39 protein-coding genes (1 of these 39 running past the window's edge) are annotated in these 49339 nt (G+C 59.5%); 21 read left to right on the plus strand and 18 right to left on the minus strand.

The window, feature by feature from the left end; all coding sequences use genetic code 11:
- Nucleotides 1–2860, plus strand: partial view of a hypothetical protein gene (locus tag ACYSMN_RS15685; protein WP_488924851.1) — the 3' portion only. The gene continues 869 nt to the left of window position 1, outside the view; only the last 2860 of its 3729 coding nucleotides appear in the window; the start codon falls outside the window, past its left edge; it ends in the stop codon at nucleotides 2858–2860.
- Nucleotides 2861–3029: 169 nt separating this feature from the next.
- On the opposite strand, the gene ACYSMN_RS15690 is transcribed toward ACYSMN_RS15685, so the two are convergent.
- Nucleotides 3030–3314 (minus strand): acyl carrier protein, encoded by a 285-nt coding sequence (locus ACYSMN_RS15690; protein WP_488924852.1) that lies wholly within the window; start codon nucleotides 3312–3314, stop codon nucleotides 3030–3032.
- A gap of 671 nt (nucleotides 3315–3985) precedes the next feature.
- On the opposite strand from ACYSMN_RS15690, the gene ACYSMN_RS15695 reads away from it, so the two are divergent.
- A complete protein-coding gene (locus ACYSMN_RS15695; protein ID WP_488924853.1) occupies nucleotides 3986–4678 on the plus strand; it encodes a hypothetical protein in 693 nt (230 codons plus the stop codon).
- Between the two features lie 54 nt (nucleotides 4679–4732).
- Here ACYSMN_RS15695 and ACYSMN_RS15700 read toward each other — a convergent pair whose 3' ends face one another.
- The gene (locus ACYSMN_RS15700; protein ID WP_488924854.1) at nucleotides 4733–5266 is read right to left on the minus strand and encodes a cupin domain-containing protein; all 534 of its coding nucleotides are present in this window, start codon (nucleotides 5264–5266) and stop codon (nucleotides 4733–4735) included.
- A gap of 324 nt (nucleotides 5267–5590) precedes the next feature.
- On the opposite strand from ACYSMN_RS15700, the gene ACYSMN_RS15705 reads away from it, so the two are divergent.
- The 7 genes from ACYSMN_RS15705 (at nucleotide 5591) to ACYSMN_RS15735 (ending at nucleotide 14233) form a co-directional block, all read left to right on the plus strand.
- Nucleotides 5591–6685: a fasciclin domain-containing protein gene (locus ACYSMN_RS15705; RefSeq protein WP_488924855.1), complete on the plus strand. Its 1095-nt coding sequence runs from the start codon at nucleotides 5591–5593 to the stop codon at nucleotides 6683–6685.
- A gap of 441 nt (nucleotides 6686–7126) precedes the next feature.
- A complete protein-coding gene (locus ACYSMN_RS15710; protein ID WP_488924856.1) occupies nucleotides 7127–7396 on the plus strand; it encodes an acyl carrier protein in 270 nt (89 codons plus the stop codon).
- Between the two features lie 188 nt (nucleotides 7397–7584).
- Nucleotides 7585–10005, plus strand: a complete 2421-nt coding sequence (locus tag ACYSMN_RS15715; protein WP_488924857.1) for a TonB-dependent receptor — start codon at nucleotides 7585–7587, stop codon at nucleotides 10003–10005.
- Between the two features lie 280 nt (nucleotides 10006–10285).
- Nucleotides 10286–11122: a DUF4249 domain-containing protein gene (locus ACYSMN_RS15720; RefSeq protein WP_488924858.1), complete on the plus strand. Its 837-nt coding sequence runs from the start codon at nucleotides 10286–10288 to the stop codon at nucleotides 11120–11122.
- Between the two features lie 53 nt (nucleotides 11123–11175).
- On the plus strand, nucleotides 11176–12234 hold the full coding sequence (locus tag ACYSMN_RS15725) for a sensor histidine kinase (protein ID WP_488924859.1): 1059 nt from the start codon (nucleotides 11176–11178) through the stop codon (nucleotides 12232–12234).
- Nucleotides 12235–12348: 114 nt separating this feature from the next.
- Entirely contained in the window at nucleotides 12349–13146 is a 798-nt protein-coding gene (locus tag ACYSMN_RS15730; protein WP_488924860.1) for a LytR/AlgR family response regulator transcription factor, read from the plus strand.
- A gap of 91 nt (nucleotides 13147–13237) precedes the next feature.
- Nucleotides 13238–14233, plus strand: coding sequence for a Ppx/GppA phosphatase family protein (locus tag ACYSMN_RS15735; RefSeq protein WP_488924861.1), 996 nt, complete (start codon nucleotides 13238–13240; stop codon nucleotides 14231–14233).
- A 198-nt stretch (nucleotides 14234–14431) separates the two neighbouring features.
- Here the strand turns inward: ACYSMN_RS15735 and ppk1 are convergent, their stop codons facing one another.
- The 6 genes from ppk1 to ACYSMN_RS15765 all read right to left on the minus strand — a co-directional run bounded on the left by ppk1 (nucleotide 14432) and on the right by ACYSMN_RS15765 (nucleotide 23618).
- Nucleotides 14432–16750 (minus strand): polyphosphate kinase 1, encoded by a 2319-nt coding sequence (ppk1, locus tag ACYSMN_RS15740; protein WP_488924862.1) that lies wholly within the window; start codon nucleotides 16748–16750, stop codon nucleotides 14432–14434.
- Nucleotides 16751–16806: 56 nt separating this feature from the next.
- Entirely contained in the window at nucleotides 16807–17190 is a 384-nt protein-coding gene (locus ACYSMN_RS15745; protein WP_488924863.1) for a RidA family protein, read from the minus strand.
- Nucleotides 17191–17317: 127 nt separating this feature from the next.
- Nucleotides 17318–19300, minus strand: coding sequence for a DNA topoisomerase (ATP-hydrolyzing) subunit B (gene gyrB, locus ACYSMN_RS15750; RefSeq protein WP_488924864.1), 1983 nt, complete (start codon nucleotides 19298–19300; stop codon nucleotides 17318–17320).
- Nucleotides 19301–19491: 191 nt separating this feature from the next.
- The gene (locus ACYSMN_RS15755) at nucleotides 19492–20841 is read right to left on the minus strand and encodes a T9SS type A sorting domain-containing protein (protein ID WP_488924865.1); all 1350 of its coding nucleotides are present in this window, start codon (nucleotides 20839–20841) and stop codon (nucleotides 19492–19494) included.
- A gap of 270 nt (nucleotides 20842–21111) precedes the next feature.
- The gene (locus tag ACYSMN_RS15760) at nucleotides 21112–22446 is read right to left on the minus strand and encodes a T9SS type A sorting domain-containing protein (RefSeq protein ID WP_488924866.1); all 1335 of its coding nucleotides are present in this window, start codon (nucleotides 22444–22446) and stop codon (nucleotides 21112–21114) included.
- Nucleotides 22447–22961: 515 nt separating this feature from the next.
- Nucleotides 22962–23618 (minus strand): HAD family hydrolase, encoded by a 657-nt coding sequence (locus tag ACYSMN_RS15765; RefSeq protein ID WP_488924867.1) that lies wholly within the window; start codon nucleotides 23616–23618, stop codon nucleotides 22962–22964.
- 523 nt (nucleotides 23619–24141) lie between these two features.
- On the opposite strand from ACYSMN_RS15765, the gene ACYSMN_RS15770 reads away from it, so the two are divergent.
- Nucleotides 24142–25626, plus strand: a complete 1485-nt coding sequence (locus ACYSMN_RS15770) for a phytoene desaturase family protein (RefSeq protein WP_488924868.1) — start codon at nucleotides 24142–24144, stop codon at nucleotides 25624–25626.
- Between the two features lie 47 nt (nucleotides 25627–25673).
- Entirely contained in the window at nucleotides 25674–25811 is a 138-nt protein-coding gene (locus ACYSMN_RS15775; protein ID WP_488924869.1) for a hypothetical protein, read from the plus strand.
- A 176-nt stretch (nucleotides 25812–25987) separates the two neighbouring features.
- On the opposite strand, the gene ACYSMN_RS15780 is transcribed toward ACYSMN_RS15775, so the two are convergent.
- The 7 genes from ACYSMN_RS15780 to ACYSMN_RS15810 form a co-directional block, all read right to left on the minus strand.
- Nucleotides 25988–26986: an alpha/beta fold hydrolase gene (locus tag ACYSMN_RS15780; protein ID WP_488924870.1), complete on the minus strand. Its 999-nt coding sequence runs from the start codon at nucleotides 26984–26986 to the stop codon at nucleotides 25988–25990.
- 177 nt (nucleotides 26987–27163) lie between these two features.
- Nucleotides 27164–28249, minus strand: a complete 1086-nt coding sequence (locus ACYSMN_RS15785; RefSeq protein ID WP_488924871.1) for an alpha/beta hydrolase — start codon at nucleotides 28247–28249, stop codon at nucleotides 27164–27166.
- Between the two features lie 73 nt (nucleotides 28250–28322).
- On the minus strand, nucleotides 28323–29189 hold the full coding sequence (locus ACYSMN_RS15790) for an aldo/keto reductase (RefSeq protein ID WP_488924872.1): 867 nt from the start codon (nucleotides 29187–29189) through the stop codon (nucleotides 28323–28325).
- 41 nt (nucleotides 29190–29230) lie between these two features.
- The gene (locus tag ACYSMN_RS15795; protein ID WP_488924873.1) at nucleotides 29231–30787 is read right to left on the minus strand and encodes a GMC family oxidoreductase; all 1557 of its coding nucleotides are present in this window, start codon (nucleotides 30785–30787) and stop codon (nucleotides 29231–29233) included.
- 74 nt (nucleotides 30788–30861) lie between these two features.
- Nucleotides 30862–31743 (minus strand): oxidoreductase, encoded by an 882-nt coding sequence (locus ACYSMN_RS15800; RefSeq protein WP_488924874.1) that lies wholly within the window; start codon nucleotides 31741–31743, stop codon nucleotides 30862–30864.
- Nucleotides 31744–31806: 63 nt separating this feature from the next.
- The gene (locus ACYSMN_RS15805; RefSeq protein WP_488924875.1) at nucleotides 31807–32571 is read right to left on the minus strand and encodes a DUF1330 domain-containing protein; all 765 of its coding nucleotides are present in this window, start codon (nucleotides 32569–32571) and stop codon (nucleotides 31807–31809) included.
- A 34-nt stretch (nucleotides 32572–32605) separates the two neighbouring features.
- Entirely contained in the window at nucleotides 32606–33076 is a 471-nt protein-coding gene (locus ACYSMN_RS15810) for a nuclear transport factor 2 family protein (RefSeq protein WP_488924876.1), read from the minus strand.
- Nucleotides 33077–33591: 515 nt separating this feature from the next.
- On the opposite strand from ACYSMN_RS15810, the gene ACYSMN_RS15815 reads away from it, so the two are divergent.
- The 8 genes from ACYSMN_RS15815 (at nucleotide 33592) to ACYSMN_RS15850 (ending at nucleotide 43883) form a co-directional block, all read left to right on the plus strand.
- The gene (locus tag ACYSMN_RS15815; protein WP_488924877.1) at nucleotides 33592–35742 is read left to right on the plus strand and encodes a tetratricopeptide repeat-containing sensor histidine kinase; all 2151 of its coding nucleotides are present in this window, start codon (nucleotides 33592–33594) and stop codon (nucleotides 35740–35742) included.
- Between the two features lie 132 nt (nucleotides 35743–35874).
- Nucleotides 35875–39138, plus strand: a complete 3264-nt coding sequence (locus tag ACYSMN_RS15820) for a sigma 54-interacting transcriptional regulator (protein ID WP_488924878.1) — start codon at nucleotides 35875–35877, stop codon at nucleotides 39136–39138.
- Nucleotides 39139–39338: 200 nt separating this feature from the next.
- On the plus strand, nucleotides 39339–40172 hold the full coding sequence (locus ACYSMN_RS15825; RefSeq protein ID WP_488924879.1) for a helix-turn-helix domain-containing protein: 834 nt from the start codon (nucleotides 39339–39341) through the stop codon (nucleotides 40170–40172).
- 111 nt (nucleotides 40173–40283) lie between these two features.
- Nucleotides 40284–41093 carry an SDR family NAD(P)-dependent oxidoreductase gene (locus ACYSMN_RS15830; RefSeq protein WP_488924880.1) on the plus strand — a complete coding sequence of 270 codons (810 nt, stop codon included), beginning with the start codon at nucleotides 40284–40286 and terminating at the stop codon, nucleotides 41091–41093.
- A 52-nt stretch (nucleotides 41094–41145) separates the two neighbouring features.
- A complete protein-coding gene (locus ACYSMN_RS15835) occupies nucleotides 41146–41505 on the plus strand; it encodes a nuclear transport factor 2 family protein (protein ID WP_488924881.1) in 360 nt (119 codons plus the stop codon).
- 11 nt (nucleotides 41506–41516) lie between these two features.
- Complete coding sequence (locus tag ACYSMN_RS15840) at nucleotides 41517–42359, plus strand: SDR family NAD(P)-dependent oxidoreductase (protein ID WP_488924882.1); 843 nt, start codon at nucleotides 41517–41519, stop codon at nucleotides 42357–42359.
- Between the two features lie 30 nt (nucleotides 42360–42389).
- Entirely contained in the window at nucleotides 42390–42947 is a 558-nt protein-coding gene (locus ACYSMN_RS15845) for a VOC family protein (RefSeq protein WP_488924883.1), read from the plus strand.
- Nucleotides 42948–42956: 9 nt separating this feature from the next.
- Nucleotides 42957–43883: an alpha/beta fold hydrolase gene (locus tag ACYSMN_RS15850; protein ID WP_488924884.1), complete on the plus strand. Its 927-nt coding sequence runs from the start codon at nucleotides 42957–42959 to the stop codon at nucleotides 43881–43883.
- Between the two features lie 94 nt (nucleotides 43884–43977).
- Here ACYSMN_RS15850 and ACYSMN_RS15855 read toward each other — a convergent pair whose 3' ends face one another.
- From ACYSMN_RS15855 to ACYSMN_RS15865, 3 genes are all read right to left on the minus strand, one after another.
- A complete protein-coding gene (locus ACYSMN_RS15855) occupies nucleotides 43978–44364 on the minus strand; it encodes a DMT family transporter (RefSeq protein WP_488924885.1) in 387 nt (128 codons plus the stop codon).
- Nucleotides 44361–44840, minus strand: coding sequence for a DoxX family protein (locus ACYSMN_RS15860; RefSeq protein WP_488924886.1), 480 nt, complete (start codon nucleotides 44838–44840; stop codon nucleotides 44361–44363). The genes ACYSMN_RS15855 and ACYSMN_RS15860 overlap by 4 nt, the downstream gene beginning before the upstream one ends.
- Nucleotides 44841–45304: 464 nt before the next feature.
- Complete coding sequence (locus tag ACYSMN_RS15865; protein WP_488924887.1) at nucleotides 45305–45889, minus strand: Crp/Fnr family transcriptional regulator; 585 nt, start codon at nucleotides 45887–45889, stop codon at nucleotides 45305–45307.
- Nucleotides 45890–46811: 922 nt separating this feature from the next.
- Between ACYSMN_RS15865 and ACYSMN_RS15870 the strand changes: the two genes are divergently transcribed.
- A complete protein-coding gene (locus ACYSMN_RS15870) occupies nucleotides 46812–47951 on the plus strand; it encodes an alpha/beta hydrolase (protein ID WP_488924888.1) in 1140 nt (379 codons plus the stop codon).
- A 65-nt stretch (nucleotides 47952–48016) separates the two neighbouring features.
- Entirely contained in the window at nucleotides 48017–49165 is a 1149-nt protein-coding gene (locus ACYSMN_RS15875; protein WP_488924889.1) for an epoxide hydrolase family protein, read from the plus strand.
- The last annotated feature ends 174 nt before the right edge of the window (nucleotides 49166–49339 follow it).

Consider the following 49339-nt stretch of genomic DNA (forward strand, 5'->3'; position numbering starts at 1 on the left):
CACCCGCTTCGAAGACAACTACCATCTCGTGGCGGGTTCTTTCGCGGAAAAGCAGCACGTGGGGGCCAACGGCCAGTCGCAATTCAACAAGTCGGAAGAAGGGTTTTCCAAGCTCGAATATTACGCCGATGGCACCGTAAAGGCACATTTTTATGCCTTCGACGAGGCCGGCACCAGCACCAAGGAAGCCTACAACGCCGTACTCTTTCAGTCGGCGTGCCAGCAGCCGCGCTTGGCTAATGTGCCCGTGAACAGCTTCATTCCCGAGTGCCCATCGGCGCCGCGCGGAGTGGTCGAAACTAAACCTGATGCGCCATTTCAAGCCACGCAGACCCTGGCCGCTGGCAAGCAGTACGCCGGTTCGGGTACGGAACGGTTTTTCCTGGGGCCGCTGTACCGCACGTCTTGGACGCAGCCGGTGCAGGTGCGCACCTTGGATCTGGCTTCGGAAAAAGGTGGCTTGCGCGTGTTTGGGCGCGGTGGCGGCCGGCAAACCACTTCCCTCAAGCTCATTGCCGCCGACTCGTCGGAGTACGTGTTTCGCTCCGTGGACAAGGACGTGACCAAGATTTTGCCGCCGGAGCTGCGCAATTCCGTGGCTGCCGACGTGCTGCGCGGCATCACGCCCACGGCGCATCCTTATTCGGGACTGGTGATTAGCTCTCTGCTCGACCAGACCGACATTCTGCACGCCCGCCCGCGCCTATTTGTGCTGCCCGACAACAACCAGCTGGGACCCTACCGGCAGGAATACGCCGGGTTGCTGGGCACGCTCGAAGACCGGCCCGTGGACCCCAAGCCCAACCTGCCCGGCTTCGGCGGGGCCAACGACGTGCGGCGCTCCTTTAGCTTCTTCCGCCAGCTCTACAAAGACCACGACAACCGCATCGACGCGCAAGCCTTCGGGCGGGCCCGCGCCTTCGACATGCTGGTGGCCGACTTCGGCAAGCACGAGGACAACTGGAAATGGGCCGGCTACAAGCAGGGCAAAAGCACCATTTACAAACCCATTCCGCGCGACCGGGACCAGGCTTTCACGCTCTGGAACGGCCTGCTGACTTACCTGGCCAACCGCGAATGGGCCGTGCCCAGCATCGAGGATTTTCAGAGCGAGTTTCATGATCTGGAAAGCCTGAACTGGCCGGCCCGGAACCTCGACCGATTCCTGCTGCAAAGCCTCACGCGGGAGCAGTGGCAGGAAATCGGCAAGTACATGCAAACCCAGATTACGCCCGCGGCCATCGACCAAGCCACGGCGCAAATGCCGCCGGAGCTGACGCCGTTGTCGGGCCAGGAGTTGAACCGCAAGCTCAAGGCGCGCATTCAGGAGCTGCCCAAAGCCCTGGACGATTATTACTTGCTGCTCGCCAAACGGGTGGATGTGGTAGGCTCCAATAAAGCCGAAGTGTTCCAGGTGGACCGCCAACCCGACGGCAACGTTCGGGTCCGCATGTTCGATAAAGCCAAGGACACCGACGCGCCCGACGGCGAGCCGCTGTTCGACCGCACGTTCAAGCCCCGCGAAACGGCGGAGGTGAGCCTGTACGGCCTCGATGGCAAAGACGTTTTTACGGTAACAGGCGCGGCCAAAAACAGCGTGCTCGTGCGCATTATCGGCGGTGATGGCAAAGACCAGATAACCGATGATTCGCGCGTGAGCGGCCTGCGCACCCTCACCAAAGTCTACGACCTACCCGACACCAACCTCAAGCTCGGCCCCGAATCCGACAACCGCACCTCAACCAAACCAGCCGTAAACCGCTACGACCGGGAAGCTTTCGAGTACGATGGCTACAACCCGCGGGCCACGCTCATTTTCAACCAGAGCGATGGCTTCGGCGTGGGAGCGGGCGTCGATATTGTGCGACAGGGGTTCCGCAAGCCGGGCTACAAAAACCTCTACGGCATCGACGTGCAGGGCTCTTCCAACGGCAATTTCCAGGTGGCGTTCAACATGCGCCACCGCCACGCCATCAAGCTCTGGGATATTGGCGCGCGGGCCGAATACGGCAACTTTTTCCAGTTCTACAACTTCTTCGGCCTCGGCAACAATACCACCAAGGACGACGCGCTCTACGACGACAACTTCTACAAAGCGCGCTACAAGGGCTACAACGCCGGCGTGTTTGCGGAGCGCGTTTTCTTCCAGCGCAGCCTCCTGCGGCTGGGCAGCAACTACGAGCAGTACAGCACCAACTTCGGCAGCAATACCTACCTGGGCCAGCTAGAGCAAAACCCCGAGGCCACCGACCTGCGCCCCAACACCGGCTTCCAGCGCCTCGTCGGCCTCAACGCCCTGCTCGACCTAGACCTGCGCGACCGGCAGCGTTTCGCGCGGCGCGGCGTGCGCCTGCGCGCCCAGCACGACACGTATTTTCAGCTCAACCGCAACCAAAGCAACTTTGGCCTCACCCAAGGTTTCGCGGAATACTATGGCACGGCGCGGCTGCTCATTCCGGTTACGCTGGCCGTGAAAGGCGGCGGCGCGAAGAACTACGGCACCGACGCTGAAATTCCGTTCTACAAGTTCTCCTACCTGGGGTTGCGCGAAAACCTGCGCGGTTACGTCCGCAACCGTTTCACCGGCGATGCCAGCCTCTACCTCAACTCCGAGCTGCGCCTGGCGCTTGGGCAAGTGAAAAACAACTTCCTGCCCTTCTCCTACGGCGTGTTCGGCTTCTTCGACCGGGGCCGGGTGTACTACGATGGCAGCTCGCCCGGTGGCTGGCACGATGGCTATGGCGCGGGCTTCTATATCGCTCCGGTCACGGACCAGCTGGCCCTGTCCGTATCGTATCAGCTTTCGGAGGAAGAAAGCGGCTTGATTCAGTTTGGGCTAGGTTTTCGAATCGACCAGTAGGCAGCAACGCCTTCCACCTGCTACTAGGCCCGGCCTCAGAAGTTGTTCTGGGGCCGGGCTTTTTCGTGGTGGGCCGTGTCCGTTTCCGACAAGATCTGCCGGCCCCAGGCCCACATGGACTCTTTGGCCCAACACCGCGAGGCTTTCTTGCCTGCTTCGTCTTCGCTTCCTAGCCCACGCTAAGCAACCCAAGTAGCTGCGCGAAAGGAGCCTGATTACCGAACAGATGACGCTCCACGCTGGTACAAACGTCGCGCAGGGTTCCTAGCTTCTGCCGCTCCGGGCCGGCTATGTCGATGCCGAAATACTGTTCGAGCCGTTCTACCAACTTCAGCTGCCGCAGCCAATCGAGGTTAAGGTCTTCGGCAAAACGGGTGGCGGGGTTCAGTTGCCAGGGCGAATAGCCCTGCTCGACCAGTAACGCAATGACCTGCTGTTGAATCTCGTGACGCATAACAAGTGGCTTGAACAGTGAAAGGAAACTGCTTACCGCCCCTGCCGCTTAGGGGCAGCGGGAGCAGGAACTATACAAACCAACGTTTTCTGGATGCTATAAAGAAGGTAAAAACCAGTGAAGCGGCTTTATTGATGCCTGAACTTGCTAACAGCGCCCGTGAACTGTCTGGTAGATGAATGAGAATGCATAGGGACACGAACCCTAGAAAGATGGAGAGAATCGAAAAACAATTTTCACATTCTCTCCAACGGTGGAGAGGATCGAAGATTTTTTTCGGATTCTCTCCACTTGTTGTGTGCAGGTCGTCCTACTGCGCCGTAGGCCGTAGCAGGACGGCAGGACCACGAAGCCGACTCCTGCGAAAAAGGGTCTTCACTGCTCAGAAGAGGTATAGGACGCTTTAAGAAATGTGAACGGGTAGCAAAAAGCCGTAACCGAAGCGTGCTGTGGAGCTGAACAGAAGCTTCGACAAGCTCAGCAAGACCGCGTGGACAATTACCATCCACACCCTTAGTAAAGCTAGCGGGCGCTTGCAGTCCACAGTCCTCTTACAACATTCCACCAAGACCATCCAACAACTGACTACCAGCCACTGGACGAGGGTGAACGACGGGCGTAACATTGCTCAAGCTGCGGCTACAAACTAACCCCGCAGCTCCCGTTGCATCATGAAAACTTCCGCTTTTCTCGTCGCCATCTCGGTCGCCTTTCTCGGTAGCTCTCCCGCCATATATGCGCAGCAAGGACCCGCGCCGGCCACGCCCCGGCCGCTATTTCCCTACTCGCACAAGGTCACTTTAGGCGGCGGCGTTAGCCAGCTGCTTCTTGGCGGGTTCAACGTGCAGGCTGAGTACACCACCAACCGCCTGGTGTTCGATTACTCGCACGGGTTCAACATCAAGCTGAGCGGCAACAGTGCCTCAACCGTGGCCCAGGACCAGAAGTTGGCGGAGAAGCTTACCTCTACTTTGGGCGTGGGCATTGGCTACCGACTCACTCCTACGTTTGACGTGCGGGTGGAGCCGAAGCTTCACTATTATGAAGTGTATTATGATGGACAAGCCGAAACCGCCAGTAATCGGGTGAATTCGTACAAAACCGCGACGCTGGGGCTAGGAGCCTACTACCGCTATTATCCGTTTCGGCGGCAGGAAAACGGCTTGGCGGGTATTCTTATCATGCCTAGCGTGCGGTACTGGCCCAACGTGTGGAGCTCGCTCGATAACGACAAGCTGACCTACACCAACCGGGCCACCGAACGGCAGGAAACCTATAAGGCCGCTTCGCAAGGATTTCCGGGCACCAACGGCCTGCTGGCCAACGTGACGATCGGCTACACTTTTGGCGCCCATAAAAAGTAGCCGCGGCTTCCACTTACAACCTACGCTACCACGGGCCTTTCCTGCCCTCGCGCGCTAGCTAGGGCAGTAGCGCGCTTGCAGTTCGGCCAGCCTTCCGTTGCGGATGGCTTTATCGGCGGCCCGGAAAAACAGCGGCTCGATGAACCGGCCAAAACCAGGGAAGCGCGAGTTGGTGAGTTTCAGAAACAGCGCCGTGTCGGCGAACTGCTTGGGGTTCTGCTTGGCGTCTATTTGCCCATCGGCTACCAGGCCGTGGTAGATGCGGAAGCCCTGCTCGAAGTCGGCGTTGCCGGGCGCGACGCTAACGCGGATGGTAGCCGGCGCAGCGGTTTTATTGGCGAAGTAATGCACTACGCCTGGCTCCACCTGCACGCTCTGCCCAGTGCGGAGCAACAATGTCTGCTTGCCTTTGCCAAACTCCAGCTCGCTCTCCAGCACCTCGAAAGTCTCAGTGAAGAAGTCGTGGAAATGCTTGGGCGTGTAGTAGCGTGGCGCCACGTGCATGATGAGTTCGGAATGGTCGGCACCCTCGCGGGCGCTGCTCACCACTCGGATTCTATCGGTGCCCAGGATGGAAGACTGGCTCATAGGGAGGAAGTTGGTTGACCGGCGGAGTAAAGGTAGAACAGGGTAGGCACCAACAAAAGCTCAACCTTTAAGCAAGACAATAGCCAGACGGGCAGCCCAATACTTTCGGAACCGCATGAGCAAGCGAGCGTCCTCAGGCGGTTTCGGAGTTGGCCTGCAAAACGGTCCCGGAGTTCCATACCGATGCTTCTAGAAGCATACGGTTCATTCCGATTATTCGGGGGTACGCTCTCAAGATTTGCCGGTTGACACCCAAGGCTGTATCTGCCTCAGCCTCACAACAGTTTGAAGGACAAACCATCTTTCCACTTCAAACCCTTGCCCATGTCCTCTTCCTTCACTCTTCTGTCATTCCAGCGTCTGCTTGTGCTGCTGGTTGCGCTGTTTGGATTCGCCCTCACCAGCTGCGACAAGGACGATGCCGCCAAACCGGACCCGACTCCCACCCAAAGTAGCGAGCAGCTGGCTCACGGCGACCCTACCCTGTCTATCGTGCAGGTCGCGCAGGCCAATCCCAATTTCTCGGTGCTGGTTGCGGCTGTCGTGAAAACCGACCTGGCCAACACGCTCAGCGGCGCGGGGCCCTTCACCGTGCTAGCGCCAACCAACGCCGCCTTTGCTCAGCTGCCGGCGCCCTTCAACACGGCGGCCAACATCGGGGCCCTGACTGACCCGAATCAAATTTCCGCCCTGCGTAACATCCTGCTCTACCACGTGCTGGACGGCCGCAAAGCCGCCGCCGACTTTCCCGCCGGCTCCAGCTCCCAAACCACACTCAAGCCCGCTTCCGCCCCCGGCGTGAACGACAACACGGTGTATTTCTCCAAGAATGAGGACCGGCTTTTCAATACTACCCGCATTTTCATCAACGGCAACACCAAGGTTATAATCGCCGACGTGGCGGCCAGCAACGGCATCATCCACGCCATCGATAAGGTGCTGATGCCTCCAACTGGTAAGATAACCGACCTCGTGGTAGCAGGCGCCACCGGCTCCAACCGCCAGTTTACGTTGTTGCTTAAGGCCTTGCAGCGCCCCGCTGCCGCCGATTTACTCATCGCCGCCGCTGACCCTGCTTCCAACCTGACGGTGTTCGCGCCCACCGATTTTGCCTTCCGGCAGCTGCTAGTACAGCAGCGCCTCACCAGCCTCGATCAGGTGCCTGATGCCACGCTGGTAGCCATACTTAAGCTGCACATTGTAGGCAACCGGGCCTTCTCCTCCGATCTGAGCACGGGCTCGTTCTTTACAACCAAGACCGTTACGACCTTGGGCGGCCCCGTGACCGCCGCTGGTGTGTTGCCTTTCCTCACCGTTCGGGGCCCCGGCAACAACTTCAGACCAGCCACCGCACGACCAACTGATCTGTTGGCCAGCAACGGGGTAGTTCACGTCATCGACCAGGTTTTGCTGCCGTAGCTCAGCCGCCCCGCCCGACCCATTAAACAGCCTCGTTGCCTGCCTTGCGGTTGGTGGCGGGGCTGTTTTGATGAAGTATTCCTCTCGTTTCGACCGACTCGACCTGGCGCAGAATCAATGGCACGGCCAACTTCTATTTGCGCATGATGGATGCCTTCTGACGGTTGCTCAAACCGGAAAAAATGCCCAATAAAGCCCCTGGCACTTGTCCTTCTTACCCTTGCTAACGCTTCGGGTACAACAGCCGACGATTCAAGTTCGCCAAACGACGGTTCACTGGTTTGGCTGTTTCAGCGGGAATTTTTACGGGCCACTTTTGGGCAATCAACCGCCTTTGCACGCTGCTGAAGCCGAAAGGCCGCTACGAAAACCAACCGAAAGTTGCGCAGGAGCTGCAAGTACAAAACCTGCTCTTGTCATCTACCGCCAAGCTCCACTCCTATGATTTCTCTGACGACTTCCGTCCCCAAATCCATTGCCCGACAGGTGCTTTCCATTATCAGCCAGCGCAAAACCATCCCGGTGCAACGGCTTCGTTCGCGCTTCCACTTGAGCCGAGAGTTATGTTTCGACCTGCTCGACATCGTGGACATCATTCTGGATCTGGAACAGTGCTTCCACATCTATATCCCCGATGAAGTGCCTTTCGTCACCATCGGCGACTTCGTGGACTATGTAGTGGCCGAAACCTGGGGCCGCCTCTGGCGCTGACACTCCAATTCGCCGGTAACTTTTTCTTGTTCATACTCTTATCGATCTGTAGCTCGTTAAGCTGTGGCTCAGCGACTCAGCTCTTTTACCCGTCGGATTCTCGCTCTGCTCACTTGTTCTAAGCGTTCCACTGCGGCGCTGTAGCCACAGATCAGGGTTTTTGAAGCGTGCTACTCGTTTTTCGCCTTATGCTCCAAAGTCAGTTTTTGCCTCGTTTGCTGGGTACTACTCTAGTGTGGCTGGTTACTCTTGGCCTCAGTAAAGCGTGGGCCCAGCAACCCGCTCTCAAGGAGCGCGCCACCGATCCGGCCGCAGGCAGCGCCAAGCTCAGCGGCTACCTGCGCGACGGCGTCACGGGCGAAGCACTGATTGGGGCCACAGTATTCGTGCAAGCCTTAGGCACCGGCACCACCACCGACGAAAAGGGCTTCTACTCCCTCGCCTTGCCCAAAGGCACCCACGTTGTGACGTATCGTTTCATTGGTTTCGAGTCGCAAAATTTCACGCTCACGCTCTCGGGCAACGTTACGCGCTCCGTGCGCCTGGCCACGCAAGGCGTGCAAACCGGCGAAGTGATAGTGCGCGGCCGACGGCCCGATGAGAACGTGAAAAGCACGGAAATGGGCGTGAGTCGGCTCGATATCAAGACCATTAAGCTGGTGCCGGCGCTGCTGGGCGAAGTAGACGTGATTCGCAGCATTCAACTGCTGCCGGGGGTGACTACCGTGGGCGAAGGAGCCTCGGGCTTCAACGTGCGCGGCGGCGGCATCGACCAAAACCTGGTGCTGCTCGATGAGGCGCCCATCTACAACAGTTCCCACCTGTTCGGGCTGTTTTCGGTGTTCAACCCCGACGCCATCAGCGACCTGAAACTGGTGAAAGGCGGCATTCCGGCGCAGTACGGCGGGCGGCTTTCTTCGCTGCTGGATGTGCGCCTGAAAGAAGGCAACTCCGAGCGGCTGAGTGCCACGGGCGGCATTGGCTCCATCTCCTCGCGGTTTGCCGTGGAAGCACCCATCATCAAAGACAAAGCCTCGTTCGTGCTGGCCGGCCGCCGCTCCTACGGCGACTTATTTCTCAAGCTCATTCCTGACCAGCGCGACAACCAGGCCTACTTCTACGACTTCACGGCCAAAGCCAACTACCGCCTCGGCGAGAAAGACCAGCTGTTTTTATCGGGCTACCTGGGGCGCGACGTGTTCAACTTCGGGCAGGAGTTTCGCAACAATTTCGGCAACCGATTTGGCACCGCGGGCTGGAGCCATACCTTCAACAACCGGCTTTTCTCGACGGTCACTGGCACGGCCAGCCAGTACAGCTACGGCCTCGGCGTGCCCGAAGGCGCGCAGGGTTTCAATTGGAAATCCAGCATCGTGAGTTACACGCTCAAAGCCGATTTCAACTACCAACTCCGCCCCCAAAGCACTCTGCATTTCGGCGCCGGTACCATCGTGTACCGCTTCGTGCCCGGTACCGTGCGCCCCACCGATGCGTCCTCGATTTTCCGGCCGCTGAATTTGCAAGAGCAGCAAGCCAACGAATACGCCGCTTACGTTGACCACGAGCACACCTTTTCGCCGCGCTTCTCGGCCCAATACGGCGTGCGTTTCACTGCTTTCGACTACGTGGGTGCGGGCACGGTGTACGACTACGCAGGGCCCAACGGCCGCCAGAAAACGCCCGTCAACCCACGGGAGTATGCTGCCGGCGAGCTTATCAAGCGCTACCCCAATCTGGAGCCGCGGGCCTCGGTGCGCTACACACTGTCGGAAACCAGCTCGCTGAAAGCCAGCTACAACCGTATGGTGCAGTACATCCATCTGGTATCCAACACCACGGCTTCTTCGCCGTTGGATGTCTGGACGCCGAGTACCACCAATACCAAGCCCGAACACGCCGACCAAGTAGCTCTGGGCTACTTCCGCAACTTCCAGGACAACGCCTACGAGGCCAGCGTGGAAGTGTACGGCAAGCGCATGGACAACCAAGTCGACTACATCGACGGGGCCAACACCTTGCTCAACGAGTTCCTAGAAGCCGACCTGCTCTACGGCGACGGCCGGGCCTACGGGGCCGAGTTCTACGTGAAGAAAAATCAGGGCCCGTTCACCGGTTGGATCAGCTACACGCTCAGCCGCTCGGAGCGCAAAATCGACGGCATCAACAACGGCGAGTGGTACGTGAACAAGTACGATAAAACGCACTACCTCGCCGTAGTGGGCATTTACGCGCTGGCACCGCGCTGGACCGTGTCGGGCACGTTCAACTACAGCACCGGCATTGCCACCACCTTCCCCGACTCGCGCTACGTCTACCAGGGCCTCGTGCTGCCGAACGTGAACAACGACGTGCGCAATAACTACCGCGTGCCCGCCTACCATCGTCTCGACTTGGCCGCCACGCTGCAAGGCCGCAAAGGCCGTGGCCCCCGCTGGGCCCCTAAGTGGGAAACCAACTGGGTGTTTTCCATCTACAACGTGTACGGCCGCCGCAACCCCTACAGCATCTACTTCCGCCAAAACGAAGACAGCCCCAACCGCACCGAAGCCGTCCGCCTGGCCGTTTTCGGCTCCATCATCCCGGCCGTTACCTACAATTTTAGCTTTTAGCGCCTCTCGTTTACCTCACCCCCTAGCCCCCTCTCCAAAGGGAGAGGGGGAACTAGAACTAGAAAACTAGTTTTTAGCTCCCCTCCTTTTTTAAGGAGGGGTTGGGGGTGGTAAAAATCGTTGCACGACTACTAGCTCTACCATTTAATTCTACCCTTCAACCACCCCCAACCCCTCCTTAACCAAGGAGGGGAGCTAGCTCTAAAAAACTAAAAGCTAGTTCCTCCTCTCCCTTTGGAGAGGGGGCTAGGGGGTGAGGTAAACGAGAGGCCACCGAACCATGAAACGTACCGCTCTTCTTCTGCTCTTAACCGCCTTCAGCCTCAGTGCCTGCGAAGATGTCATCGACGTAGACATTCCCGAAGGCCAGCCGTTGCTGGTCGTAGATGGTGCCGTGACCGATCAACCGGGCCCCTACGTGGTGAAGCTGACCAAAACCGTCCCCTACTTCGATGAGCAGGCCCTGCCGCCAGTGCCCGGCGCGGTGCTCACGCTCTCCGACGACCAAGGCAACCGCGAAACTCTGACCGAGCGGGAACCCGGCGTCTACGTGACCAGCAGCTTTCAGGGCAAGATCGGCGGGCGCTACACGCTCACCATCCAAGCGGAAGGCGAGGAGTACCGCGCCGAAACCGAAATCCGCCGCACGCCGCCCATCGACAGCGTGCGGGCTGAATTTCGGGAGGCCACTACGCTCGATGAAGAAGGCTATTACGTGCTCTATTACGGCCCCGAGTTTCCCGGCGTCGGCGACTACTTCCGCTTCAAAGTGTTTCGCAACGGCCGCTTGCTCAATCGCCCTTCCGACTTATTTGTGCGTTCCGATGAGCTGGTGGATGGCCGCTACATTGGGGCCTTCGAGCTGAACAACAACCAGGCGGAAGAAGAAACTTTCGCCCTCGGCGACACGATTCGGGTGGAACTGAACTCGCTTTCCCGCGATTATTATTTCTTTCTAAACGAAGCCGTTACGCAACTCAACAACAGCGGCATATTTGCCGCGCCCCCGGCCAACGTGCGCACCAACGTCCGCAATGTCCAGCCCGGATCGGCCAAGAAAGCAGTAGGGTATTTTGCCGGCTACACCGTACGCCGTGATTCCGTTCTTATTCAGTAGTTTAGAGCACCTTCCGGCTTCGCTTATTTTCTATGCTACTCACCGCACCTCCCATGTCGGCAGCTCCATCCACCCCCGCCCTCATCCTGAACGACAAGTGGCTGCGGCTGCTTGGCATCCCGCTGGTATCCATCATCATGCACTTGTCCTTCGATGGTTGGCCGCAGGAACTCAGCGTGCCCATATTCAACGGCTTTTTATTTTCCTTCTGCATTACGCTGCTGCTCTGGGAGGGCAACCGGGCCATTTTTGTGCTCATGCGCCGGTTCTTTCCGCATTACGACCAAACTGCACGGCGACTGGTGGTGCAGACGGTGAGCAGCATCTGCTACACGTTTGTAGCCACCGTGCTGCTCAACGAACTGCACCGTCTGCTGTTTGGCGTACCGCTGTGCGAGAAAGGTCATTTATTCACTAGTTTCTTGTCGAAGCTGGTGCCGACGGTCGTGGTTACCTCGTTTTATGAGAGCATCTACTTCTTTGGGGAGTGGAAGAAAAACCTGCAACGCTCGGAAGCCCTGGCGCGGGCCGGCATTCAATCGGAACTGGAAACGCTGCGTAGCCAGCTCGATCCGCACTTTCTGTTCAACTCTCTCAACACGCTGGCCGCTCTCATCGACGACAATAACGAGCCAGCCCACACCTACCTGGAGCAGCTCGCCGACGTGTACCGCTACGTGCTCGTGAGCCGCGACAAAACCACCGTGCCACTGCGCGAGGAAATGGCCTTCGTGGAAGCCTACTTGTACCTCAACAAAACCCGCTTCCGCGACGACCTGCAAGTGGAGCAGAACATTTCCCCGGCCGCTTACGCCACCAACGTGGCCCCGCTGAGCCTGCAAATGCTGGTCGAAAACGCCATCAAGCACAATGTCATCTCGCCCGAAAACCCGCTGCACGTAACGCTATCCACCGAAACCGATTCCGCTTACGTGCGCGTCCAAAACAACGTGCAACCCAAAACCGGCCTCGAACAATCCACCAAAGTAGGTCTGCGCAACATCATCAACCGTTACCGCCTGCTCTCCGAACACCCTGTGGAAGTGCTCCGCGAAGGCGGCCTGTTCACCGTGCGCGTTCCTCTTTTGCAGGAGCTAGGAGTTAGAAGCTAGGAGTTAGGCGTGGGAAGTTCAAGTGGTATCCTACCAACACCAGGACCACTTTGATTCCTACTCCTAACTGGCTCCTTGCTTCTAGCTCCCAACTCCTAGCTCCTAACTCCTCCCATGAAACTTCTGCTCATCGAAGATGAATACCCGGCGGCGGAGCGCCTGCAACGGCTGCTGCAACAGGCTGATCCTACCGCGGAGGTGGTGGGCGTGGTGCGCAGCGTGGCGGCGGCCCGGCAATGGTTTGCCAGCAACCCCGCGCCCGACCTTATTCTAAGCGACATCCAGCTAGCCGATGGCTTGAGCTTCGAAATCTTCGACCAGGTGGGCCTCACCAGCCCCATCATCTTCACCACCAGCTACGACGAGTACGCCATCAAGGCGTTCCGGGTCCGCAGTGTCGATTACCTGCTCAAACCCATCAAGCTCGTGGATTTGCGGGCCGCGCTAGCCAAATACCACGACCTGCGCGCGGCCTTTTCGCCCGTGGAAGGCAGTCAGCGCTTGGAACGCCTCCTCGACAGCCTGCCACTCACCGGCCGCCCATACAAAACGCGCTTTCTGGTGGCCAGCGGCGAGCAGCTATTGCCCCTCGAAGTAGACGAAATTGCCTACTTCCAAACCCGCCGTGAGCTGCTCTACCTGATTTGCCGCGATGGCCGCCGCTTCGTCATCGACTACACGCTGGAGCAACTGGAGCGCCTGCTCGATCCGCAGCAGTTTTTCCGGGCCAACCGCCAGTTGCTCGCGCACCTGAGCGCCGTGCGCCGTTTGCACCCCTATTTCAACGGCAAGCTCAAGCTCGATCTGCACCCTGAATCGACGGAAGAGGCCGTTATTAGCCGCGACAAAGCCGGAGCGCTCAAGGCTTGGTTGGAAGGAGAATTACCCGTGAGCAAGGTGGCGCGCAACTGACAGGGTGCCGATAGCAATTTTTCGACGGGTCTGGTCTGCTTTCGCCAAAGGGCTATCTTTGGCCTCGCTTTCCACCATCCCCCCTCGCCGAATGGAGTACCCCTTACTGAAGCTCGCCGCCATAGACATCGGTTCCAATGCTGTTCGTTGTCAGATCTCAGCGGTGCTTCACTACGGTAACCGGTATCGGCTGAAGCGGGTGGAATATGTGCGCTATCCGTTGCGCCTCGGCGAAGACGTGTTTGCCACCGGTACCATCTCGGAGAAGAAGCAGGAGAAATTCATCAAGTTTCTGCACGCCCTCAAGCTGTTGATGGAAGTGCACGACGTAGCGCCCAATCATTACCTGATCTGCGCCACCTCGGCCATGCGCACCGCCACCAACGGTGTGGAAGTTGCGGCCCGCATCCGGCAGGAACTGGGCATGGAAGTGCAGGTGATTGACGGGCAGGCCGAAGCCGCCTACATCAACCGCGTGATTGAGCACTTGCTCGAAGACAAAAAGCACTACCTACACATCGACGTAGGCGGCGGCAGCACCGAGTTCAACATCTACCACGACCGGCGCAAAGTAGCTTCCCAGTCGTTCGAAGTAGGTTCCATCCGGCGCATGCAGCAGGAAGAAGCCGGCATGAGCACCGAAGCCATGCGCGACACCTGGCAGCGCATGGAGGAATGGGTGACCGAAAACGCCCGCCGCTACCACGTAACGCGGGCCATTGGCACGGGCGGCAACATCAACAAGCTCTACAGCATGGCGCAGTCGTCGCAGCTTGATAAGCCCGTGACGCGCCGCCGTATCGCCGCCACCCTCGACAACCTCACCAAGATGAGCATGGATGAGCGCGTGAACGTAGCTATGCTCAACCCCGACCGCGCCGACGTTATCGTGCCGGCCGGCCACATCTACCTCTCCGCTATGGAGTGGGCCAACGTGCACCAAATGATAGTGCCCGACATCGGCCTCAAAGACGGCATGCTCCAAACTTTGTTCGAAGAGCACTTCGACGAAATCCGCACTCGCGAAGATCATTCTTCCCGTACGCCCATTCCCGCCGTGCAAAGTCGCCCCACGGAAGTGGAATGAGTAATGGTGAAATGAGTGGTTGAGTGAATGCTCCAGATGTCATTGCGAGGCGCAGCCGTGGCAATCCTTCCTCTCTCTGAGACCAATTTCCCAAACAGACAAGCCCTTGAAGATTGATAACGTCAAGGGCTTACTGCTTAATTTAAGTTTTACGCTGTGAGAGGAAGGATTGCGTCGTCCCTCCTCGCAATGACAGCATTACACATTTGTCTCGGCTGCTTCGGCCTCGTCTTCCTCAGCTACAACTACCGGGTACACGAACTGCCCTTCTTCCGTCTCGCCATCGGGCTCATACCCATCGCCACCAATAGCCTCGCTGGCAGCCTCCACGGCTGCCGGTTCCTCCCCTACTACTGGGGCACTAGCTTCTTCGCTCGGCGCTGGCTGTTGCAGTAAGGCCAGCAGTCCTTCAGGCGTAGCGGCGGCCAGGCGCTCTTCGTCGCGGCGGTAGAAGTCGCGGTGCACGTTCACTTTGGGCTCGTCCGGAGCGGGCACGCGGCGGATGTAAGCCCCGTCCTCGCGCATGGTGTAGGTGTTCTGGTTGTCGAGCATGTTCAGCATGAGAATGCTGATGGCCTCGCGCTTAAGCTGCGGATTTACAATGAGGAACAGCGCCTCAATACGCCGGTCGAAGGAGCGCACCATTAGGTCGGCGGAGCCCGCGTATACTTTAGGCTGGCCGGCTTGGTGGAAGTAAAACAGGCGCGCATGCTCCAGCAAGTCGCCCACGATGCTGCGTACTTCGATATGCTCGCTCAGTCCCGGCCGGCCTGGCCGTAGGCAGCAGATGCCGCGCACGATGAGCCGGATGGGAACGCCCGCCTTGGATGCCTTGTAGAACTCGTCGATTACTTCCTTGTCTTCCAGCGAGTTCATCTTCATCACGATGCCGCTGGGCAAGCCTTTTTTGGCGTTGCGCACTTCCTCCCGAATGAGGTGAATGAGCTGCTGGCGCATGTCTTTGGGCGCCGTGATGAGGTATTCGTAGTCGTCGGGCTGGGAGTGGCCGGTGATAACGTTGAAGAATTCCGACACGTCGTGGCCGTACACGTCGTTGGTCGTGAGCAGGCTGATATCGGTGTAGAGCTTGCTGGTTTGCTCGTTGTAGTTGCCGGAGCCGATGTGCACGTAGCGCGTCACCTTTTCGCCTTCCTTGCGGATAATCATCAGCATTTTGGTGTGCGTCTTGTACTTGCTCACCCCGTAGATGACGAAGCAGCCCGCCTTTTCCAGCTTAGCACCCTCCCGGATGTTACGCTCCTCATCGAAGCGAGCCTTCACCTCGAACAGCACCGAGACGTGCTTGCCGTTTTCGGCGGCTTTGAGCAGCGCGGCCGTCACGCGGGAGTCGTCGGCGAGGCGGTAAATGGTTTGCTTGATGCCCAGTACCTGCGGGTCTTCGGCCGCTTGCTCCAACAGCCGCACCATCGGCTCGATACTGTTGTAGGGGTGGTGCAGCAGTACGTCGTGGTGTTTGAGGTACTCAAACAGGTTCTCGTCGGCTCCGTCGGGTAGGCTAAGTGGCGCTACCGTGGCGGGCAGGCGCGAGGTTTTGTTGCGGAGGTTGGGGTGCCTGAGCACTTGCAGCAAGCCCTTCAGATCGATCAGCGAATTAATGACGAACACGTTGCCGTTATCAATCTTCCACCGCTCTTTCAGCACCGACATGAGCAGGTTCGACGCGCCGGGCTCCACTTCCAGGCGCACCACGCGGCCCCGCTTGCGCGTTTTGAGCCCCTGCTGAATTTCTTTGATAAAATCGGTGTCAATGTCGTCGGATTCTTCCAGCGTGAAGTCGCCGTTGCGCGTGATGCGGAACAGCGTGGCCGACTCGATATCGACGTTGCGGAACAGCTTGGGCAGGTTGGCCCGCACGATTTCCTCGATGGGCACGAACAGCACTTTGTCTTTGCGCGTCAGTTCGAAGAAGCGCGTCAGGTTCTGCGGAATCTGCACAAACGTGAGCCGCTCCTGCCCTTTCTCCGTGCCTACGTCGTTGGTCCGCGTCACCACGCCCAGGATGAGCATCTGGTTCATCATCAGCGGGAAGCCGTGGTAGGAGTCGTACACCATCGGCGTGAGCAGCGGAAAGATGGTGTTTTTGAAGTAGCCATCGGCCTTTTTCAGCTCCAGCTCCGTCAGCTCGTCCATGCGCAGAATGTTGAAGCCATTCTTCTCGAACTGCGGCTTCAGCTCATTCAAATACGTCATCGACTGGTCGTTAACGAAGCGGTGCGCAAAGTCGAGCAGCTTGCGCCGAAACGGCAGCTCCCGCAGCCCCGAATAGTCCACCCGCTCTTTGCCGTAGTCGAGGTAGTTGTACAACGAGCCCACCCGAATCATGAAGAACTCATCCAGGTTCGACGAAGTGATGCTCAGAAACCGTAGCCTATCGAACAGCGGTCGGCTGGCGTCCTTGGCTTGGTCGAGCACGCGATAGTTGAAGCGCAGCCAGCTGAGGTCGCGGCTGATGTACTTGCTTTTGCGGATGAGGTCGGCAGATTTGAAGAGCTTCATAGAGTAGAGCGAAAGGAATGGCAAAATACGGTAAAATGGGCCACCCTGGTAGTACTTTATCGCGTAATGATGGCCGTAGCCTCAATTTCCACTAGCAGCCGCGGGTCAATTAAGGCCCTCACTTCTACCATTGAGCCAGCCGGGCGGATGGCCGCAAACGCCTCCCCATGCGCCCGCCCCACGGTCTCCCACTGCGTAATATCGGTCACGTAGATGCGGGTGCGCACCACGTGCTTCAGCGAAGCTCCGGCCGCCACCAGCGCCTCCCCTATTTTTTCCAAGGCCCGCTTGGTTTGCGCGTACACGTCGCCCACACCAGTTATCGTGTCACCGTCTTGGGCCGTAGTGCCCGCCACTTCCACCACATCGCCCACCCGCACCGCCCGCGAGTAGCCCACAATCGGCTCCCACGGAGCCCCGGAAGATATGTTCTGTCGCATAGTTTTCAACCAAAGAAAAGACCCATCAAATTGCAAGCACAGTACCAACAAAAAAACGCCGCTCACTAGTGAGCGGCGTTTTTTATGCTAGCTAAACACCAGCTACAAAATCCGCGCCAATCCGTGATCAGACATCGAGTTTCGCGTATTTGGCGTTTTTCTCGATGAAGTCGCGGCGAGGCGCCACTTCGTCGCCCATCAGCATGGAAAACAGGTGGTCGGCTTCGGCGCCGGAATCCACGTCTACGCGCTTCAGGGAGCGGGTGTCGGGCTGCATGGTGGTGGTCCAGAGCTGCTCGGCGTTCATCTCGCCTAGACCCTTGTAACGTTGCACGTTCACCGTTTCGGGCTTACCGCGGCCTAGGTCTTCCTGCGCCTGCTGGCGCTCATCTTCGGTCCAGCAGTACCGCTCTTCCTTACCGCGCTTCACGAGGTAGAGCGGCGGCAGCGCGATGTATATGTAGCCCTTCTCAATCAACTCCGGCATGTAGCGGAAGAAGAACGTCAGGATCAGCGTCCGAATGTGCGAGCCGTCGATGTCGGCGTCGGTCATGATGATGACCTTGTGGTAGCGCAGCTTGTCGAGGTTGAGCGAGCGGGTGGTGCTGCCGTCGTCCTCGTCGGTCTTCTTCTCGAAGCTCACCCCGAGGGCCGTAATCATGTTGCGGATTTCCTCGTTCTCGTAGATGCGGTGCTCCTGCGCCTTCTCCACATTGAGGATCTTACCCCGCAGTGGCAGAATGGCCTGAAACGCCCGGTTGCGGCCTTGCTTGGCGGTGCCACCGGCCGAATCTCCTTCCACCAAGTACAGCTCACAGATAGCCGGGTCCGATTCCGAGCAGTCGGCCAGCTTGCCGGGCAGGGAGTTGGAGCCGAGCACGGTTTTGCGCTGCACCATTTCGCGGGCCTTGCGGGCGGCAATCCGGGCCTTGGCGGCCAGAATCACTTTCTCCACGATAATGCGGGCTTCCTTGGGGTTCTCTTCGAGATATTGGTTGAGGATTTCGCCCACCACGGTATTCACCGCGCCGTTCACTTCAGAGTTGCCCAGCTTGCCCTTGGTCTGGCCTTCGAACTTGGGTTCGGCCACTTTCACCGAGATGATAGCCGTGAGGCCCTCGCGGAAGTCGTCGCCCTGAATCTCAATCTTGGCCTTGGCCACCTCCCCCGATTTCTCGGCATAGGCTTTCAGCACCCGCGTGATGGCCGAGCGGAAGCCCGCCACGTGCGTGCCGCCCTCGTGGGTGTTGATGTTGTTGACGTAGGAGAAGATGTGCTCCTGGTACGAGTCGTTGTACTGGAAGGCCACTTCCACTGGAATACCGCGCTCCGTCGAAACATAAACCGGCCGGCTCATCAGCACCGTGCGGCTGCTGTCGAGGTATTGCACGTACTCGGCTAGGCCACCTTCGGAATAGTATTCGCTGCGTACGGGCTCGGACTCGCCGCCGTCTTCGGTGCCGCGCAAGTCGGTGAGGACAATGCGGATACCCCGGTTGAGGTAGGCTAATTCCCGCAGGCGAGTGGCTATCCGCTCGTAAGAATACTCGAGGGTTTCGTCGAAGATGGTAGAGTCGGGCTGAAACCACACGCGGGTACCCCGCTCGGTGGTTTCCCCAATTTCACGTACGTCGTAGAGCGGGATGCCGATGTTGTACTCCTGCTCGTAGATGTGGCCGTCGCGCTTCACCGTGACGTGCGTGTGGGTGCTCAGCGCGTTCACGCAGGACACGCCCACGCCGTGCAGACCACCGGACGTTTTGTAGCTGTTTTTGTCGAATTTACCGCCGGCGTGCAGCACGGTCAGGGCTATTTCGAGGGCCGAGCGGCCGAATTTCTGGTTGATGCCAACGGGAATGCCGCGGCCGTTGTCTTGGACTGAAACGGCGTTACCGGGGTGAATGGTCACCTCGATATAGTCGCACTGGCCAGCTAAGGCTTCGTCGATGGAGTTATCGACGACTTCCCACACCAAATGGTGGAGGCCTTTGACGCCAGTATCGCCGATGTACATGGAAGGACGTTTGCGTACGGCTTCGAGCCCTTCGAGTACCTGAATGCTATCCGCGGAGTAGTCCGAGGCACCGATTATCTCTTTCGTTTCGCTCATGTTGCGGGCGTAAGTTCAGCTATGATGCTATCCTGCAAAAGTACCGAAAATATACGGTTTTTGCTAGCGCCAGCCGCGAATATCCTGCTATTTTAGGCGGAGAAAATCCTGAAAAATTAAGACGTGAAAAAGGCCTGTTTCGTAGCGAAAACAGGCCTTTTAGCTTCATGCCTAAGCAGCACTGATACTGCTTAGCGCACCACCAGCTTTTGGCGTACGAAACCTTCGGGCGTAGTGATTTCGAGCACGTACACGCCCGCCGTCTGGCCATTTAGGCTCAGCGCTAGTGGAGCAGCGTGGGGAGCACGCCAGTCTTGTACAAGCACTTGGCGCCCTAGCCCATCGAATACGCGAGCCGTAGTGGCGCTCTTGAGACCAGGTGCTTTTACTGTGAAGCGTCCATCAGAAGCGGGATTAGGGAAGGCACTTAGCCCAAGCCGGGCCGCCAGTGCGGAGTTGGTGCCCAGTGTAGAACCATTGTAGAGGTTCATTCCGTTGCCCTGTAAGTCCTCGTTGGGCAATACGATTACTCCACTCGACCAGCCAACCGTCGGGCTCACAAAATCAACCAAAGCATGATTGACCGTGCTTTCGATGGCAGTCCAGGTCTGTCCGTCGTCGGTGGAGCGGGAAGAGCCCGGGCCGTTAGGCTGTCCGGTGAATCCGGTGGAGACGTAGGTCTGGGTGCCAGGTACGTTGTCCAGGCCTATAGAATGCAGCGGGCCAGTAGGACTCAACTGCGTCCAGGTAGCTCCTCCATCCGTGGTGCGGGCAATGCCACCATCTTCATCCATAACCAATCCATTGTTGGCGTCACGGAAAGCAATGGCTTCGAAATTATCGATGGGCGTGTCACTGGCTGCCCAGGTCTGCCCTTGGTTGGTGGAGCGAAACACCCGGCCTTCGTCCGTGCCGAACCAAATGTTGTTACCGGACCGAGCTATAAAGGGAACATCGCCACCTACACCCTCCTGATCGATGGGCGCAGGAATATTGGCAGCCGGTACTCGAACCCAGGTGGTGCCACTGTTGGTAGTAGTGTAAACTTCAAAACCCGCAGCATCTGGGTCACCAATAGCGACTCCTGCATTGGCATCGAAGAAATAGACAAGCCTCGGATAGCTGCTAGGCGTCGCAAACTGCGCGGTTGTCGTTTGCCGCGTCCAGGTAGCGCCGCCGTCAGTGGTCTTCACCACGCCGCCGCCAGCTGCATTTGCCTCGGCGGTCGTAGCCCAGGCCGTGTTGGCATCTAAGGCGCTGATGCTGGTCACGATGCTCGTGTTAGACAGGCCTGTTACCGGACGTGTCAGCCAGGTGTTGCCACCGTCGGTGGTGCGGCAAACCAATGAAGTCGAGCCATCATTTGGGTCATTGTAATTGAGGACGGTGGTCCAGGCCACGTTAGCATCGACAGCCGAGATGCTGAAGTTGAATTGCGCGGGGTTAGCGAAAGATATAGGCTTGTTTACCCATTGCGCCTGCGCTCCTACTGAAAACAGGCTGCTCACTAGCCCGGCGAGGAAGAATACTTGTTTTTTCATAATTATTAGAAAAGAAATGAACAATTGCTTACTACTCCTACCTACTCAAAAGGCTCTTTTACAGAGGAGATAACTGTGTGGTCGTCTTCTCTATAAAAGAGCCTAAGAAGCTTCTTAGCAATTTTCGCACCATCAGTAACGAAGTGCATGCAGCCAAAGCCGTAGCTTCATAACCGAGCGGTGACACTCTGAGCAAGAAGCTACAAAGTGAGGGTAAACACTTCCACAGCCAGCAGGATAATCCTTAGCCTTGAAGGGGGTTAATACCGTTTAGCGCACCACTAGCTTCTGGTGGCTCGTGCCTGCTTCGGAGCGGATTTCCAGTGAATAGACGCCTGCTTGGTACTGGCTCAAATCGAGGGTAAAGGGAGCGGCCGTGCTGCCCTGCCAAGCGCGGCGCGTTACTTCCCGGCCTACGGCATCGGCGACGCGCAGTTCCACTCCCGTCCGCGCTTTCGTTGAGCCAATGACAAAGCGGCCATCGTTGCTGGGATTGGGATACACGCTGAAACCTTGCTGCTCCGGCGTAGCCTGCTTGGTACCCAGCACGCTGCTGGTAAAGCGGCGAATACCCTGTCCGGCACCAGTCGTGGCATTAACGGCGCCCGTCCAGCCCGCGGTAGCACTAGCAAACTCCACGTACAGGTTGTCGTTGGTATTTTCCACCGTAACCCAGGTCTGCCCATTATCGCGGGAAAAGGCCGTACCCCGGATTCCGTCGCCTAAGTCAAAGCCGGTACTAACGTATTGATTGGTACCAGGCACGTTATCAAGACCGTAGGCGGGGAAAGCGCCCGTGTAATTGACGCGCGTCCAGGTACGTCCGCCATCAGTAGTGCGCTCTAAAAGCCGCTCACCTGTCCTTTCGTCCAGAGAGGAAGCCAATCCGTTCTGGGCATCGACAAAGGCTAGATTTCGAACTTCTTCTAAGCTTGTAGCTGCCACTGTCCAGGTAAGCCCTTTATCTATGCTGCGAAGCACGCGGCCTTGAAATGTGCCGCACCAAATGGTATTACCTACCACTGCGTAGCTGTTACCTACAGCATTTTCCCGCGAGTTAGAAGTGGGTGGCGTGGCCGCTGCAGTCCATGTGGTGCCACCATTGCTGGTGGTGTATACTTCAAATAGTCCTCCCTCAGTAATGGGACTGCCCAACGCAACACCATCATTAGCATTGAAAAAGTGGACTACAGTGGGTTGGCTGTTGACATCTCCAAACTGCGCAGGGGTGGTTTGGCGTACCCACGTCTGGCCGCCATCTGTGGTTTTCATTATGCGGCCATCAGCCCGATTTCCTACTACCGTTACCCAGGCAGTAGTATTACTGATGGCAGCTAGCGAAGACACGGACTCTGTAGCCGTAGTCACCCCCGTAACTGTTCCCACAGTCCAGGTAGTACCCCCATTGGTACTGAGTGCAACTTCATTGGAATCATCACCAACTAAGTCATAACCAACAGTCCAAACCACGGTAGGACTTACCGCTTCGATGAGAGTGGGGGTGGTAGCTGGGTTGGCAAAGCCAACGGGTTGCGTAGCCCACTGGGCTTTTGCCGTGGTGCCTATCGAAAATAGGCTGCCCAGCAGGAGTATGTGTTTGTACATGATATAAGGAAAAAAAGAATGGTTTGTTTTTAAGACCCCATTGTAGCAGAAAGGGTTGTATACCTTATTTGAAATAAAATCAAGAAGATTAGTATGTAGCTGGATAATAGCCTTTAAAAAGCATTCTGTTACTTAAATGCTGGCATCCTCATTAAGCTTTATGAGTTCCGTAAGTTCGACAGTTGATTAATTCTGCGCTTCTTTGTAAACCCTCCTATTACCCGACGCGTAATTCGCACTTTGCTTGTGCTGCTGTGGCTCACCACCTACCTGCTGGCAGTGGGACTGACCCCGTAAAGTGTACTAAATCAGCTAATTATGTCGTAGCGCAGCCGTACGCACACGACAAAAATTGCCAGCAGAAGAACTACCTGCGGCTTGACTGCTTCGATAGTTGCAATGGTGCGACAATCGTTCATATGAAGCTGCCTCTGGATTCGTCGCGCAGCAGTTGTGACGGCTTCCTATAGGGTGTAGGATAAGTCAATCTGGGATGAACGTAGAGGTGGCCGGGGCTAACTAGAGGCCAATTGAAAATCAACCCGACTGAGGAGGTGGAAGTCGGTGGTTATGGTGTCGGCTTGCGAGAGGTCTTGCTGGCCGGAGTTGCTGGACTGGTAGCCGATGCAGCGCATGCCGGCCGCTTTGGCAGCCCGGACCCCGTTGGCGCTGTCTTCTACCACCGTGAAGATGGCCGGCGGCTGGCCGTAGCGGCGGGCCACTTCCAGGAAAATATCGGGGGCGGGTTTGCCCTCGCGCACGTCTTCGCTGCTGACGAGATGGTCGAAATAGGGGCGGAATTCCAGCTTGTCGATGAACAGTTGAATCAGTGCCCGGGGCGAGGAAGAAGCCACTGATAGCCGGCAGCCCGCCCCTTTCAACCGTTGCAGCAGCCCATCGACGCCCGGAATGCACTGCACGTTGCGCTGTTGCAATTCCGTGAGTTTGAGTTGCCGCTCCAGTTCTAGCAGTTCTTCCACTGGTTGGGTTAGGGAGAAGTGGGCTTGCAGGGTGCGCCACATCGTGCGCGGGGCCATGCCCACGAGACTATCGTGCAAGGGCGGGTCTACGGCCAGGCCGAGCTGCTCGAAGATGCGTTGCTCCAGTTCAAAGTGCAGTGGTTCACTGTCGACCAGCACCCCATCCATATCAAAAATGACAAAGCTCTCCATCGGTAAGCAAGTAGCGTGAAAGGTTCAGGACTGCAACAACGGCCCGACAAGGCCGCGTCGCAAGTCGTTTTATCAGGATTTGATGAGACTTGAAGCAGCTACCCCCGTGTGGCAAGCATAAAGTTCGGAGTTGTGTTGGGTAACAAGACCATGCCTGGCCAGCACCTCTGCATTGCCGCTGTTTACATCGCAAGCTAGCGTTGTACGTTCGGCGGTGAGGATTCTAGTCACATCCTGTTGCTTTGAAGTTAGTTGCCAAGTGCGGCGGCCCGGTGGTTTGGCGCTTCTTGTGCAAGAAAAAGCTTTTTGTTCGGGTCTTCGGCGGCGGAAACCGTACAAATACCTTATCGTCGCTCATGCTGTCGGCTGGCTAATATGTGTTCAGCTGTCATTCTTGATTCGTAGCTCCAACAACAGAACAGGCTGGCTCGTTGCTCCGATTAGGGTTCTGCCTTGACAAAATACCGCCACGAGCTGACGCCACATGAAGTATAATCACCCGTACGTTTTCCTTTTTCAGTAGATGAGCAACCCAGAATATGATGCCGTGGTAGTAGGTTCCGGGCCTAACGGGCTGGCGGCGGCCATCGTGTTGCGGCAGGCAGGGTTGTCGGTGCTGTTGCTCGAAGGCAAGGAGCAACTCGGCGGCGGCCTGCGCACCGCCGAACTGACGCTGCCCGGTTTTCGCCACGACATCTGCTCGGCCATTCATCCGCTAGCAGCAGGCTCTCCCTTCTTCCAGACCCTGCCGCTGGCCCAGTACGGTCTCGAATACATCACGCCCCCCGTAGCCGCGGCCCACCCTTTCGACGACGGCACGGCCGCGGCTGCCCTGACTTCCCTGGCCGATACGGCCCGGCTCCTGGGGCCGGATGAAACCGCCTACCGAAGCCTGCTCGAACCCTTAGTAGCGCTGTGGCCCAACATCGTAACCGACGTACTGGCGCCGCTTCACCTGCCGAAGCACCCCGTGGATATGGCCCGGTTTGGGCTGCCTGCCTTACTGCCAGCCACCACGCTGGCGGGTCGGTTCAAGACCAAAGAAGCCCGGGGCTTGTTTGCCGGCATGGCCGCCCACGCCATTCAGCCGCTTTCCAATCTCACCACCTCTGCTATTGGGCTGGTGCTGCTGATTGCGGCCCACCGCAAGGGTTGGCCGCTGCCCAAAGGTGGTTCCCAGAGCATTGCCGATGCCCTAGCCGCGCACTTCGTAGCCTTGGGCGGGGAGATTGAAACAGGCACCTACATCAGCTCCCTGGCCCAGCTGCCCACGGCCCGCACCGTGCTCTTCGACGTGACCCCGGCGCAGCTGCTGCAAATTGCCGGGCACAGCCTCTCCGACGTGTACCAGTGGCAACTACGGCGCTACCGCTACGGCATGGGCGTATTCAAAATCGACTGGGCCCTGGCCGCACCCATCCCCTTCACGGCACCCGAGTGCGCGCAGGCGGGCACCGTGCACCTGGGCAATACGCTGGAAGAAATTGCGGCCACCGAAAAAGCCGCCGCCCAGGGCCAGCATCCGGAGCGGCCCTTTGTGTTGCTGGCCCAGCAAAGTCTCTTCGATGCCACCCGCGCCCCAGCCGGCCAGCATACCGCCTGGGCCTACTGCCACGTGCCGAACGGCTCCCAGGTGGATATGACGGCGGCCATTGAGCAGCAAGTCGAACGGTTTGCGCCGGGTTTCCGGGAGCGAATCATTGGCCGCCACACCTTCAATACGGCGCAGATGGAAGCCTACAACCCCAATTACGTGGGCGGGGACATCAACGGGGGGCTGCTTGATGTGGGCCAGCTGTTTACGCGCCCGGCACTCCGCGCTTCGCCTTACCGTACCTCCCGGACCGGCTTGTATCTGTGCTCGTCGGCCACACCGCCCGGCGGCGGCGTCCACGGTATGTGCGGCTATCACGCTGCCAGCCGCGCCCTCCGCGACGTATTCGGCCTCCGGGCCGCGCCGCTCTACTCCGAGACGCAGCAACCGGCGCGCGTAGCCTTGCCAGGTTAGCCCAGCAAGGCGGCGCGTCGTCATTTTCTTCTTTCGGCTTCTTTCGTATGCCAACTGCTACCGAAACGGCCCCTGCCAAACTCGCTTTCCATCTGTACGAAGATTGGGTGGTCGTGGTGTTGGGCGGCCTTTTAATTGGCTTTACGCTGGCTGGCGTGCCGTTGAGTGTACCTACGTGGTGGTGATTCTGGCTATCTTGATTATTGGCCCACCAGTACAACTACTGGTGAGATACTTGTTCAAAGAGAAGCCGCTGGCTAACGAAGCCGACGTGCTCGGTGATAATGCGTAGTTCGAGCAGTGAGCTTTTCCACGTTGCGGGCTCCCTCGAAGATAGCCTCGGTGCCTAATCTCATTGCCTTCAGCGTTTGGCCCGGTCAGTTGACGCTCCTTCGCCCAGAAAGGCCAGCAGGTGTTGCGCTAATTCAGTCGGCTGCTCTTCGGGTACGTAGTGGCCGCTTTCATTCACCATTACGCCGCGCACGTTGGTGGCTACGCGTTGCAAGTCTTTAAGAGTGCCATCTTTCAGCATGTGGCCAGCCCCTACGGCCAGCACGGGCATAGCGAGTTTTTGGGCGGCGGAAGCGCGGTTTTGCTTGGCATCTTCGGGCAGAGCGCGGTAGTACTCCAAGCAGGCGTGCATGGCGCCAGGAGCGCTGTAGGCTTGGGTAAACAGGTCAATGTCACTTTCGCTGATGGCGCCCTTCACCCAGGAATGGTGATGCGCAAACCACGCCACGTATTCCCGTTCGTGGCCCTTGACAAGCTGCTCAGGGAGTTCGGGGAGCATGTTGAAACCAAAGTGCCAAGAGCCGCCCTTAGCTACGTCCATAGCTTCTTCCAGGCCGATGCCGGGCAGCGTCACGTCGACAATAACCAAGCGCTGCACTTCCGGCCGGTACGCGGCGGCGTAGGCGTAAGCCATCCAGCCGCCCACGTCGTGCCCAACTACGCTCACTTGCTTATGGCCCAACCCTTGTACCAACTGGTGCAGGGCATCGGCCACGCTGCGGCCGTCGTAACCGGCCGCGGGACGCGACGACTCGCCCAAGCCCGGCAGATCGGGGACGATAACTGTGTACCGCTGAGCGAGCAGAGGAATGACCTTGCGCCAGCTTTGCCAGGTTTTGAGAAACCCGTGCACTAGCAGTACCGGCGGCCCCTGACCGGCCGTTACGTAGTGCAACGTCTGCGTTGGGCCGACTTTCATGGTGCCGTGCCGCAGGGCAGGTTCCGGCGCGGTAGGCTGGGCCACGGCAGGTAGAGCCAAGCCGCCGAGCAGTAACAGAACCCAGTGAAATTTTCGGGCCACCACGTAAAAAGCGGCGCGGTCGATAGTAGTGGTGGTTTTCGTGTCCATGAGGGCTGATGTACTTAGGTGAGCCGGTCGGCCGAGCGAAGCCAGCGCGCCCCAACCGTCCATCATTTGCTGTGACCCGAGACTAGGGCGTTGGCTAACAAATGGCTGACAGAACGGTCGGAACGCGCTGCTTTCACTCGGGAGCAGAACTAGTGTGGTACGATGCCAAACCGCGGCTTATTTCCCACCAACATGCTGATCGAGCCAGCGCACGACGTGGGCGGCGGATTCGCTCACGTAAGGGTCCTGGTTGTAGAACTCGAAGTGGTTGTGCGACTCAATCCATACCAATTCCTTCGTGCCCTGGGCGGCGTCGTAAGTGGCTTGAGCGTCTTCGGGCGGCAGTACGATGTCGCGGGTGCCGTGCACGATGAGCAACGGCGTGGGCGTGACCAGCGGCGCATCTTTGCTGCCGTTGTAGGCAAACCAGTGCAGCAGCGACTCAGCCGTCATTTTATAGGACCAGTTGGGCGCGTCGGCGCGGGCGGTTTGGTCGTAGTATTTGTAGGCGCCCTCAAAGGGCATGATGGCTACGGGCGTCTCCTCGCTCAGCGCGTGGGCGATGGTAGGCACGTATTGTACTTCGCCAGTTTCGTACTGCTGCTGCACCAACGCGTTGATCTTGCGCTGGTACTCACCGAAACCTTCCTGGCCGAGCCACTGCTGGAAGTAGCCACCGGGATTGTAGCCGCCGGCCACGGCGGCCACGGCTTTGAGACGCTTGTCGCGCGCAGCTACCGACACGGCGTACCCGCCGCCCATGCACACGCCCACCGCGGCCACGGCGGCGGGGTTCACGTCAGTCCGGGTCAGTAGGTAGCTGATGGCGTTGTAATAATCCTGGATGACCTCACCCGGGTCGTAGTGCCACTGCGGGCGGCCGGGCGCGGTGCCGCTTTCGCCTAGGCTGCGCGGATCGAAGGTGAGCACGGTGTAGCCCGCTTCGGCCAGGCGCACGGCGTAGTGGGGCACGGTCATCTCCTTGATGCTGGAAATGGGACCGCACATAACGACGCCGGGCGTCACGTCGGTTTCGGCGGCGAAGGGCGGGCGGTAGAGGTGGCCCGCCAGCTCAATTCCGTCGCTGTGGAAACGCACGGCGGTGCGGCGGCTAGGGTCGGGCTTGAGCAGCTCAGCCGGGTCGAGGGGCAGGTGGCCATCGGGCTCCTGGGCCGAGACGTAAGTGGGGCGCACGCGCACAGAGGGTACTTGCTGGTAGGCCGAGCCGTCCGCCAGGGTGTCGTTTTTTTCGAGAGTTTCCATGAAGCAAAAGGGTTGTGATGAAGACGTTGACAAGGAGAATAGGTGCGTAGCGGGCCGCGCGAAACCAACAGGCTCAGTGAGCCAATAGGGTCAGTTCTTCGGCAGATAAGCGCAGCCCCGCAGCCTTCAGGTTTTCCTCCAAATGGTTGATGGAAGAAGTACCCGGAATGGGCAGCATGGCCGGCGAGCGGTGCAGCAGCCAAGCCAGCGCCACTTGGTATTCGGTGGCGTGGTGGGCCTGCGCCACGTGCTGGAGCTTGCTGGCTGTTCTGGGCGCGCGGCCGTGGCCCAGCGGGTCCCAGGGCAGAAAAGCAAGGCCGTGCTGCTCGCAGTAAGTCAGTTCCTTATGCCATTGCTGGGCACCGAAATTGAACATGTTCTGCACCGCCACGATGTCTACCACCCGCCGAGCCTGGTCGATTTGAGCTACCGATACTTCCGACAGCCCGAGGTGCCGAATCTTGCCCTGCTGCTGTAGGTCGCGTAAGGCGCCGAGGCTGTCTTCCAAGGGTACCTGCGGATCGACGCGGTGGAGTTGGTAAAGATCGATGCGCTCTAGGCGGAGGCGACGCAGGCTGCCTTCCACGGCCTGCCGCAGGTACTCGGGGCGGCCGTTGGTGACCCAGGAGTAGCGGGCGGGCCGCGTCTGGCTGCCTTTGGTGGCGATGACCAGGTCCGTCGGGTACGGAAACAGGGCTTCGGCAATCAGCTCTTCGCTGAAGTGCGGGCCGTAAGCATCGGCTGTATCGATAAAGTTGACGCCCAACTCCACTGCTCGGCGCAACAGTTTGATGGCTTGGGCTTTGTCGGGATAGGGCCCGAACACGCCGGGGCCGGTGAGCTGCATGGCTCCGTAGCCAAGGCGCGAGACGGTCAGGTCGCGGCCTAGAGTGATGGTATCGGCGGCGCGGGCCGTTGTGAAAGCAGTGAGGTCCTCCATACAAAGCAGGTTCTTGAATTCATCAGAGAAAGAGTTTCGGGCTAGACCGGCGCCTTGGTATTGGCCCAGGCTACTGGCGCAGCGGCTCCGCGCGCCGCCTTGATCAGGTCGGCCGCCTTCTCAGCCACGGCCACGACGGCCGCTTGCGTATGGCCGGTCACCACCGTCGGGAATACTGATGTATCCACTATCCGCAGCCCTTCAAAGCCGTGCACCTGCAACTGAGGGTTCACCACCGACAGCGCATCCCAGCCCATTTTGGCTGAGCCGCTCATGTGCCACTGCGACACGGCCGCGTTGCGGATAGCTTGCACCAGGGCCGGACCACTGGCGGCAACCTCCAAACCAGGCTCAATTTCGGCGCCCACCCAAGAGGCCATGCCCGGCTGGCGGTAAAGCTGACGCACCCATTCTACGCCCTGGGCGAGGCGCTCAGCATCAGCCGGCACACCGAGCAGATTAGGATGCACGAGGGGCGTGGCCAGCGGGTCGGAGCTTTGCAAACGCACAAAGCCACGAGCGTAAGGTTTCTGCACCGCCACCACCGCTACTACATAACGGGTGGCTTCGGCCGCGTCGGAGCTGAAGGTGGTTGTCATCTGAATCAGCTCCAGATCCGGCACCAGTAAGTCGGGGTTGGACTTGACGAACAAAGCAGCCTCGCAGGCAATTTGCTCCGGCGAGGGCAGCGGCTGGCGCGGCTGGTACACCACCCGCACCATCACGTGGTCGTGGAAATTTTCACCAACCCCTGGCAAGTCCTGACGAACTGGAATGCCATGTTCCTGCAACTGAGTTGCCGGCCCAATGCCCGCCAGCAGCAGCAGCTTAGGCGACTCCACGGCCCCGGCCGCCAAAACCACTTCCTGCGCTGCATGTGCTAGGTGCGAGTGCCCATCCTGCACGAAGCTCAGCCCAACGCATCGATTGCCCTCGAAACGCAGCCCCGTAACCTGCGCACGCGTTTGAACGGTGAGATTGGCCCGCTGCATAGCTGGCAGCAAGTAGGCTTGTAAGGTGCCGAAGCGCTTACCATCCTTGATATTAGCTCGAAACCAACCGGCGCCCTCGTTGAGCTGACGGCTGAAATCAGCGAGGGACGTGAAGCCTAGCTGGTCAGCGGCGGCCAGAAAGCCCCGCGACAATGGGTGGGCGCGGTCCGTGTGGGTATTCTCAATCCAGATTCTTCCTTGGGCTCCGTCCGTTCCGTCCTCGGTGAAGTGCTCGGCTTTCTCGAAATAGGGTTCCAACTCGGCAGAGCTCCAGCCAGTGGCTCCATTGTAAGCCCAGTTGTCGTAGTCGAGGGCGTGGCCGCGGGTGTAGAGCATCCCGTTGAGCACCGAGGAGCCGCCTAGCATCTTGCCGTGGGGTTCCATTACAATGCGGCCATTCAACCCTGGCTGCGGGATGGTGGGATAGTTCCAGTCGATGCTAGTGCCCAGGCGAGCGGGCCAGGTGGCGGGGTTGTCGGTATCGGCGGGCGGCATGGAGCCAGCTTCTAGCAGCAGTACCCGAACCTGTGGGTCTTCGGTGAGGCGGTAGGCTAGCACGGAGCCAGCTGTGCCCGCGCCTACAATGATATAATCAAACTCTTTCATGAAGTGAATTTCTAGCTCGTCAGTAAAGAAAGAAGCGGGTTCTTCTTGCAGTGATGCCAGGTTTGGGCCCGCGCTTACTGCGGTTGCGTTGGCATTTGAGACGTCTCTTCCGGAGCAAAAGCCGTGTCCACGATGACCGGCTCCCAGGCCAGCAACTCGGCTTCTAGCCGCTGCATCTTGCCGCGCATGGCTTGCAGGGCAGACCGGCCCAACGGCAGGCGCAGAGGTGGCTGCTCACTATTGACGGCTTGCAGAATGGCTTGGGCGCCGCGCACCGGGTCGCCGTCTTGGTGGCCGCTGCTGTTGCGCAGCGCCACGCGCCGGGCCCCAGCCGTGTCCCGGTAATCGTCGATTTCGCGGGCGGCAAACTTCATAGAGCCGCCGGCCCATTCGGTGCGGAATGGCCCCGGCTCCACAATGGTCACGTGGATGCCAAGCGGTTTCACTTCCTGGGCCAATGATTCGCTGAAGCCTTCCAGGGCGTACTTGCTGGCGTTGTAGAGCCCCACCGCCGGAAACGACACAAAACCGCCCACCGAGGAAATTTGCACAATGTGTCCGCTGCCGTGCTGGCGCATAATGGGCAGCGCGAGTTGGGTCAGGTGCAGCGCCCCGAAGACGTTGGTTTCAAATTGCGCCCGCGCTTCGTCGAGGCTGACTTCCTCCACGGCCCCGGCCAGGCCGTAGCCCGCGTTGTTGACGAGCACATCGAGGCGGCCATAGGACTGCACCACGCGGCGCACCACTTCGGGCAGCCCAGCGTGGTCGGTCACATCGGCTTGCACGCCGATGGTGCGGCCGGGCACCAGCTTGTTGAAAGCGTCGAGCTGCGCTGCCTGACGCAGCAGGCCCACTACGGTGTCGCCAGCCGCGGCTACCACCTGGGCCAGGGCACGGCCGAAGCCGCTGGATACGCCGGAAATCAGCCAGACGCGCGAATGAGAGGGTTTGGTCATGGCAAAGCAGGAAGTAAGAGGTGGATGGAATTGGACGAGCGGCTTGACCAGGCGGCTCAGGTGCTAGACTTCGGCCGCAGCAGCCGGCATGGGCAGCCCGAAGGCCTGCATGGTGGTAAGCGGGTTCATGAACTCCTGGTAGAAGCTGACGCGCCCGTCGCGCAGCGTGAGGCGACCGAGGTAGGAGTTGTTGTAAGGCCGCCCGCTCGACCGAATCACGGCCTCGGCGTCGAACTGCACGAATACCGTGTCGGGGTCGGTGGTGGGGAAGAGCTGCAAGCCGTGAAAGCCGCGGAAATCCACTTCCTTCAAGATGCCCGCCATGAACTCGTGGATGGCCGGCTTGCCCACCATGCGCGTCGGGAAAGGCGGGGGCGTGTAGGGATACTCCTGCACAGCGTCCTCGGTGTAGAGTTCCGCCCACGCGCTCAGGTCGTCGGCCACGAGCAGCCGCAGGTACTTACCGAACACCTCGGCGGCCTGGGCGCGCCGAGCTTCGTCGGCGGCGCTGGTATCGGCCAGTCCTCCGGCCAAAATCACCCGCGAGTGCGCTACTTGGAGGCGGCTTTGCTTGAAGGGCTGGTACGCCGGCGAGTTGTAGTACTCGTGGTAGCGGGCGGCGCTGGGCCAGCGCTGCAGGAAAAGCAGTTTCGGTGCCCACTCTCCTTCTATAGTTTCGATGGGCCCGCCGGCGGCCAGGATATGGCCGCCGTACTGCGCCACCAAGCCAGGCACGTGCTCAAAATAGGCGTTCAGCGGCGCTAAATCGGGCGCTTCTACTTCGGCTACCAAGTAAAACGGAACGGCGTCCGGGGCTACGGTTTCCATAAGCTGATCAGGTTGAAGCGAGAAAATCGGCTTCCTACGAGGCCATGCCCGGATTGCCGGTAATGAAGCGTACGCCCACCTGAATGCCACTGAACAGCCACCGGTCGCCCACGCGGACAAAGGAGTCGTGGTAGTGGCCGCGGGCCGTGAAGTCTTCGCCGCCTTCGAAGCCGGGCAGGTGGTACTGGCCCAATAGTTCGGAGGTGGCCGTGGCCCGGTCGCCGTCGAGGGCGATGATCATGTTGGTGAGCAGGTGCTGCTTCACGAGGCCGGGGCGGCGGTACCACTGCTTGAAAAAGCCCGAAAATTCGGACTTGGTGGCGCGGGTGGCCGGCACGCCGAAGGCGTGGTAGTCGATGTCGATTTCATCGAGCAGTAAGCTTTCCAGCAGCGGCCAGTCGTTGGTGTCGAGGGCGCGGGAAAACTTGGCCCGCAGCTCGCGCAGGGCTTCGCGGTCGGTGAGCTCCTGTAAGGTGGTGGTCTGGGAGAGGGTCGTGGCTTCCATGATTGACGAGGTAGGGATGGGAGATGGACAGGCGGTTTCGGATGTTGGCGCAGTGGCTGAAGTGCTCAGCTGCTTTGTCCGAACTGCTGCGCCTCCCCTTTTGCCAACGTGCGGCCAAGTACTGCACGACGGGTTCATCTACCTCGCAAAACCGCTTCTACAGGCTGAAATAGCTCCTTTTTGCTTCGCTGATGGGTACTCAGCAGCAGCGGCCGGCTTGGTTCAAACTCAAAATATTTTGAGTTCTCCGAGGCCCAAGTCAAACATTTAGGATATCGGAGTTGCTTGGTTGGTATGCCAGCTCCACTTTGGCACGAATGCGAGGGTTTGTGGAGCTGGTAGGGTGTTGGTAGGAAGTACCAAATGCGTCGAAGCTACCCCGCCGGGTGGCTGCCGTTGGTCGCCGGGCTGCGTGAGCTCCTGGCGAGTTGGCTGGTTTTTCGAGGCTCGTTGTCGGCCGTGCATCCAGATATGAATGCGCGGCATCAAGAATTGCCGCACCTAAATGCCCAGTCATGAAACGCCTCCTAGCTCCTCTCCTCATCATACTGGCCAGTCTGCTCGGCTCGCCACGAAGCGCATTAGCCCAAGACTCGGCCACCAAAACCGCCGACTTGCTGCGTCGGCTCCAGCAAGCCCCGCCCGACACGGCGCGGGTGTCGCTGTTGCTGGAACTAGCCAAAGTCTACTTGCAGACCAAGCCCCAAGCGGCCGAAAAGCCAGCCACCGAAGCCGTGGCGCTGGCCCAACGACTGCACCAGCCGCGGGCCGTGGCCACGGGCACGCGGCTGGTGGGCAACGTGCACTTGATGGCCGGCCAGTACCCCGAAAGCATCCGCCACTACCAACAGGCCGCCGCGCTGTTTGAGCGGGAGCGGGACTTCATCGAGGCCAGCAAGACTTACACGGCCCTCTCCTACGCCTACCAGTACCTGGGGCAATTCGATAAGGCCAAAACGTACGTGGGGCGGGCGCTGACCAGCAGCCAGCGCGGCAACTATCCGCGCGGCGTGGCCCTGGCGCACTTTTATCTTGGCCAGATTCATGTGGTGCAGGGCCTGTACACCGAGGCGGTTGAGGACTATTTGCGGGCGCTGGCGCAGTCCGAGCAGCTCAATGACTCCACCCGCGTTGCCGCGTGCTACCTGGATTTAGGCCTGACCTACGAGCGACTCAAGCAGTTCGACAAAGCTGCCCGGACCCTGGTGCAAGGCATTGCCGTCTTCGAAAAGCTCGGCGACAAGCTCAACCTGGAAGGCGCTTACACCAACCTCGGCAACATATACCGCCAGCAGGGCCACTTCCCGCAGGCCCAAACGCAACTCAGCCGGGCCCTACGCCTGGCCAACGAGCTAGCCGACTCCAGCAGCGCAGCCGGCATTTATGCCAACCTCGGCCTGCTGCGCCGCGACCAGAACCAGCCGCGCGCAGCCCTGGCTTATTTCGCCCGCGCCGCCGCCCACCAGCGGCAGTTGGACGAGCCCGTAAACTTGGCGACGACCTACAACCTGATTGGCGAAACCTACCTGCGCACCGGCCAATACGCCCAAGCCGAGCCGCCGCTACGCCAAGCCCTGGCGTTGGCCCGACGCACCCGCACCCAAGACGCGTTGGCCGCCGCTCACCACCATCTGTTCCGGCTGGATTCCCTGCGCAGCCGTTTTGCCGCCGCCTTGCCGCACTACCAGCGCTACCGCGACCTGAACGACAGCATCTTCGGCAGCCGCAAGCAGCAGCAGTTGACGGAACTGGAAACCAAGTACGGCGCTGAACGCAAGCAGCGGCAAATCGTGACGTTGCAGCAGCAAAGCCAGATTCAGCACCTGCAAAACGAACGGCAACGCGCGGGTCTGTTCGGCGCGTTGGCGGGCGTGGGGCTGCTGGGCGTCCTGGCCGCGCTGTTTTATAACCGTTACCGGCTAAAGCGCCGGGCGCAGCGCGTGACGGAGACGCAGAAAGCCGAAATCGAGCAGAAAAACTTAGATCTGACGCAAACGCAGGACCGCCTGCGGGAGTTGTTGCAGGAAAAGGAGTTTCTGATGCAGGAACTGCACCACCGCACCAAAAACAGCCTCAACATCGTCCGTAGCCTGCTCGCCTCCCAAACCCAGGACCTGCCCGATGGCCAAGCGGCCGGCATCCTGGAAGAAAGCCTGCACCGGCTGGAGGCCGTGAGCCTGCTGCACGAGCAGCTTTACCAATCCGGCAACGCCGTGCAGGTGCCTCTGTCCACCTATCTGCTGAGCCTGATTGGCAACCTGGAACAATCCCTGGCCGAGCCCGGCCGGGTGCGCGTGGAGGCCGACTTGGCCGACGTCACCGTGCCCATTGCCGTGGCCCTGCCGCTGGGTTTGATCGTGAACGAAGTCATCACCAACGCCCTAAAATACGCCTTCCCCAACGGCCGCCGCGGCACGGTGCGCGTGCAGTTGGCCGCGCAAGCCGACGAGCTGCGCCTCACCATCGCCGACGACGGCGTGGGGTTATCTTCAGCCGCGGCCGAGGTTTCGGCGAGTACCTTTGGCTTTACCATCGTGCGCGGGCTGGCGCGGCAGTTGCGCGGCCAGGTCGCTTTCGTGAATGCCGATGGCTGCCGGTTTGATCTGCACATGCCGCGGCCTAAAGTGCCTGCTGCGCCGCCGTTGGCATTGGCGCAGGCCTCATAAGCCCCGTTCCCGGTCCGCCGTACGTGCTGCCCGACGTCCGCCAGGAAATAGTGCGTTTCGACATTTGACAGCACTCTCATTTTAAGGATGAGCCAGAGCCCCTGAGGCAACTTTTCTTACCATTCTCTTTCCATGTATTCTCCTTTTTCTCCGCTACCATCCGCCCCTACCATCCTCGTAGTCGAGGATGAATTCTTGCTGGCCCGGGAGCTGGGTGGCTTGTTGCGCGAACTGGGCTACGCAGTAACCGGCGTGGCGCACACCCGCCAGGAAGCCGAGGAACACTTGCGCCAGCAGCGGCCCGATCTGGTTCTGCTCGACATCGGGCTCGACGACACCCGCGACGGCCTCGCCGTGGCCACCCACCTGCGCGCCCTCGATGTGCCTTTTGTGTTCCTGACCTCGCACACCGAGGCGGCCGTACTCGATCAAGCCAAGGCCACTCAACCCTACGGCTACCTCACCAAACCAGTGCGCAAAGCCGACTTGCACGCCACCGTGGAAGTGGCCCTGCACAAGCACGCCTACGAGCGCCTAGCCCAACAAGACCAGGAAAAAGCCACGCTGCTGTCGGTCATCGAAGCCATTGCCACCATTCATGACCGGGACGAGCTGCTGCGCTTCATTTTCGAGAAAGTGCAACCGGTGTTTGGCTTCAACCAGCACGCCAACCTGGCCGTGCTCAATCCCGAGGATCAGAAACTCTACCTGTTTTTCAACACCAACCACGAGTTGCTGCCCGACGACCAAAGCCCACGCCCGTACCGCCACGGCCTGCCCGTAGCCGGCATTCAGCAAACTATTTTGGCCAGCCAGGAAGCCTTGGTATTTCGGGCCGAAGATTGGGCCGCTATTGAAACGGAGCACGAAGTCAACCGGCTGAGCGCGCGGCTGTGGGAGCGGCTGGGTTTCCGCCAAGCACTGCACAGCCCCTTGCGCTACGGCAACGAAGTAATCGGCACCTTCAATGTGCATTTCGACGCGCCGGTGGCGTTTTCGGCCGGGCAGCTGCGCCTGTACCAAGCCGTGGCCGACCAGCTGGCCGTGGCAGTAGCCAACATCCGGGCCAACGAGGAAATCCGGGCCAAAGAGCAAGCCCTGCTGCGCGCCGAGCAGCAGCGGGCCGCCGAACTAACCGGCATCAATGAAGCCCTGCGTGTGGAGATAACGGAGCGCCAGCGCGCCGAGCAGCTCGCCCGCGGACAGACCGAAACGCTGGTCAAGAACATCGAACTGCTCAGCTCCGAGCCGGTATGGGAAAACTACCTGGGCTACGTGCTGCGGGCCATTACGGAGCAGCTGGGCAACGATTCGGGCGGCGTGTGGCTTTACGATGCCGCCCACCAAACGTCAGTTTTCTACCTGAGCTACGAAGCCGGCCGGATTCAGCGCGCCACCGATATTTCGCCGCAGTGGACCTCCCCTACCGCCGTGGCCCGCACCTGGGACGAACAGTACTTACCGCAGCTCAGGGCCCACGAAGTGCTACTGCACGACGCCCACGAAATTGCCACCTCGCCCGGCTATGCACCCTACCGCGAGCATCTACTGGGGCTGGGTGTGGAGCTCTTGCTGATGGTGCCGCTATTTCTCGGCGACCAGCTGCTAGGCTACGTCAGCTCCCGCAGCAAGCATGTCCGCGACTACAGCGCCGAACACATTGAGCTGGCCCGCGCCTTGGCCCACCACGCCACGCTAGCCATCCGCCTGACGCAGTTAGCCGAGCAAGCCCAACACAACGCCGTGCTGGAAGAACGTAACCGTCTGGCTCAAGAGCGCACTGCGGAACTAACCGAGCTGAACGCCGCTTTGCAAGCCGCTAACGACGAGATTGGCGGCCGCGAAGCCGAAAACGCCTTGCAGCTAGCAGTGGTAGATGCCTTGACGCACGGCCAAACGTGGGAGGAACGGTTGTTACAAACCGTGCGCGCCCTGCACCCACACGTACCAATTGATTTTGCTACCATAACGCTGGAAACGGCTGGTACATCCAAACACCACTACAGCATCTCCCGCACCAGTTCCGCTGCCTACCATGTACTCCGCACGGACGACGTATTGACGCGCACCGGCCTCACAGCGCTCCGCTGGGCACAGTTGCAACAGGCCTCCGGCACACTAACTGAAGCTTTACTACTGAATAGTCCTCAACTCACCAGCTTCTGCACTCACAACGAGTTGTTGCAAATCCTGACCCGCAGCTACGGGCTTCGTGCCGTAGTGGCGCTGCCCTTGCCGCTGAGCCGCGGCGCTTCTCTTCAGCTGATTCTCTACAGCAAGCACCCCACCGCCTACCACCCGGAGCACCTGCAATTGCTACAGAAGCTGGGCGTCACGGTGGCCGTGGCCCTGGACAAGCTCTTGGCGTTCGAGCAGATCGAGGCGTTGAGCGAAAAGCTGCGGCAGGAAAACACCTATCTCACTCAAGAGGTTGAAAATCAGTACAATTTCAAAGAAATAGTTGGCACAAGCCCGGCCATTGAGGCCATCTTCACCAAAGTCAGGCAAGTAGCTCCTACTGACGCGACCGTGTTGATTCTGGGCGAAACGGGCACCGGCAAAGAGTTGGTGGCAAGAGCGCTGCATAGTTTGTCCCCGCGTCATGGCCGGCCGCTCATCAAGCTGAATTGTGCCGCCTTACCAGCCCAGCTAATCGAATCGGAGCTGTTTGGGCACGAGCGCGGCGCCTTCACGGGCGCCCACGACCGGCGCATCGGCAAGTTCGAGCTGGCTCACCAAAGCACCATTTTCCTGGACGAGATTGGGGAATTGCCGTTGGAGCTGCAAGGCAAGCTGCTGCGGGTGTTACAGGAGCGGGAGTTTGAGCGCCTCGGTGGCAACAAGGTCATTCCCTGCGACGTGCGCATCCTGGCCGCCACCAACCGCGATTTAGCCACGGAAGTCGCTGCCGGCCGCTTCCGCACCGATTTGTACTACCGCCTCAACGTGTACCCACTCACGCTGCCGCCGCTGCGGGAGCGGCCCGAGGACGTCCCGCTGCTCGCGCAGCATTTCCTGCAGAAACTCACCAAAAAACTAGGCCGTGTGAAGCTGACTATCTCCCGCCCGGCCATTCAGGAATTGCAGGCCTACAACTGGCCCGGCAACATCCGGGAGTTGGAGCACGTGATGGAGCGGGCGGCCATCACGTGCACCGATGGCCGTATTGAGCTGCTAGGCGTGGCCCATACGACACAACCAACGGGCCTCAACACGGAAATTGACACGCCCATTGCTTTGGCAGAAGCTGAACGCAAAGCTATTCTAAGCGCTTTGCAACGTAGCCGAGGGCGTATTCGTGGTAAAGGTGGTGCCGCCGAAATCCTGCAAATTCAACCTAATACTTTGGATTACAGAATGAAAAGACTTGGCATTCTCAAGAAGTATATGCCTTGATAGCAGTGAGGCGACATTGTTTCCACACGCCTGCTTCTTTGAGTCTACAAGCGCGCTCACGTATTCCAGAACGTGCAACCTCGCCGCTGGCCTTCTCGCGCAGTTGGAAGAACCGCTCACCAATCTCAACTGTGAAGATAGGCCAAAAGTCAACTATTCGCTAAGCGGCCGGTTGTCTTTCCAACCACTCGACAGCAGGCATGACGGCGGACTTTCAAGCGTGGGCGCAAGCATCCTTCCTCGCGGAGCATTACCGTTTCGAGCCCGGCCCTATTGTGCCGTTGCCTGCGCACGCCCACGAGGCTTTGCAACTCTGCCTCAACGCAGGCAGCGGCGGCAGTTACCGGTATCGTGGTGCCCGCCAGCGCTTTGCCCCTGGCAGCTTAACCATTATCAACTCCGGCGAGGCGCATAGCCCCGGCGACGAGGGCGAGTTTCGAGTCGAGACGAGCTTCCGTATGTTGTACTTCGCGCCCCAGGCGTTGCACACGCTAGCCGCCGAGCTGGCTGGCCGCCCCGTCGAGGAGCCTTACTTCCCTGCTCTGCTGCTCGGAACCGATGGCGAACTGCACCGCCTCGTGCGGCAGTTGCACCAGCAGTTGGCCACCAAGGCCCCAATCTTGAGTACCGACGTGACGTGGCTGGCTCTGCAAACGGCGCTGCTCCGCCACCACGTACAGCGCCGCCTGGCGCCGGAGCGCATCGCCAATGACCACCCGGCCGTGCAGCGCGCCCGCGACTACTTGCACGCCCATATCGGGCAAGATGTGAGCCTGCACGAGCTGGCCGATGCCGCCTGCCTGAGCGAGTATCATCTGTGCCGGCTCTTTGCCCGCCGCTACGGCGTGGCACCCAACCAATACCAGATTCAGCTGCGCCTCGACGCGGCCAAGCGCCTACTGTTGCGCGGTTTGCCCGTGGGACGGGTGGCGCAGGCCGTGGGCTTTTTTGATGGTAGCCACTTCGTGCGCCATTTCGGCCGGGTGGTGGGCCTGACGCCTACGCGCTACCGCCAACGCCCCGACGCAGAATAGCAAGAACGTACAGAGCACACCATCCGGGTTGGCGTACACCCTGCTCATACCGTTTAGGTTCGGCCCACCAGGGCCTCGTTGGTTCAAGACAACTTGTTAACCTGTTGCCGCATGGATTTACAACTCACGGGCAAGCGGGCCCTCGTCACGGGCTCCACGCAGGGCACTGGCGCCGCCATTGTCCGCACTCTCGCTGCCGAAGGTGCCCACGTGGTAGTGCACGGGCGCGACCAGGCGCGAGCCGACGCCGTGGCCGCCGAAATCCGCCGCGCCGGTGGTATAGTGCACATCGTGCTCGGCGACTTGAGCACCCAAGTTGGCGCCCAGCAAGTAGCCGACGACGCCCGCCACGTACTCGGCGGGCTGGATATTCTGGTCAATAACGCCGCTTTGATTGGCCACTACGAAACCTGGGACGACACTGACGACCAAGCTTGGGCGCAGATGTACGACGGCGTGGTGCTGGTGGTACAGCGTTTGGTGCGGGCGCTGCTGCCGCACTTCGACCAAGTCGGCTGGGGCCGTATCATCAACGTAGCCAGCGCGCAGTCGGGCCAGCCCTTTGCCATGATGCCAGACTACGCGGCTGCCAAGTGCGCCATGCTGAACCTGACCACCAGCCTTTCCAAGCGCCTGAGCAAGCGCGGCGTCAACGTGAACGTGATTAGTCCCGGCATCATCGTCACCGATACCATTCGGCAACGCATGACGGAGGCCGCGGAGAAAGAAGGCCGCAGCACCGACTGGGCCGCCATCGAACGACACGTGCTGGCCACTGAGCTCGACAACAGCGTGGGCCGCCTGGCTCAGCCGCAGGATGTAGCCGACGCCGTGGCCTTCCTCTGCAGCCCCCGCGCCGGCTACATCAACGGCGCCAACCTGCGCGTGGACGGCGGTTCCAACGTCACCATTCAGCCCTGACCACACCTGTACAGGGCTGCCAACTGATTTTCTCACTTAACCTTTTTGCCACATGGTTACTGAACAATGGGTGCGCGACTTTTTTCACATGGTCGACCGCATGGACCCCGCCGAGTACATCACCCACTTCGCCGAGGACGGGCAAGTTGTGTTCGGCAACGAGCCGCCCGCGACGGGCAAACCCGCCATTGAGCAGGCACTGACCGAGTTTTACAAACAGCTCAAGGTGATGCGCCACACCATTTCGCGCGTGTGGGTCGAGCCTGGCGTCACGATCAGCCAGGCTATGGTGCACTACACCCGGCAGGACGGTAAGGAGTTCGACCTGCCAGCCACGACCATCATCGACGAACCGGGCCCGCAAGTCAAGAAGATGCAGTTCTTCATGGACTTGAGTCCGCTCATGAGCTAACCGGCCGCAGCATGAAGGAGCATTTTGCGGACTTGAGCAGCCGGCCGCTCGCCGAGTTGGTGTCGCTGAAGGGCCAAGCCGCCGTGGTCACGGGCGCCGCCCAGGGCATTGGCGAAGCCATTGTGCGCCGCCTGGCCGAAGCCGGCGCCGACGTGCTGCTGGTGGACCGGCAGGAGAAAGTACACGAAGTAGCCCAGCGCTTACAGATTGGTATGGCTGGCCGCTTGCGAACCCACGTTGCCGACGTGCGCGACTCGGCCGCCGTGGAGCAAGCCGCCGAGCAGGTTTTGGCGGAGTTTGGTCGGCTCGATATCTGGGTCAATGACGCGGGCGTGTACCCGCCCACGCCCACCCTGGAGATGGGCGACGCGGAGTGGCACCGCACCCTGGAAACCGACCTGACCGGCACTTTCTACGGCTGCCGGGCGGCGGCCCGGCGCATGCAAGATGCGGGCGGCGTCATCGTCAACATTTCTTCCAGCCTCTCGTTTCGCGGCGTGCCAGCCCAAGCCAACTACGTGGCCGCCAAGTGGGGCGTACGCGGACTCACGGCCGCACTGGCCGCCGAGTGGGGGCCGCAGTTCGGCATTCGGGTGGTAGCGGTGGCGCCGGGGCTCACGCGCACGCCATCCATGCTGGCCGTGATGCAGGAGCTGGACGCGCAAACGGGCCAGTCGGCCGAGCAGCAGTTTGCCAGCCAGCTACCGGCCCGGCGCCTGGCCGAAGCCGACGACATTGCCCGCGCCGTACTGTTTGCCGCCTGCGGATTGGGCCAGTTCCTGACGGGCTCCACCGTCTTGGCCGACGGCGGCGAGGTGTACGCGGCCGGCGCCACGGCCGCCGCCGAGCAATAAATTCTTGATTCAAATTCACTTGCCGCAACTATGCCTGAATCACCCCTAACCACCGCACCCGCCCCTGCTTTCCAGGGCGGCATTCCGTCGGCCCAGTTTGTCGATCATACTGGATTCACCGTGCCCGACTTGGAGCAGGCCATTCGCTTTTTCACCGACGTGCTCGGCGCGGAGCTGCTTTACCGGTCGGGTCCGTACGAAGATGCTAAGTCGGACTCGCTACAGCAGATTCTGCAGGTTCACCCGCGCACCTCGGTGCGCCTAGCTACGCTGCGGCTGGGCCCCGTCAACAATGTGGAACTAGTGGAAATGACCTCGCCCGATGGCGAAAAGACGCCAGCGCGGCTTAGCGACGCTGGCGGCCGGCACTTGTGCTTGCGCATCACCGACCTGGAAGCCGCCAAAACCTACCTGCAAGCCCAGCCGGGCGTGACGGTGCTCGAAACCATTGCGCCCGACCAAGGCGAAGAGGCCAGCGTGACCACCACCTACTTCACCGCACCTTGGGGCATGTACTTCGAGCTGATTACCCGGCCGGAGCACATGGCTTACGAGCAGCGCACTGCGGCCCGGCTATACCACCCTTAATACCGCATTATGTTCAATTTGCTCGACCTCGATCCAGCCGTATTCAGTCGCCACACCACCCAGGTCGGTGATGTACGCTTGCACTACGTGCGCGGCGGCCAAGGACCTACGCTGCTGCTCTGGCACGGCTTTCTCGAAACGTGGTACTGCTGGCGCAAGATCATGCCGACGCTGGCCCAACGCTACACCGTAGTAGTCCCCGATATGCGCGGCTACGGCGACTCCGATAAGCCGGACGCTGGCTACGATGGCCGCACTCTGGCCGCCGATTTCCGCGGCCTGTTGCAACAGCTTGGGTTACAGCAAGACGTCACGTTGGTAGCCCACGACATGGGCGCTCCACCGGCTTTGCTCTACGCCACCCAGCATCCCGAGGAGGTGCGCGCCCTGGCGTACTTAGAAGAACCGGTTCTCACGGCCGCACACTTGCAGCAGGTGCACCAGTTCACGCCCGAAGGCACCCACCAGGGCGGTCTGTGGTGGTGGGGCATGGCCTTGGCCGAAGGTATGCCCGAGCGCCTAGTCGTAGGCCGGGAGCGAGAATTTCTGACGTGGTTCTATGAGCATTACACCCACGACGGCGGCGCCTCAGTCGAAGAAGCGGCCTTAGAAGAGTACCTGCGCAGTTTTCGGGGCCGGCAAGGAGTGCTCGGCGCCTTCGGCGTGTACCGGGAAGTATTTGCTACGGCCGAGCAAACCGAGCCCTACGCCCAGTCAGGAAACCAGCTAACCGTACCCATCTTGGCGCTGGGTGGAGAACTGAGCCTCAATGATAAAGTCGGGGCTATGTTGCAAACTGTGGCCAGCCGAGTAAGCACGGCCGTCGTGCCACAGTGCGGGCACTTTCTAGCCGACGAGCAGCCGGAAACCCTACTGCGCTTACTGACCACTTTTCTGGAGAAACTGCCCGAACGAAAAGGGAAACAAGCTGGCTGAGGCAACTTCGTTTATGTGCAATAAACCGGCGGTAAGGGCACGCAAATAATGCAGTTGCGGTGAGGGCGCTGGACAGTAAGTGCGAATGAGGCGCTTAAACGTTGGTCCTTACCCCCAGATCTGCGCTTGCACGTACGCTCGCCTTGTCTGCCTCAACAGACGAGGAAACTAGTTTGAGCCCGATAATGGAGCCAACGAGCATACTCAGGAACAGCAGGCGCAGCACAGTCTTAGGCTCGCCTAGAACAGCCATTCCGTATACGGCCGCGCCCACCGCCCCAATACCGGTGAACACGGCGTAGGCCGTGCCCAACGGAATTGTCTGCATGGCCTTGGCCAGCAGTAGAAAGCTGGCCACCATCACCACCACTGTGACAACGGAGGGCCACAGACGGGTGAAGCCGTGGGAGTAGCTCAAAGCCACCGACCAAATGACTTCACCGACCCCGGCCAGAAGCAGGAGGATCCAGGCCGTTTTCATGCTGTGCGGGAGTTACGGGTTAGAAGGCGGTCCAGGGACCAGGCCCCACTGCCCGCGGCCACGACCACCAAGGCTATGGCGATGGTTAGAAGATGGTATTCGTAGCCTTCCCCAGCTTTGTCGCCAAACCAGTTCATGAGAAAGCCGTTGGCCCAGTGGTAGGGAATAGCGCCTACCATGATGGCCGTTAGCAGCGCAGCCATCACGCGGCTGCCTAGGCCCACTAGCAATAACAGCGCGCCGAAAAACTCGACGCCGGTCACCAGATACACCAGCACTGGCGGCAGGCCGTAGCCAGCAGTCATATGGGCCAAGGTTGAGGAGAAATTAATCAGCTTAAGGTAGCCGTGGGGCAGCATCACGCCGCCGAGTACTACGCGCAGGAACAGTGGCGTGTAGTGCTCGGAAGTGAGCAGCAACCTATGTAGCCAAGAGATGGTGGCAGAACGGCTAGGGGCGGCAGAAAGGGTTTCCATGTAAAAAAGAAGTTGAGTAGTTAAAGATGGTAGTAGCGTTTTCCCCTGACGACAAGGCCCTACTGCTACTGCTGCGCGCGCACTAGAAAGTCGCAACGCACGCCCAGCGACGGTGCGTAAAACGCGTTCCGTCTTGGCGCAGTCCTGACCAGCGCGTGGCTCGGCAAAACCAACCAGTGCGGTGTGCGAAGCTTGCTCCAGACGGCGGTTAGCCACTTGGCCCTTAGCGAGCGTTAAGTCGTTTTCCTGGACGACCATTTGTTGGTGGCAGTATCGGCCGAGGGTGTCCAGGCCACGCCCTTGGCGCAGCAGATTGTGGGAATTGCAGGCTTGTTTACGCAAATTCATGTTCGGGCCGTGCAGTGGTTAGAACATGACAAAGGTCCTCCTAAAGCCTTGTGCGGGGCCTTAAAGCAGCTTAGAAAAGGGCGTTGAGGTAGCTTAAGCGAATTGCTTAAACCAGTTTAAGACTTGCGGGCTGTTAGGCGCTGGCGCAGCTGGCTCAGAAACTCGGGCGTCATGCCGAGGTAGGCTGCCACGTGGTACTGGGGCACGCGGCGCAGGATTTCGGGGTACTGCTGGGCAAAGTCCAGATAACGCTCTTCCGCCGTTTGGCTTAACCCGGCCAGCACTCGGCGCTGTAGGTGCACGAAGCTGCGCTGAAATATCAGACGGAAATACCGTTCGAATTTCGGCACGAGCTTGAACAGCGCTTCCAGCGAAGGAGAATCCAGTTGCAGCAGCTCGCAGTCTTCCAAGGCTTCTACGTTGTAGGTAGCGGGCTCGCCGGTCAGGAAGCTGTCCACATCGCCTATCCACCAGCCTTCCACGGCAAACTGCACAATATATTCCTGGCCGCCGGGACGGGTATAGGTGGCCCGCAGGCAGCCTTTGGTCACGAAGGAGTCGTACTTGCTTGGCTCACCGGCTTGCACCAAGTATTGCCGCTTCTTGAGGGTGCGCCACCGGAGCAAAGACGTGAAGTAGGCCGCTTCTTCCTCCGTAAGATCAACAACGCGGCGAACGTGGTCAAGAATCAATTCGTGCATAGCAGACAAATATTCGACGTTTCCAGGAGTTCACCGCTACGCTTGGTTTAAGCGGCGCTGTACCGTAATCCGGCTAAGCGGCCGTGCTTCTGCTCGGCTCAGCATAAAATAGCTGTGAACTCCGGATAATCATCCCATTGTAACAACTCGCTTGGCGCACGCAGTATCTTATACCGCACTGCTACGGGCTTAAGGTTCGACGAGATGAGTGAGTTATTGCTCTCGGAACTAGATGAGCATCTGAATGCAAACCGCATCGTACCAACTCTTCTGCAAGCCTGCTGCCAACCTGCCTCGGGTAGCGGCTACTTTGCGGCACCCGGCACCTATTCTGTGAGCTCCATGAATCAGAGGCTAATTATGGGAGTTTTACCAGTTACCCAGAGCGCCAAGGTGCTTATACTTTCGATTCAAAACCCTATCCAACGTCTATCGATTTCAGCTCTCATATCCAGGAGGACGAGTAGGAAAAACACCATATATGGGAGATTAGCAGCGACACAATCTAGGCGTTGAGGCAGTAAAAATCTGTTTTAATGCGGTTCTGAGGCACTTTAACTCAGTACCCAAGAGCCGCATCTTAATTGGTACAGGACTTGGCACCGATAGCGTCCAGACCCTAACTACTTTTCAATGGAAGCAACCTTCAGACGCGGTTACAAACGCAGCTACAAACCGTTGTTGACTGGGTAGCCGATTGGATTCGTGCCCTTGGAGCCACTACCCTATCGGCTTTTTCACGAATTTCTGGCTCCGACCTGCCTACTGGAGTGCAAGACTACGAAACACCTACCCAATGGCGGCGGCACGATGAAAGAAACCCCGCCGCAGCCACCAGCAAGCTGCTCACCACTCCACTGGCCGCGCTAGCTGCTTCCTGCTTTTGCACCTGTTTCCTTTCCATCAACCAACAATATCAACTATGCGCAACTCTTTTCTAATTCTGGCCGGGCGCGGACTACTGCTCAGCACGCTGGGCTTGACCTTGCTACAATGCGGCTCCAATACCGCCCGCGACTCCCAAGCTACGGCCCCACCGGCCACCACTTCATCCACTCCGCCCACGGCCATGACCACCGCCTCACCCGCCACCAACATCGTCATCAACAACCAGGTGACGAAGCAGAACATTTTCGAGCAACTCACGCCGCAAGCGCAGCAAGTAATCCAAATAGCTATGGCTGGTGGCCCCTTCCCCGACGACCCCGTGCAGAAGCGGGCGGCTTTTGATGCCTTGTTTGCTAAGCTCTCGGGGCAGCCGGAAAAAGTGTTACGGGTAGAAGACCGTCTGGTACCAGTAACGGGCGGCGAGGTGCCGGTCCGCATCTACCGCCCCAAAACCGGCCGGCTGCCCGTGTTGGTGTACTATCACGGCGGCGGCTTCAATAAAGGCAGCCTGCAAAGCCACGGCGTAGCCTTGCGCGCGCTAGCCAACCGCACTGGCGCAGTAGTGGTGGCCGTCGCCTACCGCCTCACCCCCGAGCACCAATACCCTACGCAGATCGACGATGCCTACGCCGCTTTGCAGTGGGTAGCAAAAAACGCCGGGGAGCTAGGCGTCGACGGCACCAAGCTGGCCGTGGGCGGCGACAGCGTGGGCGGCAATTTGGCGGCCGTTACCAGCCAGCGCGCCCGCGACCAAAAAGGGCCAAAAATTGGTTTCCAGGTGTTGTTCTATCCCGTGACCGACGTGACGCTAAGCACAGAATCGTGGCGGGAAATGGCACAGGGGCCCTGGTTGACCAAGGCCGGCGAAAACGAAGGATTCAGCAAGCTCTACCTGCCAGCGGGCCAAGACCCCAAGCAACCCTACGTGTCGCCGCTTTATGCTGCGGATTTCAAGAACCTGCCACCAGCCCTGGTTATTGACGCCCAATTTGATCCTTACCGCGACGAAGGCCAGCAGTACGCTCAGAAGCTGAAGGCGGCCGGCGTGCCCGTCACGGCTACGGTCTACCCCGGCGTCCTCCATGATTTCCTCTTGATGGGTGGCAAGCTGCCAGAAACCAATCAGGCCCTGGCTCAAACTGCCACGGAAATGCGCAAGGCTTTCGGCCAATAACGCTTGCGCGCCGAAACCACACGAGTTCACAGCACTAGGATCTACTCGCCCTGTTGTTGATTTCTATGAACGTAACGCCCTTTTCCATTCACGTGCCCGACGAGGTATTGCTGGATCTGCGTCAGCGGCTGGCGCGCACCCGCTGGCCCGATGAGGTAGCCGAAGCCGGCTGGGATTACGGCACCAACCGCGCTTATGTGCAGCAGTTGCTAGCCTATTGGGCCCAAGGCTTCGATTGGCGGGCGCAGGAAGCGGCCCTTAACCAGTTGGCGCACTTCCAAGCCGAAGTACAAGGTGTGGGCATTCATTTTATTCACGAGCGTGGCCGGGGCCCGCATCCCTTGCCCTTGGTGCTGTTGCACGGCTGGCCTAGCTCCTTTTTGCAGATGCGGCAGATTCTACCGCTTCTCACCAACCCCGGCGCCCACGGTGGCGACCCCGCCGATGCCTTTGATGTAATTGTGCCCTCTTTGCCCGGCTACGGGTTTTCCGACCGTCCTACTACGAAGGGCATGGGCCTGACGCGCATTGCCGAGCTGCTGCACGCGCTAGTGTACGAAGGCCTGGGCTACACCCGCTATGCGCTGCGGGCCAGCGACCTGGGAGCCGGCATCTCCAAGGAAATGGCGCTGGCGTATCCCGAGGCAGTGCAGGCTTTGCATCACAGCGGCACTACTCCGTTTCTAGGGCCGCTGCCAACCAACCTCTCGCCCGCCGAACAAGAGTTTGTAGCCGAAGCGCAGCAGTTTCAGGCCCAGGAAATGGCGTATGCCATGTTACACTCTTCCAAGCCCCAGACTCTGGCCTATGCCCTCAACGATTCTCCGGCCGGGCTGGCGGCGTGGCTCGTGGAGAAGTTTCGGGCCTGGAGTGATTGTGATGGCGAAGTAGAGCGGCGCTTCAGCAAAGACGAACTCCTCACTAACCTAACTCTGTACTGGGTTACTGAAACCATCAACTCGTCGATGCGCCTATACTACGAAGCTGCCCATAACTGGTCGCCGCGGGCCGGGCAGTCGGTGCTACAGCCCACGGGCATGGCCATGCTGCCCAAGGACCTGGTGCACGGCCCGCGGGAATGGCACGCCCGCGAGTACAACGTGCAGCACTGGACCGAGCTGCCCCGCGGTGGCCACTTCGCCGAGTGGGAGGAGCCGGAGTTGCTAGCAGAAGACATCCGCGCCTTCTTTCGGCCGCTGCGTAAAGGTCAATAAACAAAACACGGGCGGCCACCCCTCCACCTCCCCCACCAGACGGAATAAGCGCATCACTTCCTTCGGCACGAGAGCACCGAAGAAGCTTTCCGGTCTAAGAGTAGCCAGGCCCAGTCTTAAACGCTTGGTGTGAGTTCGGTTAGAGGATGTTGCGGGAGAAAAAACGAAAGGTGC

Source organism: Hymenobacter sp. M1-2, assembly GCF_057808495.1.

Bases quoted from the DNA above. Each gene is read 5' to 3' on its own strand.
- ACYSMN_RS15810 (WP_488924876.1), bottom strand. From the start codon at position 33,076: ATGGAAGCCACGACCCTCTCCCAGACCACCACCTTACAGGAGCTCACC.
- ACYSMN_RS15805 (WP_488924875.1), bottom strand. From the start codon at position 32,571: ATGGAAACCGTAGCCCCGGACGCCGTTCCGTTTTACTTGGTAGCCGAA.
- ACYSMN_RS15755 (WP_488924865.1), bottom strand. From the start codon at position 20,841: ATGAAAAAACAAGTATTCTTCCTCGCCGGGCTAGTGAGCAGCCTGTTT.
- ACYSMN_RS15720 (WP_488924858.1), top strand. From the start codon at position 10,286: ATGAAACGTACCGCTCTTCTTCTGCTCTTAACCGCCTTCAGCCTCAGT.
- ACYSMN_RS15830 (WP_488924880.1), top strand. From the start codon at position 40,284: ATGGATTTACAACTCACGGGCAAGCGGGCCCTCGTCACGGGCTCCACG.
- ACYSMN_RS15785 (WP_488924871.1), bottom strand. From the start codon at position 28,249: ATGGAAACTCTCGAAAAAAACGACACCCTGGCGGACGGCTCGGCCTAC.
- ACYSMN_RS15845 (WP_488924883.1), top strand. From the start codon at position 42,390: ATGCCTGAATCACCCCTAACCACCGCACCCGCCCCTGCTTTCCAGGGC.
- gyrB (WP_488924864.1), bottom strand. From the start codon at position 19,300: ATGAGCGAAACGAAAGAGATAATCGGTGCCTCGGACTACTCCGCGGAT.
- ACYSMN_RS15770 (WP_488924868.1), top strand. From the start codon at position 24,142: ATGAGCAACCCAGAATATGATGCCGTGGTAGTAGGTTCCGGGCCTAAC.
- ACYSMN_RS15765 (WP_488924867.1), bottom strand. From the start codon at position 23,618: ATGGAGAGCTTTGTCATTTTTGATATGGATGGGGTGCTGGTCGACAGT.
- ACYSMN_RS15725 (WP_488924859.1), top strand. From the start codon at position 11,176: ATGTCGGCAGCTCCATCCACCCCCGCCCTCATCCTGAACGACAAGTGG.
- ACYSMN_RS15710 (WP_488924856.1), top strand. From the start codon at position 7,127: ATGATTTCTCTGACGACTTCCGTCCCCAAATCCATTGCCCGACAGGTG.
- ACYSMN_RS15690 (WP_488924852.1), bottom strand. From the start codon at position 3,314: ATGCGTCACGAGATTCAACAGCAGGTCATTGCGTTACTGGTCGAGCAG.
- ACYSMN_RS15780 (WP_488924870.1), bottom strand. From the start codon at position 26,986: ATGGACACGAAAACCACCACTACTATCGACCGCGCCGCTTTTTACGTG.
- ACYSMN_RS15825 (WP_488924879.1), top strand. From the start codon at position 39,339: ATGACGGCGGACTTTCAAGCGTGGGCGCAAGCATCCTTCCTCGCGGAG.
- ACYSMN_RS15715 (WP_488924857.1), top strand. From the start codon at position 7,585: ATGCTCCAAAGTCAGTTTTTGCCTCGTTTGCTGGGTACTACTCTAGTG.
- ACYSMN_RS15790 (WP_488924872.1), bottom strand. From the start codon at position 29,189: ATGGAGGACCTCACTGCTTTCACAACGGCCCGCGCCGCCGATACCATC.
- ACYSMN_RS15800 (WP_488924874.1), bottom strand. From the start codon at position 31,743: ATGACCAAACCCTCTCATTCGCGCGTCTGGCTGATTTCCGGCGTATCC.
- ACYSMN_RS15795 (WP_488924873.1), bottom strand. From the start codon at position 30,787: ATGAAAGAGTTTGATTATATCATTGTAGGCGCGGGCACAGCTGGCTCC.
- ACYSMN_RS15860 (WP_488924886.1), bottom strand. From the start codon at position 44,840: ATGGAAACCCTTTCTGCCGCCCCTAGCCGTTCTGCCACCATCTCTTGG.
- ACYSMN_RS15820 (WP_488924878.1), top strand. From the start codon at position 35,875: ATGTATTCTCCTTTTTCTCCGCTACCATCCGCCCCTACCATCCTCGTA.
- ACYSMN_RS15745 (WP_488924863.1), bottom strand. From the start codon at position 17,190: ATGCGACAGAACATATCTTCCGGGGCTCCGTGGGAGCCGATTGTGGGC.
- ACYSMN_RS15870 (WP_488924888.1), top strand. From the start codon at position 46,812: ATGCGCAACTCTTTTCTAATTCTGGCCGGGCGCGGACTACTGCTCAGC.
- ACYSMN_RS15840 (WP_488924882.1), top strand. From the start codon at position 41,517: ATGAAGGAGCATTTTGCGGACTTGAGCAGCCGGCCGCTCGCCGAGTTG.
- ACYSMN_RS15700 (WP_488924854.1), bottom strand. From the start codon at position 5,266: ATGAGCCAGTCTTCCATCCTGGGCACCGATAGAATCCGAGTGGTGAGC.
- ACYSMN_RS15760 (WP_488924866.1), bottom strand. From the start codon at position 22,446: ATGTACAAACACATACTCCTGCTGGGCAGCCTATTTTCGATAGGCACC.
- ACYSMN_RS15695 (WP_488924853.1), top strand. From the start codon at position 3,986: ATGAAAACTTCCGCTTTTCTCGTCGCCATCTCGGTCGCCTTTCTCGGT.
- ACYSMN_RS15775 (WP_488924869.1), top strand. From the start codon at position 25,674: ATGCCAACTGCTACCGAAACGGCCCCTGCCAAACTCGCTTTCCATCTG.
- ACYSMN_RS15855 (WP_488924885.1), bottom strand. From the start codon at position 44,364: ATGAAAACGGCCTGGATCCTCCTGCTTCTGGCCGGGGTCGGTGAAGTC.
- ACYSMN_RS15735 (WP_488924861.1), top strand. From the start codon at position 13,238: ATGGAGTACCCCTTACTGAAGCTCGCCGCCATAGACATCGGTTCCAAT.
- ppk1 (WP_488924862.1), bottom strand. From the start codon at position 16,750: ATGAAGCTCTTCAAATCTGCCGACCTCATCCGCAAAAGCAAGTACATC.
- ACYSMN_RS15865 (WP_488924887.1), bottom strand. From the start codon at position 45,889: ATGCACGAATTGATTCTTGACCACGTTCGCCGCGTTGTTGATCTTACG.
- ACYSMN_RS15815 (WP_488924877.1), top strand. From the start codon at position 33,592: ATGAAACGCCTCCTAGCTCCTCTCCTCATCATACTGGCCAGTCTGCTC.
- ACYSMN_RS15835 (WP_488924881.1), top strand. From the start codon at position 41,146: ATGGTTACTGAACAATGGGTGCGCGACTTTTTTCACATGGTCGACCGC.
- ACYSMN_RS15875 (WP_488924889.1), top strand. From the start codon at position 48,017: ATGAACGTAACGCCCTTTTCCATTCACGTGCCCGACGAGGTATTGCTG.
- ACYSMN_RS15705 (WP_488924855.1), top strand. From the start codon at position 5,591: ATGTCCTCTTCCTTCACTCTTCTGTCATTCCAGCGTCTGCTTGTGCTG.
- ACYSMN_RS15850 (WP_488924884.1), top strand. From the start codon at position 42,957: ATGTTCAATTTGCTCGACCTCGATCCAGCCGTATTCAGTCGCCACACC.
- ACYSMN_RS15730 (WP_488924860.1), top strand. From the start codon at position 12,349: ATGAAACTTCTGCTCATCGAAGATGAATACCCGGCGGCGGAGCGCCTG.